Below are 57,671 nucleotides of genomic sequence, written 5' to 3' on the forward strand. Positions count from 1 at the left end.
GAAATTTCCTTTTGATGCAGCTTGTTATGTATCTCGGGCAATGTGTTATTGAACAAGCTCAATTTGCATCCTCCTTTCAAATATGAGATCTATTCCAGAACAGCAGGAACCTTAAACTGTCCGTCTTCTTCTTCAGGTGCATTGCGCATCACTTGCTCATGTGTCAAACTTTCGCGAACTTCGTCGTCTCGCATGACATTGCTGACGTGCAGCACATGAGTGGTCGGTTTTACCTGCTCCGTATCCAGCTCATTCAGCTTCTCCGCATAATGGAGAATGGCGTTTAATTGTCCTGTCATCGTTTCTTCCTCAGCCGCGGTCAGATTCAACCTGGACAGCTTGGCTACGTGACGGACATCTTCCGTGGAAATGTTCATACAAAACCCTCCTCATGTATATGAGGATTTTGCAAAAAATCCTATAGGCGGCTTCCAATGAGCAAGATATAGATCAAAATGGTTTAGTTCATCTATATATTGCACTTCGGAGCGACTGGAATTGAATTTTGCAAAATCCTGATATTAAAAAATGCTGCACCGAACTTCGAAATAACGTTTTTAATTATAGGATAGAACCCTTTACAATTCAATCTTTGACGCGGTACAGAAGCAAACTGTACATCAATGAGGTAAATGTTGCTAAAAGGATATAAAAAAAGCACCTCTCGGTGCTCTTTCGAGAAAACTATAGGAGCTGAGATTGTGCCCATTATATATTTTTAAAAAGAGTCGGCAGTAGCCGACTCCTATATCCAAGCACGCAAATTGACTTGTCTGATAAAATCAGCCTGTGACAACAACTCTGCCGCGGTTTCTTCTTCCTCTTCAGTCTCTACCGAATCAAGACCACCGTTCATTACATGCTTGAACAGTTTCTCATTATGAGTAGCAAGGGCGTAATCTATCAGCGCTTCACGCTCAATCCGCTCGGCTTCCAGCTTGAGAATACTCTCTTCCAGCTCGATGTCCCCGGATGGTACAAAAAAGTTGCGGTTCACCTTCGGTACGCGAATGACATAGTCAAAAGCATTGTCCGCATTACGGTCGTAAGCAATGATATAACCATGTTCGCCCACAGGAAGATTCTGCTCAAAAGCATCCGCGACGATCATAATTCTAGCTCCTAAATGATGCATCGTTAGCCCCCCCGTTTGTCTGAACTTATCTGCTAAGTCTACTAAAAAAAAAGTAGCTTGTCTATATCATCTATGTATCTTCATAATCGACCGTCTCCACGTCCCAACCTGTGTTCATTCAGCCTCACATGCCAGTTTTGTGAAGGGATTCCGCTCCGTCGTTTCACCTTTTTCCAAGTCATGATCTTCGGCTCGGAACCTACCACAGAATCTTCAATATCTATTATATTGGGAACACGGAAACTACCTCCAATCTCACGTTGTACCCCAAATATATGTTTTCTTTTCATTCTTGCTCCCCCTTGTGATCTGACGGCCTCATGCCTCTTTATCCTCTTAATGGGCAAAAAAAAGAACGCAAACCGGGATTCATCCACAGCTTGCGTGCTTCGCGAGTTTAGTATGTAACTTTAATAAATTTATGTTAACAAAAATAAAAACCTTTGTCTATACATAATTTATAATTTGTTGTCGAAATGGGGCAAAACCTGTCACACCTTTGATTTTGCCCCTACTGAAAACGTTCATCACATTTACCGGATATACGGATTATTAGCTTTCTCATAACCGATGGACGTTTTGGGACCGTGACCGGAATAGACTGTAACGTCATCTCCGAGCGGAAACAATTTGTTCTGAATAGAATCGTATAGATCCCGTTCCCGACCACCCGTCAGATCCGTGCGTCCGACGCCCTGACGAAATAGCACATCCCCGGAAAAAAGATCTTTGCCGCACAAAAAGCTGACACTTCCGGGTGAATGGCCCGGTGTATGGAAAACCCGGAACGTGTGCCCGATCAGGTTCAATTGCTGACCTTCTGCCAAATCATATTCGGCAGGTTCCGTCGAGATCGGAGGGGATGCCTCTGGCCACATCAAGGAACCATTCAGCTTAGGAGATGTGAGCCAGTCTTGCTCCAAGGCGTGCAGATAAACCGGGCAACCTTTGGTATTGCGAATCTCCTCTACTCCACCGATATGGTCAAAATGGGCATGAGTCAGCAGGATAGCTTCAATGGTCAGTGGCTCAATAGCTCTGAGCAAAGGACCCGGATTCATCCCCGGATCAATAATAACGGCGCGCTGCGGATCATCCCCTTGAAGCAAATAAGCATTTGTTTGGAGAGGACCGAGATTAAAGCTGCGAATAGATAACGTCATAAGTTAAAATCCCGAGATCAGCTCGCGTAATTCCTGAACAATCACAGGATGGACCTCGGTTCCCTCCCCATATTTTTCAGCCATTTCTTTACGAGCAACTGCGATTTTTTCTTGATAATCATCAGCTTCCCGATCTGGATTTTCACGTTTGAATCCAATCATGATTTGTTGGACATGTGCAGGGCGTGGTCCCCAGTGGCCAAGTACGTGACCTCCTGTATCCGCAAAAATCACAATCGGAACAGCACGTCCACCCATTGTCAGGAAGTCATCCATCAGCGCCTGATGGTTTTCCAAGATTAATACTTCGGTCGGAATCCCGCTATTCTCCAGCGCACGGAACACAACTGGCACATTGCGCACCACGTCCCCACACCAGTCGGCAGCCAAAATAAGCACGCGCAGATCATCCCGATGGTTCAAGCTTTCAAAATACTCTCGATCCTCTTCGCGATTCCACACAAACTGATCGTACCCAGAGCGGAAGGCTTCTTTGTTCTTTTCCATGCCCTCCATAAACTGTTCAGGGCTTAAGCCCTTTCCGAAGTACTGCGATACATTAGTACGGCTCATGTTATACACTTCCTTTTTTGTTTTTGGACAAAATCCATTTGATAACAAAATAAATGATCAAGAGTGCAAGAGCAACCAGCAAAATCGGTTTGATGTAAGGTGCTGCCACTTCGTCAATTTGCTCCCACTTGTCTCCTAGCAGCATACCTAAATATATAAACAAAACAGACCAAGGTATAATCGCTAGCGTTGTCAAAATAGTAAAGCGCCATACGTTCATTCGAGCCAACCCGGCAGGGATTGAGATGGCATGACGCACAACAGGAATAAAGCGAGCTGTGAAAATGACCCCTGTGCCGTATTTGTTAAACCAGGCTTCAGCATGGTCGACATGACTTTTTTTGATAAGTATATATTTTCCATATTTATCTAATACCGGTCTGCCGCCATAGCGCCCAATCCAGTAAATGAACAACTGGGCCAGCACCCCGCCAATCGTTCCAAAAACGACTGCGCCAAAAAAATTAATATGACCCGAGGATACCAAAAAGCCACCATAAGCGAGGACAATTTCGCTTGGAATGACCTCAACCATCAAGCCTAGCATAATACCAAAATACCCAAGACTACGAATGATCTCAAACAAATAATTAATGATACTAGATATTTGGTCCACTTCTCTTCCCACTCCCTGCCTGTTTCTCTATTTTCATTAGTGTATCACAGCGGCAGAACAAGTCGCCACTTCGCCCAAATAGGGAGGTCAGTGACCCCGACCCCTCTGCCCGCATAAGTTGAGAGAGAGAGGAGGGGGTACAATATGCCTCCCGGCAAATTCCCCAAACATGACAATTCACAATCCCGTTTACCCACGGCTCGTGGTATTCGCCGCGCATGTATCAAAGAGTTGTATCGAACCTGCAAACGTCTGCCTGTTCACATTGCTCCTGATCTGGTCAAGCAGGGCGAGGAGCTCTACTGCCGCAAGGTCGTCGGACACCTTATCTGGATTGCGGAAAACCATAGTAACCGCAAACTACTATGCGACTGGTGGGACGAAGATGTCAGTGAGGAGCTCGCAGCATTGTGGAAGGTGGATCGCGATGTTTTGTGCACCGCTTTTAGAAGTGCCTATGGTGGATAGATGTTTGCGTACTGCAACTATGAACCGTGAACTACAAAAAAAGTGGAGCCACCCCGCAGTGGCTCCACTTTTACTATATTGTTAGCTATGTGTCTGCTTCTTCCCCGCTCCTTCGGGAAGCAAATCCGCACAAGCGCGTTCTAAATAAGGATCAGCATGAATAAAATCCCGAAATGCTGTGTATTCACGCCACAAAACGGATTGTTCTCCCGCCTGCCCTTTGACGGCACGAATCAGAATATTTTTAGGTGTATGCTCCATGTCGATAAATTCCAATAGCTGTGTCCGATATCCCATCATATCCAGCAGTTTGGCCCGGATTCCATCCGTTGCCAGTGCAGAAAAACGCTCCTTTAAAATACCGTGAGATAGCAAAGGCTCCAATACCGGATTTTCTAGTTGGCTGAACAGCTCATGCTGGCAACACGGAACCGACAAAATAACGGATGCTCCCCAGCGGACGGCCTTTTCCAGCGCCGCATCTGTTGCTGTATCACAAGCGTGCAAGGTAACAACCATATCCACCTGTTCCAGTTCGTTATAGTCTGCGATATCACCGACCAGAAACTCCAACTGTCGATATTGCAGCTTTTGAGCCAGAACATTACAGGTTTCAATGACATCTGCCTTCAAGTCCAAACCAACGATCTGCAATGGTCGCTTTTGCTGTACAGCCAAATAGTGATACAGCGCAAAGGTCAAATACGATTTGCCACAGCCAAAATCTACAATCGTCAATGGGCGGCCTACCGGAAGGCTGGGCAATACATCCTGCACCATTTCGAGAAACCGGTTAATTTGACGAAACTTATCATACTTGCGGGCCAGTACCTTACCATCCTCATTCATAATCCCAAGCTCAATCAGGAAAGGAATTCGCTCCCCTTCTTCGAGCACATATTGCTTTTTGCGATTATGAGACAGGTCGGCTTTACTTTTGCTCGGTGACTTTGTCAGAATGGATACTTTATATTTTTTACTGATCAGCACTTGGTAGTCTGCATCCTTGGCGCATAGAAGTCCTTGGCGGAACGTGTCCTCAAACAAGGCAGTCATACGCTCATTAGCTTCGTCAGGGGTCAGATTTTCATGAATGACTTTGTTGCTATAATGAAAAGCAAACTGGTAATACAGCTTATTTTTCAATTCTACAGGTTTGATTTGCACTTTAGTAAAAGAAGCATCCTCCCGTTTGCGAAGCTGACTCAGCGTCGCTGTTATGAGGGATCCTCCCGTGGTCAATTGGTATATAAGTTCGCGCAGTGAATCCAAAAGGTACATCTCACTTTCTTTCATGTAATTGGGTGATCTCGGTCAAACCCTCGGTGACTTCCTGGCGTGAAATTCCACCCAGCTCCAGCTCTGCATTGGTCTTATCCAGTAATTGACTATAAAACGTCTCCGCTTCCGCTAGCAGCTCTGGCTGCTCCCATGCCAATCCAAACCAGACATCGGCGGCTTCGTCCAGCCTGTTTTCCCGCTCGTAATGAACAGCCAACAGTTTGCTGGTTTCAGGGGGAAGCTCATATTCACGCACCAGTTTCACGATACACGCTATTCGTTCAGGCAAGACCTGCAGATCACGAGTCGCGCCATTCGTATCGCTGTACAAATATAAATGAAGAGATTTCATCAAGATTCGTATGCCCTCGTCTGTTCTGCTGGTTTCCAGGTAAATCACGGCTTCTTCCTCTAAAATGCGAGCCACCTGCTGAAGCTTATCCGCTTCAATTCCAGGGCCCAATCGGAAAAGCTCAATAATTTGTTCCGGCGGCAATCGTCTGAGCAGATCTGAACGAAGACGAAACTGCTTGTTGAGCAGGTCATCTAGCTGTTTTAGCGCTTCGACATGTTTATTTTCACGCCTTAGACCGAGCACCGATGCTACTGCGGATGTCAATTCTTCCATCATACTGAGCAAATAATCTTTTCTAAGCAAGCCGTTCCCTTCCTTTCATCCCGATGCCTAGACAACCAGAAACTCTGTCTTCTGATTGTATGACATCCTTGTCTAAAAGCCAAATGCCCTACCATGCAGAAATACCACTTATAACCTTCACCCTCAGTTAACAACATCAATGATCAGGAAGTCAGAATGCTCACGTATGGCAGTGAATTCCTACGGTACAGCACTTTGTAGCAGATCATTTGACTAGCGAATGACGTTTTTTTTAAAATCAATATTGCTTCTTCATTAGTGTTGTGATATTTTTGTTTCATACGAAACAAAAAAATAATCAGTATATTTAAACATTCCATAAAATAATTCATATTAATTATTTTCTTTAGAAACAAAATTTATATGAATATTTTTGTGAGAAAGGATGATGGAGTTTGGGTAAACAATTTAGCTCGATATTACCGGAACATCAAGAGTTTATACAGCGGCAGCACATTTTCTTTGTAGGATCAGCACCGCTATCCAAGACAGGGCACGTTAACCTTTCCCCCAAGGGATATGATTCCTTTCGTATTCTATCGGACCAAAGGGTAGCCTATCTCGACTTGGCGGGAAGCGGCAACGAGACAAGCGCTCACATTATCGAGAATGGACGGGTAACAATCATGTTTTGTGCATTTGAGGGCGCTCCCAGTGTACTAAAGCTCTATGGTACTGGTACCGTCGCGCTGCCTGATACTAAGCAATGGAATGAGCTGTACCCACTCTTCAACCCGCTTCCCGGTGCAAGACAAATCATTGTTGTGGACATTCACATGGTTCAGAATTCATGTGGTTTTGCGGTTCCCTTCATGACATACACGAGCGAACGGGAAAAGCTGAAGGAAGTCTCAATTCAGATGGGAGAAGAAGCACTTAAAAGATATGCCTATGAGAAAAATTTGGAGAGTATTGACGGTTTGCCGACAGCGTTTGCCTTTAACAAAAGCAACATAAATTAGACACCTTACACTCCTAAAAATAATTGACTACACAAAAAACCAGAACCTTCTGATTATCACCTCAGAAGGTTTCGGTTTTTTGGGCTTCCCTTAGTCTATTTTTTCAAGTTCTGCTCTAAAAATGTCAAGATAGCGTTCGCTAATAACTCCGGTGCTTCGAACAAGCTCATGTGACCTGCTTCCGGTAGGGTAACCTGAGTTACTCCGGCCCGATCTGTTGTAAACGTCCGCGCTGGAGGAACCGCCTGATCCTGCTCACCCGCTACTAAAAGGGCCGGCAATGCAGAAGCCGACAATACATCCCGACGATCAGTACGCTCGCGCATAGCCAGTGATGCTCCTACGGCTCCTTGTGGTGGTGTTTTGTAGCCAATTTCTTTGACTTTCAGTAATTGGCTGGACATCGACTCCACATGATCAGGAGCAAATAGCCCCGGTACAAGTCCATCTACAAAGGTTGTAATCCCCTCCGTTTGGATGGTGGATACAGCCTTATTCCGCTTTTCTTTACCTTCGTCCGTATCTGCATAAGCTGTGGAATGAATCAGTCCAAAGGCTGTAAGGCGCTCTGCATGTCTCTGCACTGCCGAAAGGGCTAGATAGCCTCCTAGGGAGTGACCAAACCAGGCAGCCTGAGGGATGTCCAATTGTTCTTGAAGTTTAAGCACATCATCTGCCATTTGATCAATAGTATAGGCTCCTAGTGGAGCATCGCTGCGTCCGTGTCCACGCAAGTCTGGAACAATACAACGATAGCTTTGGGACAGCAAGGGAACAACCTCATCCCAATAGGAGGAACTTCCGCAAAAACCGTGCAATAAAATGATCGGTTCTCCTTTTCCCTGTTCGGCATAGCAGATCGTCGTTCCTTCGCATAATACCTTTTCCATATGGAACCCTTCCTTCTCTGTATATAATCTATTGGAGCTGAATATATTATTAAGTAGAACAATGCTGATGTATATTATTAAGCAGACCATCAATATCTGAAACGGTAACCCTCTGGAAAATCTTGCGAAGCTGTTTTCAAACCAAATTCATAAGCCGCCGCATTAGCAATATGCGCAGCCATTGTCATGACCAAGTGAAGCGACGTCATTTGGAGTGTCCAATAGGGTTTGGGGCTGCGCTCATTCACAATCGCTGCAACACTATAATGACCAACAGACGGCAGAGACAGCCCCACCGATCGCGCAGGAGTTAGCGGTTCACGCGCAATAAGAAACATTCCCGTTGAGCCGTGCTGTCCAAGACATGCATCTATGGCGATCACATGATGATCTTGGGGAATGCACTCCAAGTATGAAACCAGATGATCCGCATCACAGGGCTCCGTCATTGTGCCAATCACGTGCGGAAAGCCTTGCTCCTTGAGCATGGTGCCTACCAGTGGCCCGAGTGAATCACCCGATGAGCGATCTGTACCGATGCAAACAAAAGTCAACTTATCTATAGCATGCTGATGATGAATTTCTCGGAAAAACGGCGCGAGTCCATCTCGATCTGTTTTCTTTACATTATGTTCTAAGGACGAGCGACCGGGTGCGGAAGCTCGATTATACAAAGACAACTTTGTCCATCCTCCTTGATTCGGTTGTATATCAGTAATCTGGCTTTCAGTACATTCTACAACAAAAACATGATACAATACAGGCAACTTCCCCTGTTATGAAAGGATGGAAAATTAACGATGGATTTGTCTGTACCGTCTCATGCCAACATTGAGTATATGATTGAGGGTATTAAAACCAAGCTCCGTATGGCGAGTGGTGCTGCTATGCAGGCATCCGCTTTCTCGCTGGAGCAATACGAGGACATCCATGATGTCTATGATATGGTGATAAGCAAGCCTAACCTGAGCATTTCAGAGGTTGAAGCTATTGTTTCTGAACTGGGCAGATTACGCAAATCCTCCTGAAATAGCTTATAGGAATACAGCTTAGCTGTATTACAACCTATCATCATGAACAACAGCCTTCATGATAGTGCCCTGTCAGCGTAAATAAAGCTCGTAGCTCCGCTCGTCTCAACAGACGTGCACCGGGATACGAGCTTTATTTTTTTCGATTGCATATGCGCATTTTCATACACTTCTTCACTCACTCAAGGATGCTTCAAGGCAAATCCGCTAACACCAGTTCAGATATATCCTCATTACCTGTAGCTCGTATCTTTAATGTACAGCTTTTTTGAATTCGCGCGGCATCACCAGGCCCTAACTGAAAATCCCCATCCTGGCATGTGACTTCTACATGACCGCTAACTACATAGATGTGGGTGCGGCGCTCCTCTTGCTGCGGATATTCAAGCTGCTGTCCTTTTTCCAATCTACTCAGATACAGATTTATATCCTGCGCGATGGATAACGCTCCCTCCACTTCTGAACCAGACACAACAGGCTGAAGCCGATTTAGACGTTCACTGTGCTTGAATCTTTGCACCTGATAAGAAGGCTGAATGCCTGGACTTTCGGGTAAAAACCACATTTGCAAAAAGCGGACCGGTCTTTCATCCCCAGTATTTCGCTCTTCATGTTCAATTCCGGTGCCTGCACTCAGAACCTGGATCGAGCCGCTTTTTAAATCCTGCTCATGTCCCAAGCTGTCGCTATGATGCAATTGGCCTTCAATTACATAGGTGACGATTTCCAAATCGTGATGCGGATGTCTTTTGAAGCCTTGCTGCGGTTCAAGCTCGTTATCATTATGGGCTAGCATACAACCAAAATGGGCATTGCTCGGATCTTCATAATCGGCAAATGAAAAGCTAAACTCACTATGAATCCATCCTTTATTTGAGGTATGTCTTTCTGCCGATGTCACTATTTTAATCATCCTTAACACCTCCATGGATTACAGTTCCGTAAAGCAGCTTTGCTTCGTGATGACTATTCCACTTCCGGCCCTGGCATTACAAACGCTGTGATACGATCCCTTTACCCCGGGCTTATATGCCTCAATCAGCCTGTCGTCGCCGTCGGGTTTTGCTCTTAAGTTCATTATTAGTTAAGTTAATAGTACGAAAAATTGAATCTATTACAGCCATAAGGAGGAGATTTATTACATATGCTATCCCATGAACCCCAACCATCCCGGTTCCTACCAAGCTATTTGCGTCGTAGTCTGTATGCATCTATTATCATGATCGCTGTGTTGCTGCTCATCGCCTACTCTGTGAAGTGGATTGGCACAGCTCCTTTTCTATATTGGGATGAACGCATACAGGATGCCGTTTTTCCAGACACAGCAACTGCTCGTTACCAACTGCTAACCATCGCTATATTCATTACATCTTTAGGTTCATTCCGCATGTCGTTGATCATCGCCCTCGGTGCTGCTACCTTGTGTTGGGTCAGTCTTCGTTCAAAAACTTATTCCTTTGCGATCCTAAGCAGCTTTACGGCGATGTGGGTGCTGAATACGCTCATTAAGGAAATTTTGCAACGGGAACGCCCGTCACTTCAACATTTGGTTGAAGCCGGGGGTTATAGTTTTCCCAGCGGTCATGCGATGATTTCCATGGGATTTTTCGGAATGATATTTGCCATTTGGGCCATAGAACGAAAGATTCGTGGGCGTTCGCTCTTTCTTCCGTGTGTTCTTGGTGCACTACTGATTCTCTTGATTGGATTAAGCCGCGTATATCTAGGCGTTCACTTTCCTACAGATATTGTGGGTGGCTATATTGCAGGTATAATTTGGCTGGTGTTTACCGTTCCTGTGATCTATTGGCGAGCGCGCATGAAGCTTCCTTCCACTCCCCACCGGTAAATGTCCGAGACGGCTTTTTGTTTCACTCCGGGTCACGACGTTTATATACGAAGTAAGCAAGGCTCAGCAATATCGAAGCTCAGCCTTCATTAAAAACGTTATGGTTTTGTGAACTTAGGATAAGGGAGGCGATCCTTGTGTGGGGAATTGTACTAAGTATTGTAATGGCTATTATTATCGGATTGATTGGCGATGCACTGGCTGGTCATGAAATGCCTGGCGGCATTGCGGGCTCTATGATTGCTGGATTTGTAGGAGCTTGGCTAGGTGTCATGCTATTGGGAGACTGGGGCCCGGTCATCGGAGATTTTGCAGTCATTCCAGCCATACTCGGAACCGCATTGTTCGTGTTCTTGCTCGGACTTGTGTCCAGGCTATTAAGAAGGGCTACCTAAAATTTATATATATTTTTTATTCTATAAGAGGAGTGATATAACATGAGTAACATTGACAATCAAAATATGGCAAGTACTTCAGGTTTTGCAAAAGGTTTATTTATTGGAGGTTTGATTGGTGCTGCCGCAGCCCTGCTGTTCGCGCCGAAGCCGGGTCGTGATTTGCGTAGTGATCTGTCTGATAAAATTACAGTTGTCTCCGATAAAACAAAGGACGTGGCATCTGTAGTTAGCAGCAAAGCGACAGATTTGGCCAAAACCGTTTCCACCAAAACAGCAGATGTAGCCAAAACGGTATCCGAGAGCAAAGACAATATCGTTTCCAGCGTAACCAAAGCTTCTGCCGATGTCGCTAATGAAGCGGCCAAAGCGGATAAAGAAGTTATGGATGCAACGGCTCAGGCGGCCAAGGATACACAGAAACAATTGAATGCTAATTCCTAATAGTTACACATTCAGATGAAAAAAAATAAGCCCTAGACACTGAACAGCCAGCATGCAAGAAGCTGGCTGTTTTTAAATGATAGAAAGGCTGGGATGACAATGAGCAAGCCAAACTCCTATGGAGATGATCTTACCGCGAACAACAAAAGAACCTTTCATCCCTTACAGGCTCAAGATCAGCCAGATGAGGTTTCATCCAAGCAGGCTTCTTCCGCTCCTGATCATGTTAAAACGCATGATCAGGAGAGAGACTTTGATGTAAATGAGCATCCTTTTGAGCTGCGCCATGAGGTCAAGCGGCTTAACAAACGCTTAGATCAAATAGCAGATACGCTCGAAAGAGCAGAGTTCAAAGATATTCTGGAGAACTACTCCAGCACTAAAAGAAGAATTATGAGCAATCTGACCGCAGGGATTGCACGTGGTCTCGGCCTTACGCTGGGTACAGTGGTCATACTCGCCTTGCTCGCTTGGTTGCTCAGTTTCCTGGTACAATTAAATCTTCCGGTCATCGGAGATTTCATCGCCGAATTATTAGGATATATCAAAATGAGCCAAGGTACTAAGTAATTGTTCCTATCTCATTTAAAAACGATCCATCGTAACCGATAACAGACTCCTCAAAGAGCCTCCAGTTACGATGGATCGTTTTTTATTTGTAAATTGTAACAGCTGTAGTCAGCCGCTACAATTTGTTGCGCTTGTTAGCCTTCAATAAGTCTCCTGTCCACCCCTTCATCATCAGCCAGCCGTACATTCCCGCCATACTTAGCAGTGTGGCAATAATCACGGTGGTAAAACCCCAGCCTGTTTTAATCCAAGGCAGATTTTCAAAGTTCATGCCCCATATAGCGCCCACTACAGTTGCTGGTGTAAATACAGCGGTGACAATGGTGAGCGTCTTTGTAATCTCATTCCCCCTAAATGCAGAAATGGCGTCGTCAATGGAGATCAATGTGTCGATTTCCTTTTCATAATGCAGGAAAAGTCCTTCCATCCGAGTAACACGGTAAAGTAACTGCTTGAAAAAACGATTCTCCTCCAGTTTATCCAGATATGCCTCCCGAGAAGCCGTCACCAGCTCTGAAAAGGGAATGAACATATTGCTCCAATACAACAGCTCGAAACGTGCATTCAATATAGAATCCATCAGCGTACGAGCATTCCTTTTCTCCATGTCCTCTTCCAGTCTTCTCAGGTTGATCTCGAACTTATCCATACCTGTATGAAAGTAATGGAGCACGGCTCTCGCCAATACAAACATGCCATCAGCTGCATCCTCACACTGTTCCAGCATTTTTTGGCGTTCCGCGGTGTGCATGATTTCACGGGTATTTTGATCCAGATTTAACGTCACTAACTTCTGATTTAGGACCAGAAAATAAAACTTGTTGCAATTGCGCTGACTGTCGATCTCCTCCTGAACAGAGTAGATCAGCGACCCGTACATTAAGGGCTGATTGCCATCTGGAAAGCGCACAGATATAAAGCTGGATGGAATGTCCTCTACCTTGTCCAGCCATTCTGAGGCTTCTGGGAGCTTCTCCTTCAAATGCTGTATGACCGAATCTTGCCAATTCCCAGCACTGATGTCCCACCATTCCCATCCTCCACGAAAGGAAGAAATCTGTTCAAATGCTGTCATGGATTCCAACCTTCCTCCCAACCTTTTTCGCTTTATAAAAAGGACACGCTTCCCATATCGGAATAACGTGTCCTTACGATGTGACGTCAAATATTTTAAGCCATATAATCTGCCATCTACTCATGAAATAGAGGAATTAGACATAATCTGCTTCAGCTTTTCCGTTGCCCGCTTCTGAATACGGGAAACGCTCATCTGCGATACGCCCAACGTCTGTGCAATCGCACGTTGAGATTGACCGTCCTGAAATGCCAGAAGAAGCACCTTTTGTTCCTGCTCCTTCAGTTGGCTTAAAGCCTGCTGCAAATCCATTCGTTTTTCCACAGTGTCATAATCGTTAGCATCCGAGCTAATGAGCTCGCCTAACGTAGCTGCACTCTCATCCTGGGATAAAGGCGAGTCCAGTGAAACATAGTGATAGCACTCACGGCCAGCAAGCACCTCAATCGTTTCTTCCACGGTAAGATCCAAATAGGTCGCAATCTCGTCCACATTGGGTGAGCGTTCCAATTTAACGGTCAGTTCATCAATAGCATGTTGAACAAGCGCACCCTTTTCTTTAATGCGGCGAGGAACCTGGATGTACCAGGATTTGTCGCGCAAATAATTTTTCATATGTCCCAGCATACTTTTCATAGCGTATGGTTCAAATGGGATACCCAAGCTGATATCGTATTGCTGAAGCAGACGTATCAAAGCCATCTGACCGGTCTGATATAAATCCTCGTATAAGTCCGGACGGTTACGGGAGATCTTCCCAGCAGCCATCTTGACCATCGGCTCATACTTACGGATCAGCACGGTAGCAATCTCGTTATCTTTTGTTTGCTGGTACTCCCAGATTAGACCAACGGCTTCATCCATCGACTCCGGGGGAGTTACCTTTTCATTCATACTCTTTCCTCACTTCTGGTCAGTCGCTTTACAAGCACCACTTCGGTGCCTTTTCCTGTCTCATTCAAGATATGGACATCGTCCATAAGCGCCTGCATGAGATAAAAGCCTAATCCGCCTATCTGCGCATCATTCAACTCCTTGTCATGCAAGGATGCGATACGGGACGGGTCCTCCACACGTTCAAAGCTCTCCCCTTCATCTTTGACACGAATGGACAACGAAACTTCATCAAATTCGAATATTACTTCCACGACTCCCCCCTCATGACCATATGCATAAAGGACAGAGTTATTACAGGCTTCCGATACAGCCACTTTCATGTCTTCAATATCCTCATAAGAGAATCCCATTTTCGCGGCAATACCGTATAAATTTAATCTTACAATATCAACAAAGTCAGCAGTTGCCGGCAAATTAAGAACTACTTTTTGAATTTGAGCATTCATTTCTTTTTCTTTCCTTTCCTATTGGGAATTCTCCTGGGGGACAAAGAATTTGGCAATACCGGTCATATCAAACAGCTTTTGAATTTGAGGCGGTACCTCTTGAACAGCAAAGCGAGACTCCATCCCATGCCTTGCTTTTAAAATGGATAACAAGATACCAATCCCCGTGCTGTCAATGTATTTAAGGTCTCTCAAGTTAATAATCAAATCTTGGCTGGACTCCCCCACCAAAGGCTCCATCACCAGACGAAAATCAGGTGCTACCGAAAGATCCAACTCTCCACTCAGATAAACGGTATTTACGCCATCGGTTGTTTCTGTAATTGCATTAAACTTCTCATTTTTATTTGTATTCATAGGCCTACTCTCCCGAAAAAAGATTTCCCTACATACTAACCCATTATACGATCGTTTGAATCACGGTATAACTTTTTAAACACTACCAAATGCCACCATCTAGGCTTCATTGATTTGTTCTTTACCCGGCTGCATTGGAAAATGGTCCGGAGAATGCCGTAGCAACGCCTGTTTTACACTGCTGATTTTAACGGGCTTACTGATATAATCGTTCATCCCAGCTTCAATACATCGAGGCTGAATACCCTCCATCACATTAGCCGTCATGGCGATAATGGCAGGTTGGGATCTTCCCGCCAATTGCTCACGCACTCTACCCGTACACTCCAGACCGTCCATCACAGGCATCTGCAAGTCCATAAAGATATAGTCATAGTCCTGATTCGCCATGACCATATCAAGCGCCTGTTGCCCATCTGCTGCCACATCTGAAGCTAAACCGAGCTTATCCAGTATATTAACCATCAGCTTCTGGTTAATCGGATGATCATCTACGACCAGTACAGGTTTACGGCTTGGAGATTCCCGATGTGGAATTTCCCAGTCGTGGCTGGACTCCCCCTCCAGTTCATTTTCCTGAGCAAAGCCAAGCTTCATTGTAAAATGAAACGTCACGCCCTGTTCTCCGCTCGTATCTACACGGATATCTCCGCCCATCATATTCACTAAGGTTTTACAAATGGCGAGTCCTAACCCGGTTCCACCATATTTACGCGTCATTGAAGAATCCAGTTGGGAAAAGGGCTGAAACAGCCTTCCAACCTTAGCGGGATCAATACCAATGCCTGTATCCTTCACAGAAAACTCAACGGTAAGTCCATTGTCGCTTTGCTCTTTGACAGATGCGAAGACATACACCCCGCCCCGGTCTGTAAATTTGACGGCATTGGATACCAGGTTAATCAATACTTGACGCAATCTTCCCATATCTCCATATAACACAGGAGGCATCTGTTCATCGAGGAAATAAACCAGTTCCAAGTTCTTTCGGTTCACCTCTACCGTAAATAGGCTGAAAACTTCCTTGATACAGGAAACCAGATCAAAAGGATATTCCTCTACCTCCATTTTGCCTGACTCCAGCTTAGTGAAGTCCAGAATATCATTAATGACTGCTACCAGCGCGTCTGCACTACGACGGATGATATCGGCATATTCCTGTTGGTCACTTTGCAGCTCCGTCTCCATCAGCAAATCAATCATGCCAATGACGCCGTTCATAGGTGTGCGGATCTCATGGCTCATCATCGCCAGAAATTCCGTTTTGGCATTGGCAGCAATCTCTGCTGCCTCCTTGGCGGCAATCAGTTCGCTGTTCATCTTCTCCAGCTGCTGGGTCTTCTGATGAAGCAGCATGGACTGTGTCTTCAAGCGCTTGTTTGTCAGATACATTTGCACGAAGCCTTCAATTTTGGACTTGAGAATTTGAGGGATGAACGGCTTCACCATATAATCAATACCGCCCGCTGAATACCCCGCAAATAAATGCTCCGCTTCCTTGCTGTTAGCTGAAATAAAGATAATCGGAATATCCTTTGTTTTCTCTCTGGCCTTGATTAACTTTGCGGTCTCAATTCCATCCATACCCGGCATCTGCACATCCAGGACTACGATTGCAAATTCATCTTTTAATAGACATCGCAGCGCTTCTTCCCCGGATGTGGCCTTTACCAAATTATATTGTTCACTCTCCAGCACCGCCTCAAGAGCGAGCAGGTTCTCAGGTCTGTCATCTACCAGCAATATATGAATCGGTTCATGAAGCCCCATGGAATCCTCCTAAGCATCTCTATTTAATCTTCCGGTAAATTTTTTCTATCCGGTCCAGCGGCTCGTAGGAATCACTATAATCGGTAAAATGTATGGATTCCTTGGCCCCAAGCACCAACACACCAAAATGACTCAAGCTATCATAAAACAACCCATGCACGTGGTTGCGAAGTTCGTCGTTAAAATAGATCATGACATTCCGGCAAAAAATAACATTGAACTCGTTAAAGGACCGGTCAGTCGCTAAGTTGTGCTCCGCAAAAATAATATTTTTCTGTAAAAAAGGATGAAACATCACTGAATCATACTTGGCTGTATAATATTCAGAGAACGATTGCGTGCCCCCGGACTCCAAATAATTTTTGGTATACAGCTTCATTCTGTCGATCCCGTATACGCCTTCCTTCGCCTGCTGTAAAGACAGGTTATTCATATCCGTCGCATAAATGCGGGCCTTATCATATAAGCCTTCTTCATGCAGCAAGATCGCCATAGAATATACTTCCTCGCCTGTGGAGCAACCTGCATGCCATATTCGAATGTACGGATACGTTCGCAAAATAGGAATGATTTTCTGCCTAAAATTCAGAAACAGCTCCGGGTCACGGAACATCTCGGTCACCGGAATGGAAAGGCTTTGCACCAGTCTATCGAAGGCGCTGCGATCATGCAGCACCTTCTCCTGAAGTCCTGATATCGTGCTTACATTCTCGGACTGCGCATGATAATAAACACGCCGCTTAATCGATGGCAGAGCGTAGTTACGAAAATCGTAGCCGTACAGCCGATGTATACCTTCCAGCAACAGCTCAATCTCAATCAATTCCCGCTCAGTATCATTCGATTTCACTTCATTAGCAGCATTATCCGCCATATCCTTAGATGTCATAATCTCTCTCCAATTCCTAAATAGGTTTTGCCTGTGCCGCTCCAATCATGTGTCGATTTATATTACCCAATTTTTTGGGTTACGAATACAACCACACCCGCATTAATGATAAAAGCTGTTCGGTTTGAATCGGTTTTTTTACATAATCGGAAGCGCCTGCCTCAATACACTTGGAACGATCATCCTTCATGGCCTTGGCTGTCAGGGCAATAATAGGCAACTTCTCGAATTGTGGCATTAGCCGGATACGTCGCATCGCTTCATATCCATCCATTTCCGGCATCATCATATCCATCAGAACCAGATCAAAATCAGGTGTCTGTTCCAGCAGTTCCAGTGCTTCTCTTCCATTTTCCGCAAAGGTAACCTCCATACGATAGCTTTCCAGCACGCTGGACAGAGCAAATACATTGCGAATATCATCGTCTACCAACAATATTTTTTTATCTTCAAACAGTTCTTCCTTGTTGTATAGCTTCTGCAAAATTTTGCGTTTATCCTCAGGAAGATTCGCCTCTACACGATGCAAGAACAACGTTGTTTCGTCTAAAAGCCGTTCCGGCGATTTAACATCCTTAATAATAATAGACTCTGCATATTTGCGAAGTTGCGTTTCTTCTTTGCTATCCAGATCTTTGCCTGTATAAATAATGATCGGCAGATCAGTTAGCTGCTCGTTCTCTCGAATACGATCCAGCAGTTCAAAACCAGTCATGTCGCTCAGCATCAGATCCAGTACCATGCAGTCATACCGCTGGGTAGCTAGCTCATTCAGTGCTTCCTGACCTGTCGATACCGCCGTAATGGCAACATCATCATGATCGATCAGCTCAATAATGGATTTACGCTGATTATCATCATCTTCAACCACAAGGAGACGTTTGACCATTTGGTCCGTATACGATTTTATATGTGAAAATGCCTTATCCAGACTTTCCTTCGAGGAAGGCTTTTTGAGATAGGCAATCGCGCCCATCATTAAGCCCTGCTTCACATCATCTATGACCGAAATAACATGCACTGGAATATGACGTGTTGATGAATTTCCTTTTAGCTCACCCAAAATGGACCATCCATCCATTACAGGTAATTGAATATCTAGTATAATAGCGTCCGGCAAATAAGATTGAGCCATGTTGAGCCCATCGTCTCCTTGGAGAGCGATCAGTGCTTTAAAGCCCCGGCTACGGGCCATATCGTACAAAATATTAGCAAAATTAATATCATCCTCAATAATCAGCAGCACTTTATCCTGCGAGGTAATCTCGTTTCGGTCGTCTCCCGGATGTATAATGTCCTTCGCTTTGTTTTTCGAAGGCATCTGATATAATGGCAACCGTTCAGCAGGCATAATCATGGGAAGGTCCGTTTCTGCCGAGGCTGCCACATTCTCAAAATCCGAATTCACATCCGTACCGTTAAATCCCTCTCTCGAATGAGAGTCCATATCCTCAGCCGTTGGCGTTTGTTCCGGCAAATACAATGTGAAGCAACTGCCCTGTCCCTGCTCGGATTCCACCGTAATAACGCCGCCCAACAATCTGGAAAGCTCGCGGCTGATCGACAGACCTAGTCCTGTCCCCCCATATTTCCGGCTGGTTGTACCGTCTACCTGCTGGAAGGCTTCGAAGATCAGATCCGTTTTATCGGAAGCAATCCCAATGCCCGTATCACGCACAGATAAAGCCAGATAGGATCTTCGTGGATTTAGCAGACCAGGAAGCTGCTCTCCGTTTGCCCGAGATACAATGAAACGAATAGAACCTTCCGTGGTGAACTTGAAGGCATTAGACAGCAAATTACGTAAAATTTGTTTGAGACGATAACCGTCACTGATAATGGCATCCGGCAGGTTCTCTTCAATTTCGGTATGCAGTTGAAGCTCACGTTTGGCTGCGACCGGAGCAAAATTCTGCTCCACAAACAGTTCCAGTTCCTTCAAATGGACCGCTTCATGGTTAATATCCATTTTTCCAGCGTCCACTTTGGATAAATCCAGAATTTCATCAATCATTTTCAACAAATCGGCGCCTGACATATAAATGGTTTGTGCATATTCCACTTGCTTTGGCTTAAGATTGCCTTCCTTGTTCTCAGACAAGAGCTGAGAAAGAATAAGCAAGCTATTTAGCGGAGTACGCAGCTCATGAGACATATTGGCCAAAAACTCGGATTTGTATTTGCTGGTGATTCCTAGCTGCATGGCCTGTTGCTCCAACTGAGCTCGTGCACGTTCGATCTCATCGTTCTTTTCTTCTACTTCTCGAACCTGTTCTTCTAGCGCTCTAGTTTTGGCAATCAGTTCAGTATTAAAATGCTCCAATTCTTCTTGTTGACGTTGTAACAATTCCTCTGAACGCTTGAGTTCTTCTGTTTGCTCCTCCAAATTTTCGTTGGAGCGCTTGAGTTCCTCTTGCTGAGTTTGTAGTTCTTCGGATTGGCATTGCAATTCCTCAGTAAGTGCCTGAGATTCGCGCAGCAATTGCTCTACACGCATCCGTCCCTTGATGTTGTTCAGAATGATCCCCAAGCTCTCTACTAATTGAGCAAACAGCTTCGTTTCCAGATCACTGAAGCGATCCAGTGACGCTATTTCTACAGCACCGATACACTCATCCTCGAACAAAATAGGAAAAATCATAATTCCCACGGGCTTACTTTCTCCTAAGGCAGAGCCTATGGACAAATATCCGTCAGGAGCCTCTGTAATCAAGATCGGCTTACGATCCAGAACACATTGTCCGAGCAAGCCTTCGCCCACATGGATAACGTCCCTAATCGAATTTTCGCCAGTCACCTTTGCATAGGAACCGTATAACTTAAAACGGTTGTCTTCTACATCTTTCCCTTGCAAATAGATGGCTCCATAGCTACCTCCCAAGATGGGCGTAAACTCACTAATGAACATCTGAGCAACCTGCTCCAGTGAATTCACACCACGGAACAGCTCAGTTACCCGAGCAGTATTGGCATTAAGCCAAGTTTGATCCTTCTGCGTTTGAAGGACAGAATGCTCAAATCTCCGCTTTTCTTCCAAGTCTCCGGCCATTTGTTGAAATACACGAGCGACCTCCCCGATTTCATCCTTGGAAGAAACACTCATTCGGCTAATGGCCCTGTATTTTCCCTTGCCGAAACCATTAATCATGAGATTAACGATATTTAGACCTTTGGCAATGCTTGGGAGCACCCACAAAATAACCAATAAGCCCATGATCAGACCGGCGGCCATCAGAATTGTGGTAATCTGTACAGATTCCTCATAGGCCTGATTGGCTTGCTTCATGTCGTTATCAATCTCCCGATCCTGAAAAACGGCAAGGGCATTAATGCTGTCCATTGCCTCCTCTTGAGCAGGTAAACCAGTACTATTGCGGAAAGCGTTAGCCTCATCAATGCGATCTTGTCCCAGCAAAGAAACTAACCTTTGTTCGTAACTCAGAAATTCATTCCAGGCGACGGCTACCCGATCAACCTGCTGCTGCTCTTCACTGGTGCCTGAATTTGTTTGCAGACTTGCCAGCACTTTCGTTCCAGTAGCAGAAATATCATCAAGCTCACGTTTGGCCTCGCCGACGGAGGAGCCCGGATTTAAAATCAGGTTGGCCATAACTTTAGCCATATCATTCACCTGACCACGAATAGCCGTTGTTTTCCGGACCTTCACATATCGGTCCTGGTAAACCTGATTCAGCTGCTCATTCAGGTTCCCCATACGGTCATAGCTGATTAGCGTCAGCACAAGGAGGATCGCCATAAGCGATCCAAAGCCGATCAGCAGTTTATTTCTGATTTTCATGCAAGCTCTCTCCCTCTTTCAATGAAATCCAGATCAGGCACTTATCATCATCGCGATCCTGTGGCGTCTCATTACGAAAAAATGCATCCAGCATCGCTTCTTCGTTCCATTCCTCATACTTACGTAGACACTCAGTCAGATACTCCAACTGCTCCTCATATTCACCTTCCACCGCTTCCAGCAAGCCATCCGTATACAAAGCGATATGTCCAGTTCCTTCATAATGAATCGTGTGCATTTCTGCATCAATCTTATCAAACAAACCAACCGGGCTACATGCATGGTCAAATTTGGTAATGCTGCCATCCTGGTTGAACAGCAAACCGGGAGGATGTCCCGCATTTACATAGTCAATTCGCCGTGAACGGGTATCAATCACCATATAAATCGCCGTAAAATAATACTGTACCAGCTGCTTGCCCAGATCCAGTTGGTTAAAACGCCGATTCAGCTCTTGTATGACTTTCTCAGGCTCCACATATGTGGTCACCGTATCCTTAAGTACAGACGCAATGAACATGCAGAACAGCGAGGAAGAAATGCCATGCCCCATCATATCAAGCAAAATGATGGCATATCGCCCCTCCCCTAACGGATACCATGAATATAAATCCCCTGCCAGTTCAAAGGAAGGCTGATAGAGCGCATTCACTTGCAGCACTGGGTCATGGATGGCAGGGCTAAGCACCGCCTGCTGCACCATCGCGGCCAGCTTCAACTCATCCTGAATTCGCTGATCCCGATCCTTATGCCAATCCTTCTCCTGTTTGAGACGCAAGGCAGACCGGATTCGCGCCATGAGCTCTACCTTGTTGATTGGCTTCGTGACGTAATCGACGGCTCCCACATCTAGAGCTTCGGCCAATTTTTTGGAATCGCCTACCGCCGTTACCATAATAATCGGGATATCTTTTAAATGCTCATATTCCTGTACAATACTGCAAGCTTCAATGCCGTCCATTTCAGGCATCATCATATCCAGCAGCACCAGATCAATATCTGAAGGACGGGGCCTGAGACTAATGGTACGGTCGCCGATTCCCAGATGCTCCAACATTTCTGCGGCCGAGCTAGCAGAGATCACATCCCGATAATTTTCTTTTTTCAGTATTTCACGAATAATAATGACATTCGTCGGGTTATCGTCAACAATTAGAATTCTCATTGGCCTCTCCTTATCTGTAACTCATGTATTATACTATACCTGCTTATACGGCAACACCCTTGTTGATTGGAAGTAGTGTTTCCGTAAGAAGGCATTCCAAAAACATAGATAAGGAATGAGGCTAAAACCCCATTCCTTATCTATGTTTTTGGAGGACCCGCGAAACACTTGTGGTGCGGTCAACTTCCTCTTTTTCGAATCTAATGTCACTCAGCTTTTATGGTGAACAGCAATATCACGCTTTTTTAGCAATGACCAGCACTTTACCCTGATCCAGTTCTTTTTCATAAAAGTCAGCTTCGGTATCTGTAAATCCCAAAGAAGTAATTTTAGCGCGAAGCTCATCGCCACGGGAACGGAACAAGTTGGCTAATGAATCGAAAACGCCCTCTTCCTTAATCCCGATTTCCTTAGCATCCACCGTATCGGCAATACGATCTGTCCGATCCTGATCATGAGCGAGCACGAACACATCCTCATAACGATAGCCCGTGTTACGCAACTCATTTACTGCTTCAACGGCTTGTACACCGTTATCTACCACTTTGGCATAAGATTTATGATTGGTCTGATTCATGTTTCTCACGCTCCTTTAAGGATTGACTTCTCTGACTATTACACTTCACATATCCATTTGAAACTTCCATGTTATGTCACGCCTCAAAAAAATCGATTACCACTCCGTTTCATCAAAAAACTCAACGTACTTAGGTTTATCAGACGTCTCATCCATAAACACTTTGATTGCACGTTGTCCGCGTACATAGACCTCTCCGTCTTCCGCCGTGAATTGCGAGCCACCCAGCGCCTGATCCAGCGTTTTCCGTTGCAGCGGCAGCCACTTATCATTTACCTTGATTCGACCAGCAGCAGGATCTACATGCACATAAGAAACGACGTCCTCACGCATACCTACAACAACATCTGGATATTGGTATTCTGTAGAAAGCAGCAGCATATCCTTTTTGACTCGTTGTGGCTTGCCTAGCTTCTTCAACACATCCGCACGGGTGTCATCCAAAGATATGCCATTTAAGGTATGAAAATCTGCTGGTACAGCATGTGGAGCGGGTATCGTCTGTACAGTCCTAACCATATGCCCCGCTGTTTGCGGGGAAACGGTTTGCTGAACCGTATCCTGTCCGGAAAAGGGAGTGAGCAAACCAGCAGCTAGTAATAACGTCTTCATCATAAATCTCACCCTTTCAATGAATTTCCTGTAGTTTACGGTTCAGCCACTATGCTACTGACGCATTTTCTGCCACACTCCAGCAGCGATGTCTACATAACCCAACCAGTTTTTACCCGGTTTGGCCGCAGGCTCCTCATAAGTCGCATTGTAGCTCTGAACCGTCCGCTCCGTTGCGGTCAAAGGTCTATTCGGTGTCGTTGCCTTGATCGCGTGATCTGTTCTGGAAGTATTACTCGCAGCGCTATGCGATTTCTGAAACCGTGTCATTAACGCTGTTGAAGCCTGCTTGGCAGCCAGCGTCACTTCACTGAGTACCTCTCCCAAGTTTCTAACCGATTCCATCACTGGCTCCACTTGCTTCAATTTATGATCAACGTCTGCGGTGATGTCATTCGCATGTCGAACCGTTTGTTTTACTTCATAACTCAGTTCATCTATCGTTTTTTGTACATCCTGCAAGGTTTGAGTCACCTTATCCAGAGAGCCTTGTGCTGCTTTCAACGTTTTAATGAGGAAAATAACGAGAACTGCAAATGCGATAGCAATAATAAAAATGCTGACCTGTGTTAACATAGCGTAACCTCTCTTTCGTCTTTCACGATGATGTTTATGATTACTGCATAGTTACCCTTTAGATTCAGACACGAAACAACGTCCAGGCTGGCTTCTTCTCCGCTCCAAACGTTATGATTCACGGACTCTCGCACCGTTTAAAACACCATATAACGATGGCACAGCCACGAATAATCTATAGAAGTCATTGTCATCTGCAACCACGCTCTATCGGAGCGTGAGTATGCCACATTATATACAATTAAAGGAGGATACAGAACATGCTAAAATGGTCCGCTTTATTCTTAATTTTTGCTGTGATCGCCGGGATCTTAGGTTTTTTTGGTATCGTCGTGTCCATAGCTGCTACAATCGCTAAAATATTATTTGTGATATTTCTGGTATTGTTCGTCATTTCACTCTTTACCGGAAGAAAACGGGTTTCATAGTTATCGGATGCTAGCTGCACAAAAGTAATATTCTAAATGTTTATAAAAAAAGGATGTTCCCACCCTGGTTAACAGGGCTGTGGAACATCCTTTTTTGATGCAGCTTTTTAACATTTAGCAGCGCTCTATTGAATCACGCTGCCCCCAAACAGGAAACGATCCTGCCAAGGCTTGCTGAAATCCGTAACTTTTACACCGCCACCCGCTACAGAAAACGTATGGAGAAGCTTGTTGTCTCCCAAATATACAGCTACGTGTGTAATCGTTTGGGAGGAATTATCCAAGGACGTGTACGCCCCGGAAGATGCATTATAATTTGTAAAGAAGAGCAAATCACCACGCTTCAGCGTAGTCATGTCCGTATTCGGCTGACTGTTTTGCTTGATCCACTCACCCTGTGAACGAGAATCTGCCGGAAGCTGGATACCTACAGCCTGACGGAAAATTTGACGGGTAAATGCCGAGCAATCAAAAGTAGCCGTACTGTTACGATCCGAACCATATTCATATGGAGTTCCGAGATAAGTCATCCCCGTATTAATAACCTGCTCTATTGCAGCCGCTGCATCACCGGAAAACATGTTCGTAGTTGACGCAGGAGATGCTGTCACAGGTATTGCGGTAGTATCAGGAGTGGTTGTCACCGGAGCAGCCACAGGCTGCTGCACAACAACGCCCTCACCAATACGAATATACTGTGGAGACGAGCTAACATAGCCCACCGTACCATCAGCATTGGTAACCTTGAACCAATAAGCATTACTTGGATCGGTAATCGTAACGACATCCCCTGCATTCAAATAGCCCAAAACCTCGGAAGAAGTGGATGCCTCCGCCCGCAAACGAACGGACGTTTGAATCGTGGCTTTCGTTTGACCGGCAGAACTATTCACTGAGGCCACAGCCTCTTTAGCTGAAACATTTTTAACTGACTCTGCGGCTTCCGGTTTACGGCTGGCAGATGAGGTGACAGCAGCAGCGACGCTGGTAGCGCCAACTTTTATGTACTTGTCGGAGCTGCTAGTGTATCCGGTTACTCCATCAGAAGTCTTGATCTTATACCAATAGCTGTTCGTTTTCTCCAATACCGTTACGGCCTCTCCCTGCTTCATAAAGCTGACTACATCCCCTGTAGTCGAAGGACCGGATCTAAGCTTTACAGCCGCCTGAATAACCGCCTTCTGTCCTGTGGATGCTGTTGATGCCGCTGCGTCAACCTGACCCGGCGCCACATGAATTGCTGCCAACAGCGCGGCTGACGTCATGAGCATTCCCATCACGCGTCTTCTCAATGTTGCACCTCCTGGCTGTTTTTACGAATTTGAAGAGCATATCCAATTCCGACGAATATAGCCGGACATGCCTTCATTATAGTAAAAGCAGCAGGAAGAGAGATATAATCCAAACGTCACAAAAGGAAGCGTATACGCATTTCGCATATAGGCCTAAAGTCACTTTTAGCACTAAACATTAAATAATTAATCTATAATTTGGGTTCTACATGGACATGGACATGCATCGTATTATGAACCTCTTGCAGACGTTCCTCAATCCGGTCGCTGATCCGATGCCCTTCAATCAGGCTGAGTTGCGGATTGACCTCAATGACCACATCCACCAGCGCATGATTGCCGTGTACACGTGCCTTAACGTCCCGAATCCCCTCTACTCCAGGTATACAGGCAATCGTACTCCGTAAGTCAGACAGCTCTTGCTCATCAAATCCATCGGTCAAGCTGTGCGTGGAATCCTTAAAAATATCCCACGCTGTTTTACAAATGATGAATCCTACCGCGATCGCAGCTACAGTATCCAGCCAGGGTAGGCCGAACTGTGCGCCGATAATGCCAACTGCTGCCCCAACACTGACAAGTGCATCCGATAGATTATCCTTGGCCGCTGCCAGCAAAGCCTTATTGTTAATTTGCCGTGCCAGTCTGTTATTGTAAAGGTACACTCCCAGCATAATCACTGCACAAATCACAGCTACACCCGCGGAGGTGATATCCGGTATTTGCTTTCCGCCCTTGAAAATGCTCCCGATCCCATCAATAAGCACCTGCAAACCGACGACAGCCATAATAAAGGACGCCAGCAGCGCCGCGATCGTTTCTGCCCGAAAATGTCCATAGGCATGGTCAGAGTCCGGTGGCTTTTGGGAAATTCTCAGTCCAACCAGTACAGCAACCGACACTACAATATCGGTGACATTATTGAAGCCATCCGCCCGCAACGCGCTAGAAGCAAATATATATCCGCTAATCAGCTTAAAGGCGGACAGCAAGAGATAAGCAGCAATGCTCACCCACGCCCCACGCTCACCTTTTCGTATCTCTTCATAGACATTTACCACAACGTAGGACACTCCTTCAAATATATAGTTCCCAGCAGAACGATCTCACCGGGCCCAAAAATAAAAATAGCAGCGTTGCTGCCCTGAATAATATCAATTTTCTTTGGTTAACTGTTATTTTCAGGATAGCAGACGAACTTTGTGTGGGTCTAGAGAAACAGTCTTTCCGCTCTGCATCGCTGTAGTAACAACGAAAAAGTATTGCCAGGCCCCATTCCTGTAGGTTATATAAAACATTTTTTACTTCACGCAAAAAACAGAGGTTTTCTCTTCCAACCCACCCCAGATGTGTGTTATCATTGTTGCCCTTGTCCCTTCTTTTAAAAACGTATAAAATGAGGACACAGCCGCGTTTTTATTCAATCCAGCATGATTGACATGAATTTGGCGGCAACAGGAGGAATTTATTCATGAGCGATGCTAATGAACCACGTAAAGTTAATCTCGCAGATGCCATTCGGGAAAAGCTGGCACAAAAAAAACAGCAGTCCGGCGCTTCACAGCAGGGCGGCTTTCAAGGCGGTTCCGCCAAAACACTGAAAAGCCAAAATACGAAGAAGCCGAACAACCAACGCCGTCGTACAGGCGGATCATAAGCCACCCCATAGTATATATATTGTACGCAAAATCGGACGAGGTCTATCTTACCTCACTCCGGAACCGAGTAAGCTATGGGCATGACACAAAAACGAAAAAGAGGAGTCTCCCCGCCATCTAAATGGCCTAAGGAGCTCCTCTTTCGTTTATCTAGTTGTTGAAGTTAGCCGGTTTGGATTTTAGCCGATTTCTACCGGATACATACGTTCACGCAATTTTGTGATTTCTTCATTTTCCAAGTATTCATCATAGCTCATCGTACGGTCGATTACGCCGTTTGGTGTAATTTCCACGATTCGATTCGCGATCGTTTGAATAAACTGGTGGTCATGGGATGTGAACAATATAGTACCGTCAAAATCAATCAGACCATTGTTCAGCGCTGTAATGGATTCCAGATCCAAGTGATTGGTCGGTTCTTCCAGCAACAGCACATTGGCACCGTTCAGCATCATTTTCGCCAGCATACAGCGAACCTTTTCGCCCCCGGACAGCACACTTGCTTTCTTAAGCGCTTCTTCTCCAGAGAAAAGCATACGTCCCAAGAAGCCGCGCAGGAACGTTTCGTCCTGATCCTTGGAATATTGACGCAGCCATTCCACAAGATTCATATCCACACCTTCAAAATAGGTGGAATTATCTTTCGGGAAATAAGCCTGGCTAGTTGTAATCCCCCAAGAGAATTCTCCGCTATCCGCTTCGATCTCGTTCATCAACACCTGGAAGAGCGTCGATTTAGGCATGCCGTTCGGGCCAACAAACGCGATTTTATCGCCTTTGTTCACAACCAGACTGAACTCATTCAGCACTTGCTCGCCTTCAACAGTTTTACTGAGGCGGTCTACTGTCAGGAGTTGTTTGCCTGCTTCGCGTTCAGGCTTGAAGTTCAGGAAAGGATATTTACGGTTCGATGGACGGATGTCATCCAACGTAATTTTATCCAGTTGTTTTTTACGCGAAGTAGCCTGTTTGGACTTGGAAGCATTCGCGGAAAAGCGCTGAATAAAGGCTTGCAGTTCCTTGATCTTCTCTTCCTTCTTCTTGTTGGCATCACGAGTCAAGGCAAGCGCAAGCTGGCTAGACTCATACCAGAAGTCGTAGTTTCCGACGTACATCTGGATTTTGCCAAAATCAATATCCGCAATATGCGTACATACCTTGTTCAGGAAGTGACGATCATGGGATACAACGATGACGGTGCCTTCATAGTCCATCAAGAAATTTTCCAGCCATTGAATGGATTCGAGGTCCAGATGGTTGGTAGGCTCATCGAGCAGCAAATTGTTCGGACGACCAAACAACGCTTGAGCCAGGAGAACACGTACCTTGTCATTACCACTCAGCTCAGACATGTTCTTGTCATGCAGGTCGCGGGGAATACCAAGACCGATCAGCAAGGAAGCTGCATCTGGCTCGGCATCCCATCCGTTCAGCTCCGCAAATTCACCTTCAAGCTCACCGGCACGTAGACCGTCCGCTTCGGTAAATTCCGTTTTGGCATACAGCGCATCCTTTTCCTTCATGATTTCATACAGACGCGTGTGGCCCATAATAACGGTTTCCAGAACCGGGAATTCATCGTATTCATAATGGTTCTGCTTGAGGACTGCCATCCGTTCACCCGGTGTCATGTGAACCTCGCCAGAATTGGCTTCAATTTCACCGGAAAGAATTTTCAAAAAGGTGGATTTACCCGCGCCATTCGCCCCAATCAGGCCGTAGCAGTTCCCAGGAGTAAATTTGATATTTACGTCTTCAAAAAGTGGGCGTTTACCATAACGAAGCGTTACGCCGCTTGTACTGATCATATAAGCATACCATCCTTATCATTAGTAAAGTGCTAAACACAAAATTACCGACGGCAATAGTATAACACACAAAAGATCGGATTCGAACCGTAGTATAAGCATAACCGCCCCTGAATCTCATCCAATATCTTATAAATAAAATAAAAAATGCTTCTGTCTCCACGATTGTCACCTGACAAACACATGGACCAGAACCATTTTCATGTTCTAAATTCGTTGAGATGCCGTTAGGACAGACCCGTTATTCAGTCGCGGCATTGATGTTCCATGCGCTTGTAATTGTCAGGAAACCCCGACACCTAACGGAATGAGGTACATGCCGACTTCATCATCCTGTTTGATTACGACCTCCACGTCATAGACCGTCTGGATCAGTTCAGATGTAACGACCTCTGTAGGTGGGCCGTTCGCTATAATACGCCCTTCCTTCATGGCAATCATCACATCGCTATACCGAATAGCCTGATTGATATCATGCAGCACCATCACGATTGTCAGTCCATGTTCCTGGTTTAACTGCCGAATGAGCTCTAAAATTTCAAGCTGGTAGTACATATCCAAATAGGTGGTCGGCTCATCCAAAAATAAAATTGGCGTCCGCTGTGCCAAGGCCATTGCAATCCATACACGCTGCCGTTCTCCTCCTGAGAGCTGATCCAACGTGCGAGTTCTACGTTCGTTCAGGTTAGTACAGGCTATTGCCCACTCAATCGCCTCCTCATCCTCGTCACGCCTCGCTGTGAACATGTTCTTATGCGGCAACCTGCCGAAGCTTACGAGCTTTTCTACTGTCAAGTCGGAAGGTGCCTCGTTCTGCTGATGGACTACCGCCAGTTGACGGGCCAGCTCCTTGGGCTTGTAGTGGGCTATCTCCTTGCCGTCCAGAATCACCTGGCCCAATCGGGGAACAGCATTGTTGGACATCACGCTGAGCAGCGTTGATTTGCCGCATCCGTTGGGACCGATAATGGTAGTGATCCGTCCCGACTCAATAACAGCATTAATAGCATGCAGACGATCTGTTTTCCGATCATAAGAGAAGGTTATATCCTTAATGTCCATAGGTGCGATCCGCCTTTCTGATCAGGAATATCAGGAACGGCCCGCCAATGACGGCCATAATAATAGAAGCCGGGATTTCATTGGGAGCAAGCACTGTCCGCCCCAGTGTATCCGCGAGCAGCAGCAGCAAGCCGCCGCATAAGGCGGAAAATGGAATCAACCACTTATGATCCGAGCCAACTAGGTAGCGGGCACAATGCGGAACGAGCAGACCGATAAAGGCAATCACTCCCGCGATGGCTGTAGCCGTTGCTGCAAGCAGCACTGCAATCACAGAAATCAAAAGTCGTGCACGCGTTACATTGAATCCCAGATTTTTAGCTGTTTTATCTTGAAGGGACAAGAAATTGCACCAAGAGAACACGAGCATGGCTAAAATTAGTCCAATCCCGCCATAGGTCACAATAACCTCGACATCTACCCATTTTTTCATAGACAAGGTTGAAGTGGTAACCTGATTAATGCTAGTGACTGCATAACTGCCTCGATAGTTAAACGACTGACCTAGGCCGGAAAAAATGGCGTTCACAGCCACCCCGATCAGAATGAGACGAATCGGATGCAAGCCAGATTTCCATGAAAAACCATAAACCATTAGACAGGCTAACGCACCGCCAATAAATGAAAAGAACGGCATCCAGAAATAAAGCGCAGGAAAGACCGTCACCGCAATCAGCGAGATCAAAGCCGCTCCCGAAGAAATGCCGATAACCCCAGCATCCGCCAGCGGATTTTTCATGACGGCTTGCAGCAAAACACCCGCTACTGCAAGTGCTGCACCTGCCATTACGGACACGAAAATTCTCGGTAGTCTCAGGTCCTTGACCACATTCACCTGATCATCTGTACCTGTCCACAATCCGGTCATCAACTGACTCAAATCCACCTTGAGACTGCCTGTCATCGCTGAATACAGCATGACGCCAACGAGCAAGACAATTACAACAATAAGGCTCCATACTTTTTTGGACATGTCATCAGCTTCCTTTAATTCGAAGGATACAGCATTTTCATCAGCTCATCCAGTGCCGAGTTTGCCGCTAAATTCCCTGTTGTGCCAAACAACGGTTCAGGCAGATCATAGACATGCCCATTTTTCACAGCGTTGAAATGCTTCCAGATATCGTTAGTTTTGAACTCTTCATCGAACATTTTCACTACTTCATCCGGCATCCCGTGTGCAGCGCGCAAAATGATATCGGGGTTGGATTGCTGCAAGGCTTCGGTATTGTGGGCAATGAACTCCACCTTCTCGCCCTGAACCACATTGGTTCCGCCTGCAATTTTAACCAGATCCCCAATATAGGAATGCTCGGTAGCCACCAGATAGCTTCCTGGTACTCCCAGCAAAATCAATACTTTAGGGGATTTCTTCCCTTGGATTTTTTGTTGAATCTCAGCTACTTTGGCATCCAAAGCTCCATTAATCTCTTTGGCCTTATCGGCTTTGCCAAACGTGTCTCCCAGCTTTTGAATTTCTTTTTGCATATTCGCGAGACTTTCAAAATTCAAAAATTCGGCATTAATTTTCAAATCTTTAAATTTAGGCTCCAGATCATATTTCAGTGTCGTCACCGACAGTACGTCCGTCGGCTTCAATGACATCACTTTTTCCATATCAGGACTCATCGGATTACCCACATCAGGCACATCCTTGTAACGGTCAGGCAGCACTTTCGTGCTTGTCGGCTTGCCTGCCAAATCCAGACCCAGCGCATCCGTAATTTCCGCAATAGCTACCGTAGTTGCCACAATACGAGAAGCTTGAGCTTTACCATCAGACGACTTTTCGGTTGCATTAGATGTTGCCGCTGATTTCGAACCATCGCTCTGATTCTGTCCAGCCTGTGCTCCTCCCGAACATCCAGCCAGCAACAAGATCACGATGCCGATTAACATATACAAACAAAACGATTTTCCTTGAGTCAATGCTATATACCGTTTCATGAAAATCCAGTCACCTCAATTCAAAATATAGAACAACATTAGGAACCCCAACTTTTCGGGTATCCGGATTTTGCAAAATTCGATTCAGTCGCTCCAAAGTGCAATATATAGACGAATTAGACCATTTCGATCTACATATTGTTCATTAGAAGTCGCTTATTGGATTTTTGCAAATTCCTCGGGTATGTAAATGCTGACAAGTCTTGATGCCGGGGCACCAAGACTTGCTCGCATACAAACTTTGCTGTTATTCAGACTACATTGATTATCACAACCTGAGGCTACTTCGCTTTTAGGCTTTCTTCATCAAATTGGAACTGAACTGTATACCAGTGATCATACGGCACTCCGCCAAGAACCAAACCAGGCACAATGACGTGTGTGTAAGCACCAATTTTCTGAGACAAGTCCCCTACCTCGAATTGAACGACACGTGTATCGCCGGATGTCGAGATTACTTCCACATCTTTCAGGGTACCGTTTTGCTCTACTTGGAGAGCTGGCATCCAGGAACTATTTTTCAAAGTAATTTGAATATAGCGCTTGTCTCCCTTTTCAATCAGTGTAGCTGGCTTGTCGAGATAACCGTCCATAACGGAAGCTTCACTCGTTTTGTCTTTAAATACGTTGTAATTAATCGTGTATTGCTTCTCAGGAGCCATTTGAACCGGTTGCTCAACTACTGGTTTTGTTTCAGCCACAGGTGTGGTCGTTTCTGCTGCCTTGTCCGTAGAGGCCGCTGTCGGTTCAGTAGCGGTTTCGGTTGCAGTTGTAGCTGCATTGACTCCCTCACCTTTAAGCGATGCACGGTCAAATTGAATCTGTCCGCCGAATTTCTCATTTAGAATGTATTTCTCAGGCAGATATACCTGTGTGTACACACTCAACTTTTTATCCAGATCAGGCACTTCGAACGCAATAGTGTGCGTATCACCTTTGGTGTCCGAACCCATAATCGTCGGATTGGCATAACGGCCTTCAAAATCCGTTTGGAATAGCTTCAAAGCCTGGTTGTCCGTAACGGTTACATGGGCCTGAACCTTACCATTTTTCACAATCAATTTCGCTAGATTTTGTACAAAAGGAGCCGCTAGAGAATCCTTGTCCGTTCCGTTCGCAAGCACACGGAAGTTCGCAGTGTACTCTCCATCCGCTAAGTTGTTTTTCCCTTTTTCTGCTTCAGCCGACTTCTTGTCGTTGTAATAAGCTACATTACTGGTATCGAATTTAAATTCAAAATCGTATACCTTCTCTACCCGATCCTCAGTCTTAAAGACCATCGGAGTGGAACTTGCCACTTTAGGGGCTTCATAGACAACCAGTTGGCCTTTTACATTGTTTTTAAAGTCATTCACGCTAAAACGAACGTGCTTCGTATTGCTTGTTGCATCTTCCTGTGTCACTTCTGCGTCTCGGTAGTCCCCGCTTGCGTTGTCCCAAATGCGCAGCGCCTTCACTTCATTACTGTTTTGCAGCTTCAGACCTACAAACCGTTTGTCGCCTTCCACGACCAATTGCGCCGATTCGTCAGTGATGAAGCGTTGAGCCGGAGAATCCACTCCTGTGGAACCATCAGACAAAACGATACTGAATTTCAAAGCATATTTACCATTGGCAAGCTTGTCGAAATCCAATTTAACAATGGGATCAGCTGCACCCGAAGAGGAAGGCTCGACAAAGCTGCGAATGGTAGCAGGCTCGAATTGATACTGCACATCATATACGTGGTCATAAGGGATGCCACCCAAATCCAATCCAGGTACGATGACATGCGTATTTACTGTCACTTTATCCGACAGATTGGGTACTTCGAATTGTACTGTTCTTGTATCTGCGGAGCTCGATTGATCGACAACCTGAGCCTCTGCACCATTTACTTTGAACGTTTTAATCCAACTGCTCTTGTCCATTTTGATCTGAATCACATTTTTACCGGACTGTCTTAACAGCGTGGCTGGTTTCTGCATATAGCCATCCATCACAGATATTTCATTGCTTCCATTTTTGAGTACGGAGAAATCAATGCTGTATCTGCCGTTTTCAGTCACGGGAGTTGTGCCGCCGTCTGTTCCTTTTACCGCAATGCTGCTGCGGTCAAATTGAAGACGAAGCTTATGATCCATCTCATAAACCCCACCTGGATAGGTCGTGCTCACATGTACCTGTGCATTCATAATAGCGTCCAAATCGGCCACTTTGAATTTCACAACACGTGTGTCCGCTTTCTTGTCCACGCTTACGATATCTGCATCTGTTAACGTTCCGTTTTGTTCTGTTTTGAACTCCGTCACTGTGGCGCTGTCTTTGATCGTGAAGGAAGCTTCATACTTGCCTTTTGATACCGTCAGTGTTGCCGGAGATAATAAATATTGCGCCATTGCCGATTTTTGATCTTTTGTTGCGTGCAATGCATTGAACTGGATCGAATACGTTCCATCAGCTAAAACTTTTCCAGGCGTACCTGGCGTCCCAGGATCAACCGGGGATGTTGCATTAGTGATGCTACTCTTATCAAATTGCAGACGAAGTTTATGATCCATCTCATAAACCCCACCTGGATAGGTCGTGCTCACATGTACTTGTGCATTCAAAATAGCGTCCAAATCCGCTACTTTGAATTTCACAACACGTGTATTAGCATTCTTGTCCTCACTTACAATATCCGCATCCGTTAACGTTCCGTTTTGTTCTGTTTTGAACTCCGTTACTGTGGTGCTGTCTTTAATGGTAAAGGAAACTTCTTTTTGCCCTTTCGATACCGTCAAAGTCGCTGGAGACAACAGATATTGTGCCATGGCTGACGCTTGATCTTTTGTGGCATGCAGTGCGTTAAAGTTAATCGAGTACGTTCCATCCGCCAAATCTGATGGTGCGGGTACAGAAGCCAGCTGAAGATCTACATTATAAGTATGCACGTAGCCCAGCTCAGGCCAGTTGATGCTTACCCATGCGCTTAACTTAGCAGGTATTTCTTTAACCTCGAATTCAATAACTCGTGTATTCGCAGTTTTGTCTTCACTTACTGTAGCAACATTAGTTAATAGTCCATTTTGTTCTACCTTAAAGCCATCAATTTGCTTACTGTTTTTCAATGTAAAACGTACATACTTCTTGCCATTACGTTCAATCAAAGCGCCTGGTTTCTCTGTATAACCATCCATCATTGACTTTTCACTTGAACCGTCTTTTAACAGCGTGAAGTCCAGATTTGACGTTACTGGAGATGAACCGTTGTCCGTTCCCGAGATACTGTTTTTATCGAACTGAAGACGAAGTCTATGATCCATTTCATAAACCCCACCTGGATAGGTCGTGCTCACATGTACTTGTGCATTTAAAATGGCGTCCAAATCCGCTACTTTGAATTTCACAACACGCGTATTGGCTGTCTTGTCCTCACTTACAATATCCGCATCTGTTAACGTTCCGTTTTGTTCTGTTTTGAACTCCGTTACTGTGGTGCTGTCTTTAATGGTAAAGGAAACTTCTTTTTGCCCCTTCGATACCGTCAAAGTCGCTGGAGACAACAGATATTGTGCCATGGCTGACGATTGATCTTTTGTGGCATGCAGCGCGTTAAAGTTAATCGAGTACGTTCCATCCGCCAAATCTGATGGTACGGGTACAGAGGCCAGCTGAAGATCTACATTATAAGTATTCACGTAGCCCAGCTCAGGCCAGTTGATGCTCACCCATGCGTTGAGCTTGGCAGGCAGATCTTTTACTTCAAACTCGATCATTCGTGTATTCGCAGTTTGATCTTCACTTACAACAGAGGTGTCGGTTAACACTCCATTTTGCTCTACCTTGAAACCATCAATCTGCTTACTGTTCTTTAATGTAAATTGGACATATCGTTTACCACCACGCTCAATTAGAGAGCCTGGTTTCTCCGTATACCCATCCATCATTGACTTTTCATTGCTTTCATCTTTCAAAAGGGTAAAGTCCAAATCAGCGAGTTTCTCTCCTGTATTAGGAGGCGTTACCGGTGGTGTTACAGGTGGAACCGTTGGATTCTCCGTTGAGTTTTTAAGTCTCAAACTGGAAGGATCAAACTCAATCCATTCCTTCACTGAACGGTCTGGATCGGTATCTACATACCATGGAGAACTGCTATTAAATCCAAACTCCGTATTTACATTTTGATGAAAGTCATAAACATCGAAGCTTACAGTCCCGGAAGTTTTCCCAGAATCCACCTCTATTTTTGCGGGAACTGTTTCCCCGTTTTGTTCAACTAAAAATTTCGAAAGACCTTGAGATTCCGCAAACTTAAATGAAAAATGGTATTTTCCATCCTTAATGATCAAATCTCCAGGATAGGTATAGTTTGTTTTGAAGCTTGAATCCCTAGTGCTACCGCTGACTGTCTTTCTTAAAGGTTTGTAATCAATCAGGTATTCTCCATCTGCATAGGTCGCATCAGTAGTGGTCACAGCATTGGTAGGCTCAGCATATGTGCTGGGCACTTCTACCGGAATCTCATAAGTAGCATAAGTAGCACTAGTGACTGTAGTGCTTAAATCGGGCAAATTCGACGAAGTGGACTCATCCTCAGGTGTTGCTCCTACGTACGGTGAAAATAAAGAAAACAACATTAAAACAGCAGCAAATGTCGTTATAAATTTGTTAAATCGGCTTTTCAAGGTGATGTATCCCCCTACTTAAAATATACTCATTTGGAACTTTGAAACTAAGCTCCAAATGAGTATTCAATTCAAAATTATATTTTCAAAAAGAAGTCTTAGATATCGCTGTCGTCGAATTGGAATTGAACCACATAGTCGTGATCGTACGGAATACCACCAGTGTATTCTGCAGGCACACTTACATGCAGTTTAACGTTCAATTTTTGAGACGGGCTAGTTACAGGGAATTCGACTATTCTTGTATCCCCTGATGTGCTTACTACAGTCGCATTCACATACTGACCGCTTTGTTGAGTTTTGAATTCAGTAACCCAAGCACTTTTGGTAATAGCTACTCTCACTTTATATTGACCATTCGTAACAATCAGTGTGGCTGGTTTTTTCACATAACCATTTGTATCCATGTAGGATGGCTGAGTGGTTCCATCTTTATAAACGGTATAAGGCAATTGATACGTTCCATTAGGCAAAGCCGCATTCGCTTTATTGGCAGAAAATGGAGCTAGTACCACAAAAACAAGCGCTGTCATCAGTACAGTAAGCATTACTTTTTTCAAAGACAATTTTTCCATACGATTCATAATCATGTTCATGTTTTTAATCTCCTTTTACGTTTTATTTTGGATTAGATTTCGTCGAACTGCAGTTGTACATCGTACTTGCCTGTGTAGCCGATTACTGGAATTGTGATCTCAGCGTAAGCATTCACTTTTGCATTCAGATCAGCAACTTCGAATTCCACTACACGAGTGTTGCTAGCAGTATCTGTGCTTACTACAGTCGCATCTTGCAGTACGCCATTTTGCTCTACTTTGAACGTTGTAATCAGATTGCTGCTTTTCACAGTCAGACGAACGACATTTTTGCCATTAGCTACCGTAACCTGAGCAGGCTTCGTCAGGTAGCTATCCAATCGAGAAGTTTCATTGGTTTGATCCTTCAAAACAGTATAGTCTACGTTATACGTGCCGTCGGCTGCTGCCGCTTTAGCTGAGAATGGAGCAACGAGTGCAAAAACAAGCGCTGTCATGATCAATGCTACAAATACCTTCTTAAAAGAAAATTGCTCAAAGCGATTCATTACCATATTCATATCTACACACACTCCTCAATTTTTTATGCTTGAATTTATGTTGATTTTATGAACGATAAAGATAACTTGAATTTACTTCTTGGAAGATTTAGTTGATTTCGCTGGCTGAACGGCTGTTACTTTTTTGACGCTTTTGGAATCAAAAGCGAAGCGGATCGTATAGTCATGATCGTAGTTATACGCAGGGACAGTAACATGAATTTTAGAGATTAGCGGGCTGTTCACACTCGTAATTGGAAATTGTACGGTGCGGGTATCGGTTTTGGCATCCTTATGGATGACCTTTGTATCGATGATTTTGCCTTTGTAATCTACTTTAAACCCAGTTGTCCATTCGCTATGATTCAGCTTAATTTGCATGGTCATTTGACCTTTTTTTACATACAACTTAGCTGGTTTTTCAAAATAATCATTAGCCATGGACACCGAATCATTTTCTGCCTTGAGGATATTGTATTTGAGCGTGTATGTACCATCCGCCAATTTTGGAGAAGCCGCAGCGGCTACTACAGATGACGAAGTTGGCCAAAAGCTCAGCACACTCACCAGCAGAAACACAGCAATAATTGCAGAATACCCCTTCTTCATTATGACAGCAGTCCCTCCCCACGAGAATTTAAGTAATTGATTATCATTCTCAATTGATAATTAAAAAAAATAGCTCTTTTTGAGCCGTGTCTTCCCACCTTTCTATTCCAGAATTTCGCAAAATAAAGTAAACCCATCACCAATATATCTTACACTTTTCGAAAATGTCAATATGTATTTGCATGTACATAACCCCTTGATATATGCTATTTTTTAAGAAAAATTTGTAGTTCCTTCTTCTATAATTCGAATATATCCCTTTTGTTTTTAGTTCAAAATTTATTTAAAAATTTGCTTTTTTCAATTGACAATCCCCAGTGATATTCATTATCATTCTCTTATACATAAATGAAAATGATTATCATTATTGTTTAACTCAAAATTGCAGGAGGAATAACATGAAATCTTATGTGTTGTGGTCGTCCGCAGCGCTTTTATTGGCAGTTACCGGATGTAGTAATGGTGCCTCGACCGCAGATCACAAACCAACCAGTGCATCCGTATCTGCCACTTCTGGCACGACAAGCAGTGCGGTGATTCAAGTTACTGATTTTTCTAAACGGACGTTAGCGTTTCAAAAGGTCCCTCAACATATCATTGCGCTCAGCAATGGCGATCTGGATATCATATACGCATTGGGTGGAACTGCCGTGGGCAGGCCCAACTCCAATGGACCTGCCATCGTACCTGCTGCTGAGAACGTTCAGCAAGTAGGCTCCACTCATGAAGTCGATCTGGAGAAAATTACGATGCTCAAACCGGATGTCGTGCTAGGCAATTATCCTATGAATGAAAAAGACATTCCAGCCATTGAAGGAGTCGGTTCGCAGCTGCTACTGACGGGAGCCAATTCAGTTCACGATATTCAGTCGCAAATTACGCTGTTCGGACAATTACTGCAAAAGCAGGCTCAGGCCGTGAAGCTGAACCAGCAAATTGACCAACAAGTAGCTAAGCTGCAAAAGGAAACCGCTTCTGCCTCCAAACCGAAGGTGTTGCTAGTCTACGGAGCCCCGGCTACGTATATGGCGGCACTGCCGAATTCACTAAGCGGAAACATTCTGGAAGCTGCAGGTGGCTCCAACATCGCCGCTGATTTTCCGGGCCTGCAAAATTTCCCACAATACGCGCAGCTGAACACAGAACGCATCATACAGGCTGACCCTGACTACATCTTCATCATGACCCATGGCAATACGGAAGATGTTAAAGCCGCATTTATAAAAGAAATGCAGGAAAATGCAGCTTGGAACGGAATCCGAGCAGTCAAAAACAATCAGGTCGAGGTTTTACCTTCAGACCTGTTCGGTACGAATCCGGGCACACGTGTCACTAAAGCGCTGGATTTGATGCATCAAAAGCTGTATCCGGCGAAATAGGTGATGGAGATGAACAAACTACAGCGCGCCAGAAGACGCACCATCGCCTGGATTACCCTTCCGATTCTACTGCTGGCCGTCTCTGTGTACGGTCTGGCCTACGGTTCGGTGTCGATTCCACTTCAAGAAATCAATCATGTTTTGCTACATAATGATGATTCTACATATCGCACGATCCTGATGGATCTCCGGCTACCCAGAGTATTAGTAGGTTTACTCGTAGGAGCTTGTCTTGCAGCTTCCGGAGCACTTCTTCAAGGTGTTATGAAAAATCCATTGGCTGACCCTGGCATTATTGGTGTATCGGCTGGAGGTGGACTTGCCGCCGTCATTACGATGGTGATGCTTCCACAGCTCAGCTACCTTCTTCCGATAACCGCCTTTTTGGGAGCCTTTCTGAGCGCAATCGTCATTTATCTGCTGGCTTGGGACCGAGGGGCATCGCCTGTTAAAATTGTGCTCGCTGGCGTTGCGATCAACGCGCTGCTGGGCGCACTCACCAACGGCGTAATGGTCATGTACAGCGACCGCGTACAGGCCGTTCTTCCTTGGCTATCCGGCGGATTAAACGGAAGAAGTTGGCATCATCTAGAGTTCATGGCTCCTTACGCCATCATTGGATTAATCGCCTCTTTCTTTGCGATTAAACCTGCTAATCTACTGCTGCTGGGCGACGATTCAGCACAGCTGCTGGGCCAGCGAGTAGAGCTTCAACGCATGCTCATTATCCTGCTTTCTGCCCTGCTTGCCGGTACAGCAGTCAGTGTAGCCGGGTTGATCGGCTTTGTAGGACTGGTCGTTCCCCATGTCATACGGCTGCTGATCGGGGGAGATTATCGTTTCCTCCTTCCCCTTTCCATTGTGGGCGGCGGAACGCTGGTTGTTCTCGCAGATACGGTGGCGCGATCCTGGTTTGACCCGATTGAACTGCCTGTAGGTATTTTGCTGGCCGTCATCGGGGCACCGTTCTTCTTAATCCTGCTCAAGAAACGGGGGAATTTTGGATGACAGCCATTCAGGGTGAGCATATCTCCATACAACGTGGGTATTTCAAGCTGGACGATGTGAATATCACCTTGCCCGCTGGTCAGCTCACCGCGATCGTCGGACCGAACGGTTCAGGCAAGTCCACGCTTTTGCGGATCATGACCCGGCTGCTCAAGCAGGATCAGGGTCAGGTTTCCGTCCTCGGCAAGCCCGTGCAGGAATACAAGCGGCGTGATTTTGCCCAGACGATTACAATGCTACCGCAAATGAAGGATATGCTGCCGTTATTGACGGTCCGCGAGCTGGTCGCTTACGGAAGATCTCCTCATGCCAAGGGCTTGAGGGTACGCCATACCGGACAGGACCAGCAAATCGTGGACCATGTCATGAAGATCACGGGCATCCAGCCCTATGCAGATCGGATGTTCCATACTCTATCGGGAGGTGAACAACAAAAAGCACGAATTGCAATGGCCTTGGCCCAACAAACGGATATTCTTTTGCTCGATGAACCGACCACTTTTCTGGATATCGCCCACCAATTTGAAGTTATGGATATGCTGCGGCGTATCAATCACGAGTCCGGCTTGACGATTGTTATGGTACTGCATGATTTGCAGCAAGCTGCGGCCTATTGTCATCATATGATTGCGCTTAAAAAGGGACGAATCGCCGTTGCCGGCGAACCCCGTGAGATTTTGACGTCTGCTTTTCTTCGCGACATTTATGAAATGAACGCTACCATCAAATTTGAGAATGGCTATCCGGTTATTATACCGACCATACCACATCATTCAGGAGGAATTTAATATGGTTATCGTTACAAATACATCTAAAATCACACCGGGCAATGCACATCTACTCATCGAAAGATTTAACAAAGAAGGAAAAGTTGAAAAAATGGAAGGTTTTCTCGGTCTAGAAGTGCTGCTGACTGAAAACACGAAGGATTATGAGGAAGTAACGATCAGTACACGCTGGAAAGAAAAGGAGAACTTCCAAGGCTGGACGAAAAGCGAAGCATTCCGCGAATCCCATAGCCACCGTCAAATTCCGGACTATATTATTGAAAATAAAATCACGTTCTATGAAGTTAAAATCGTTCGTCATCCCATCGCCAACAGCGATTCCTCTTTGGCGAGTGATACGGAAGCAGTTTAATCCTGCATCACAGCCTAAAAACAAAAAAAGCGACTCCGCAGACAATATCAATTGTCCGCAGAGTCGCTTTTTCTATAAGGATTATGTCGAATTCCTCAGATTGTAGTTGAGCAGCGACGTCCAATTTTCAGCGTCTCTCCGTGCCCCAGAACATGAATGCGTTCCTTCGCAATACCCATACGCTCACGCTCCGCTTCGAGACGATCCAGCGCCTCTCTTGGCGTATCATCCGCAAGCTTGAAGGCTCCGTAGTGCATCGGAATCATCTGATCTGCGCCGCAATCTACAAACCCTTGCAATGCCTCCTCCGGTGTCACATGCTGCGAGGTCATGAACCATTCCGGTTCATACGCACCAATCGGCATAAAGGTCAGGTCAATGGCAAAGCGTTCGCCAATCTCCTTAAACCCACGAAAATATCCAGTGTCTCCCACAAAATACAACGTCGGTGTATGCTCTGAATCTGTATTCGAATGAGGATGAGGTTCCGTGACGGACGTGGCAGAGCCAATCACCTGCTGCTCATTTTGCAGAACGTATCCCCCCCAATGCGAAGTGTTCGTATCAAACGGCGTGCGTCGTGTCCAATGCTGGGCTGGAACAAACGTAAATCGCACCCCTCCTACCGTAAAATGCTCCCACCATTGCAGCTCATGACAGTTACGAAAACCTTTGCGGATCATTTTCGCCTTTAACCCCGTGGGTACGAGCATCAGCGTATCTGCACGATATAATTTCCGCAACGATTCTAAATGTAAATGATCATAATGTGAATGAGACAGCAGAATGATGTCCAGTGGTGGTACATCCTGAATACGAATGCCGGGCGGAGCCAACCTTTTATCAAAAGCCATACGCTCTGCCCATACCGGATCGGTGACGATATTCAGCCCATGATACTGGATGAAAAAGGTGGAATGTCCCACCCAGGTCGCTGTCGCCATCTCCCGATTGCTATGCAGAAATTCCAGCTCCGGGGGATGGTTCGGCACAACGAACGTATAATCCTTGATTTTGCTGCGTCGCTCCTGCCGCCATTGTCTGAATTGCTTGATTGTTTTATCGGTATTTACATGATCCATATTGTTAAAACGAACTTTGGGCATGATGCAGCTCCCTCCCTGATGAACCCGTTCTCCAAAAAACGCAGCGGTTCAATTTAACTATATATTGTCACTCGAGTGTGAACATAAAATGATGCAACATCCTGATATATGTAAAGTATAATTCAATCACGTCTGTAAAGGAAATTCTGCGATAATACAGCAAAAACAGACCTCCCGAATCAATCAGGAAGGCCTGTTCCACCTGTTGTTGTCAGTCTTGTGGATTTTTAAAGCGTGCCGAATAAATAAACAAAAACACAATCGCCACGACAATAATGATAGGTGACTCGTACATAATCGTAAAATGCTCGAAAGCAGCCACTCTAACTCACCCTTTCTTCCCTTCATGTCCGCGCACATATTTTGCATCGAACAGAAACAATCTTAATATCAGGATTAGCGAAGGGATCAGCACCAGCAGACCCGCAACAAACGCCGTAATCAATGCATACGCCATCGTAGAATTTGTAAAGCTGTCGTAGACATTAATGTAGGGATACAGAACATACGGGAGATGCGAGCGGCCGTAGCCATACCAGGCAAATGCAAATTGTAGCATCACCAATATGAATGAAACCCCCAGATGCCGCCGCTGCCATACCAGATACACTGCTCCCGCAAAGCATATGAAGGATGCAACAAACATCCAGGCTATGTTCAGCATATTGGTAAAATGATCTGGATTTTGTTTGTTAATCTGAAAAAATGCGAGCAGACTCGCCAAAATCGTAGGAGCACTCCAGAGCAACGCGTACCCTCGTACGATTTCGAAAGCAACCTTGTCCCCTGCCCTTTTGGCATAAAAGGACAAAAACATCGCCGAGATATACAATACACTCACCAGCGCCAGAATAATAACCGCCCACGTGTAGGGGTTGCTTAATAGCTGGCCCCATTGCAGATGAACACCTGTGCTGTTTTCTACAATAATGCCGCCTTCCGAAATGGCGAGAACCGTGGATAGTGCCGCCGGAATCAGCAACCCTGTCGCACCGTATAACGCCATGTAGACGATATTATTTTTACCGGAATGCCCATACGTATTGTATGCATAATACACTCCTCGGATGGCAAGAAGCACAATCGCAATACTACCGGGAACGAGTAACGCCGTACCATAGTAATATGCCGCATCCGGGAAGAACCCGTTTAATCCCACCACAAAAAAGATGAGAAATACGTTTGTTACCTCCCACACCGGGGACAGATACCGTTGAATGATATTGTGGATTTTGTTCTGGTGGCCTGTTAACACACTGTAAAAGCTGAAAAACCCTGCACCAAAATCAATGGATGCCACAAGCAAATATCCGAACAGGAACGTCCACAAAATGGCGATACCTACAATCTCATAGCTCACTTGCCTTCAGCCCCTTCCAGGCCCAGCTGCCTTATCTCTTCTACCGCATCCTTATTGCGGAATAGCTTGCTGAGTACCTTAATGGCCGAGAAACACAACACCAGATACAAAATAACAAACAGCACCAGCATCCACCCGACACTCGTAGAAGTGGTCGCTGCTTCGGAGACTTTCATATATCCGCGTAAAATCCACGGCTGTCTACCGACCTCCGCAAACATCCATCCGAGTTCAATAGCTACCATCGCCATCGGCCCCACCAAAATGAGCGCCAACAGCAGCCATCTGGGGTATGGTTTGCGACCTGGCAAACGCTTGCGGATCAGATATAGCAGCGGAATGACGAGAATCAGCACCCCTGTGGTGATTTTGAGGTCAAACATATAATGAATAGACAGTGGCGGACGCTCATCTACGGGATAATCATTTAAGCCCTTGACCTCCGTACTGGGCAGGTTCCCGGCCAACACACTAAGTGCATAAGGCACTTTCAGCGCATACTTGATTTCACCGTTCTTATCCATATATCCGCCATATACGAAGGGCGCGTGCGTCATCGTATCAAAATGCCATTCGGCGGCGGCCAGCTTCTCTGGCTGATATTTGGCCAGAAATTTACCGGATGCATCTCCAATCATCACGGTACTGATGGCAAACACAATGGTACAGGTGGCAGTCAGCTTCAGCGCCTTTTTGAAATAAGGGTGATTACGTCCCCTCAGCATGCTGTAAGCCGCCAGTCCCATCAGCACCCCAGCGCTCAATGTATACGAAGAAGCCAGTACATGAGAAACTTTAGTCGGGGTAGCCGGATTTAGCATGGCCTGGATGGGATGAATATCAGTCATGACTCCATTTTTGAGTGTAAAACCTTGAGGTTGGTTCATGAACGAGTTCACAGTCGTAATAAAAACCGCTGATGCAGATGAGGCAATCGCTACCGGGATGAGCAGCATCAGGTGAAAATATTTGCTTTTAAACCGATCCCAGGTATACAAGTAGATGCCCAGGAATATAGCTTCGATGAAAAAAGCAAACGTCTCCAAAAACAGAGGCAGCGCAATCGCTTGTCCAGCCACCCGCATAAAGGTGGGCCAAAGCAAGCTGAGCTGTAGACCAATGGAGGTGCCTGTAACGACACCCACGGCAACGGTAATGACAAACCCTCGCGCCCACCGTCGGGCCAGCAGTGTATAATGCGGATCACCGGTTCGCAGCCCACGCCATTCTGCTAGTGCAATCATTAAGGGTACGCCAACGCCGATGGATGCAAATACGATATGAACAAACAGGGTAATTCCGGTCAGCATCCGGCTTAGCAATACAGGGTCCAATGAAGACAAATGGGTTTCACTCCTTCATTTCACATTTTAAACATCGCAGATCACTCTGGATTACCAACTAAGGAGTCAAGCGAGCTATGCTTTTAATTACGGCATATAGCATGATGGCCGCAATTACTATACATACAATAATGAGCGTTCTTTCCTGCTTGCGGAACATAGGAACGCCTCCTTCACTTATCTATTGGCGCATTTTGGTAACCTATTCACAGTTTGGTTCATTCTATCGAGTTTTAACCCTGCTTCTGCATTGAATGTAGCAGTATTTCTTTTTAGATATTGTTTTATGCATTTCAATACGCTATATTGATATATAGTTAGATAGCCTAATTATATGAAAAGAGTGAATGTATGCCACCAAAACAAAGTAAGCGGGACACCGTCCAGCAACCTCTTCCCCGTCTGGGTCCAGAACCTTATCTGGAGTTAATGGATCAAACTGCCCTTGCAGGAACGGATCGAAAACTTGCCCGCATGGGTCTCTTCTTGCTATGGACGAGCGATAACGTGCTCGACGCGATCGATCTAGATCTATCTGCTTACGGCCTCACAGAGAGTAAGCTCGATCTGTTGTTGCTGTTGACACTGCACCAATCTCAGGCTCAGATGAGCCCCTCTATGATTGCCGACCGTCTAGGAATCCGGCGTGCATCTGTTACATCCCTCCTGGACTGGACAGAGCAACGAGGATGGATTATCAGAGAACATAATTCTACAGATCGACGCAAAATTCATGTACGCATTACAGAAGCGGGGACTCATCTTGTACAGCAGGTGCTCCCTGTATTTTGGTCTTCCTGTGCTTCTCTAGCGAGTATTTTGGAGCCAGAGGAGCAGGTCGTTTTTTCGCGGATTATAGAAAAAATCCATCATCATATGGAAGGCAGATTGGGGGTGGGCAGATAAATTTTTTTAAACATATAATTAGGTTGTCTAATATATTTAATTGCGCGTATCAACAAGCTGCTTATTTTATGATCAAGGAGTGTTCAATTGATGAGTAAATTACGAACCAATCATACCGTTATACAGAAAGAAAATGTGGCTCTCCCTTATGCATGGATGACTGTAATCCTATGCTGGTCAGCGGTTGCCGTTATGTCCAGCCTGTATGTGACGATCCCTTTGGTCCCTCTTTTTGCTAAAGTGTTTGGAAAAACGCTTGCTGAAGCAGCCCTGCCGGGCAGTATCTTTTCCTTAGGCTTTGCGGCGGGATGTCTTGTTTATGGTGGATTGTCTGACCGCTTTGGACGAAAGCAGGTTATCGTCACCGGACTGCTCGCATTAACGATTATTTCGTTATCCCTCAGCTTAACCAGTCAGTATTCTGTATTAGTTACACTGCGCTTGCTTCAGGGTTTAGCTGCGGCCACCTTTTCTCCCGTTGCTCTTGCATACGCTGTCGATATGTTCCCGACCGAAAAACGGGTAACGGCTATCGGCTTTATCAGCACCGGTTTTCTAGTAGCAGGTATCGCTGGTCAGGTATTTAGTATTGTCATTAGCGAGCAAATGGGGTGGAATACGGTATTTCGGATGTTAGGCATTTTATATGCAATTACCTTCCTAATCGTCCTTTTTTTCCTTCCTAAAACCCCCTCTCCTCAACGAGGTGTTCGCATTTGGTCAGCTTTCAGTCAGTTAGGGACCGTTCTGCGCTCGTATCCTTTATGGTTAAGCTATACGGTTGCTTTTGTTCTCCTGATGTCCTTTGTGAGCATGTATACGGTTTTGGGTAGCTATCTTGGCGGCCCTGAATTTGGCCTGAATAGCCGACAGATGCTTTATGTCAGATCCGCTGGTATCATCGGCATGCTCCTTTCACCATTCGCCGGAAAGTTAGCCCAGAAATACGGTGTGCACCTTATATTACGTACAGCTCTTATTCTTTCCATTCTGAGTTTGGCGCTGATGGGAATGACACACACTCTTATGACTATCGTGGTGTTGAGTGTATGCTTTGTCAGCGGCATTGCCCTGAGTGTTCCTTCACTCATAGCAATCGTCGGCCAGCTCGGCGGTGCAGCGAGGGCTATAGCTGTCTCACTATATACCTTCATCCTGTTTGCCGGTACAAGTCTAGCTCCTGTGCTTTCCATTCGCTTGATGGATAATGGCGGTAATCAGACGACTACATTTATGCTGCTGGCAGCTGTTCTGTCTCTAGGCTTTATCGCCTCCCTGCTCATTCCCAGCCACCAGAACGATCCGCTGAAGCGGAATGCATAGACAGCATCGAACTATAAACCGAACTTAAAAGCTACCTATAGCGCCACTGCGCAGTCGGATGGTGCTTTTCATCGCGACCGCTACGCTTGTACAGCACCATTCCACCTACTCCGTTTTCATGTTAATTTTTCGAGTTCGGCTTATATAGCATCCTGTTTTTATTAAAAAAACCTCCATATTCATCAGCCATGTTTACGTGAGTTGGTGTGAGATATGTCATTGTGTTTTCCTCATAAACACGAACTTCTCTTTGGAGACATTCGCAGAATGAGTTACAATACAGATAAGCTATATATGGAGAACTTTTGAACAGGAGGCTGTACTGAGCTATGAAAATAACATCTATCGAGCCAACTCCCAGTCCGAACACCATGATGCTGCATCTGGATGAGCGACTGGAAGCGGGTATCCGCAGAACATATACACGGGACAATGAGCGTTCCGCTCCTCCATTTATCCGGCGCATGCTGGGCATTGAAGGGGTCAAAAGCGTGTTTCACACGACCGACTTTGTAGCCCTTGACCGCAAAGGGAATGCAGACTGGTCCACTATTTTGGGTCAAGTCCGGGATCGGCTAGGCGAGGAAGGCGCTGACGCCAATTGGGATTTGCCAGAGGAAACCTCTGGAGAGGCATTTGGCGAGGCACAGGTTTTTGTGCAATTATTTCGCGGCATTCCTATGCAAATTCGAGTCAAGGCGGGGCAGCAGGAGGAACGAATTTCCTTGTCCGACCGCTTTGTGCAAGCCGTTACCCGTGTAGCGAGTGCAACGCTGATTAAGGAACGCAAGCTGAGTGATTACGGCGTCCGCTATGGTGAACTACCGGACATTGCACGCGAGGTCGAGCAGGAATTGGAGGCAGCCTTTCCGCAAGAGCGGCTGGAGCAGATTATCCAACAGGCGATTGCCCACGGCGCAAACAACAGCGAATTCGTAGAGGAACGCCGCGAGTGGAGCGATGCTGAGCTGGGGCAGGCCCTGCAGCACGAGGATTGGCGCACACGCTACGCTGCTCTGGATCGGCTGGAACCGACGCCCGAGCATTTGCCGCTAATCCGGCAAGCGCTGCATGACGACAAAATGCAGCTGCGGCGGCTGGGCGTCGTCTATCTGGGCGATATTCGCTCACCGGAGGCGATGGATCTGCTAGCCGAGGCACTGCGCGATCCTTCAGCGGCAGTACGCCGCACCGCAGGCGACACGTTGTCGGACATCGGCGACCCGGTCGCTACCAGCGCAATGATCGGAGCCCTGTCGGATAGCAGCAAGTTGGTGCGCTGGCGGGCGGCACGTTTTTTATACGAGGTTGGAACCGAGGATGCGCGTGATGCGCTGGAGAAGGCCGTCGATGATCCCGAATTTGAGGTTAGTCTACAGGCTAAAATGGCGCTGGAGCGCATCGAATCAGGCGAACAAGCCGCGGGAACGGTTTGGCAGCAGATGGCCAAGCGGAACTCTTAATTTAAGATTCTACGAGTGATTTTCAAAAAATTGTCGATTGTCAGAAGATGTACAGGTACGATATACTGTAGTTCGCTATACAATAAAATATCATGTCATACACCTCATCAACCCTGTTTTATGATGAGGTAGAGGTCGCGGATGTAATCAGTACACCGGAGGAGACGATAAGAGCCGTCTGAGATTCCAGTGGAAAGGTACACCCGCCGAAGTATGCGGAGCTGACTCTTTGTAAATACTCCGAATGCTGGGGCTGCTAACCGAAAGGAGCAGAACTGTCACACGCTGTCCTAACACAGACACGTGTGTTGAGCTATCTTGTTATAGAAGAAGGTATGGTGCGGAATGCATAGACAAGACCGCAGGCGTATTCCCTGCGGTTTTTTGATTTATATACTCCCCCTCCTTCTGGCTCTTGCCCTGACATGAAATACAATTTCATGAAGGAGTGTTTGAACGTGCAACACAAAGCAACACCTGACGCAACCTTGCGTAAAAGTCTCAAAGCCCGCCATATGACGATGATCGCCCTCGGCGGCTCTATCGGAACAGGTCTGTTCCTCGCCAGTGGAGGCGCGGTTGCCGAAGCTGGACCCGGTGGTGCCCTGCTGGCTTATGCAGCAGTTGGTCTCATGGTCTACTTCCTTATGACCAGCCTCGGTGAGTTGGCTACATTTATGCCTGAATCTGGCTCTTTTAACACCTATGCAGGTCGCTTCGTCGATCCGGCTTTTGGTTTCGCCATGGGCTGGAACTTCTGGTACAACTGGGCAGTGACGATTGCTGCCGAATTGGCAGCAGCGACCGTGCTCATCAAATACTGGTTCCCGGAAAGCCACTCTGCCTGGTGGAGCCTGTTATTCCTAGCCGTAATCTTCGCGCTCAACGCGTTGACCGTCAAAGGCTACGGTGAGTCTGAATACTGGTTCGCCATGATTAAAATTGTGACCGTCGTCATCTTTTTGACTGTAGGTGTGCTGATGATCTTTGGCATTATGGGTGGTCCTGCGATCGGCTTTGCCAACTTCACGGTAGGAGACGCCCCATTCCATGGCGGATTCTTTGCTGTATTGGGCGTATTCATGGCAGCGGGCTTTTCCTTTCAGGGAACGGAGCTGATTGGGGTAGCCGCTGGAGAGAGCGAAAATCCGCGTGAAAATGTGCCGCGCGCCATCCGTCAAATCTTTTGGCGCATCCTGTTCTTTTATATTCTGGCGATTCTCGTGATTGGATTGATCATTCCGTACACCAATCCGAATCTGCTGCGGGGAGATATCAGTGACATCGGGGTCAGCCCGTTCACGCTCGTATTTGAAAAAGCAGGGCTTGCGATTGCTGCTTCTGTTATGAACGCCGTTATTCTGACTTCCGTATTGTCGGCAGGTAACTCGGGTATGTACGCGGCAACTCGGGTACTGTACGCTTTGGCACGGGAAGGTAAAGCCCCGCGTTTTCTCGGACATATCAATAGACGCGGCATTCCTATGAACGCGCTGCTGATCACGACCGCTGTCGGTATGCTGGCCTTTCTCGCCTCTCTGTATGGAGACGGTGTAGTCTATAACTGGCTGCTGAATGCCTCCGGAATGTGTGGATTTATTACGTGGGTCGGGATTGCGGTCAGCCATTATCGTTTCCGCCGTGCCTTTACTGCACAGGGTCACAGTCTAAGTGAGCTGCCATACAAAGCCCGCTGGTTCCCGTTTGGGCCGTTGTTCGCCTTCGCTCTGTGTATCATTGTCATTATCGGGCAAGGGGCGGATGCCTTCACCGGACAGGAGATTGACTGGAAAACGATGATCGCTACGTACATGAGTGTGCCGCTGTTCCTTCTGCTGTGGCTCGGCTACAAATGGACCAAACGTACTAAAATCGTTCCATTAAAAGAATGTGATTTGAGTCCGGATGCTTCTTCGGATAAATAATAGAAAACAGTAAAAAAAGCCCGTCTCCACATATCAGGGAAAACACGCTGGTAAACCTGGTCCAAGACCGTTTATCCGCATTTTCACCTGTATATGCCCGGAGACGGGCTTTTTCTGTTTATTTGGAGGAAGGTTCCAATGAAGCTGACAAAGACATGGATAAGGCACGACGACTAAAAATACCGTATATAACAGCAATCAGCGTCAGCACTGCAGAAAACAAGTACAAATTAACGATGCCCAGATGATCTGCAATCCAGCCCATTAAAAGCAGCGATATACAAAAGGTCAAACTTGTCAGTGTGGCCTGGGCAGACAGCACCTTGGGCAAATCATGTACGGACACACTCATTTGCATCATCGTGCGGCGGGATACGACGGACATTTCCGCAGGTAGTCCCATCAACAACACGATAAGCAGCGTTAGTGGCGGTAATGTGTTCAGTGCATACCACGCTGTCAGCAGCCCGTAGCCTGCCATCCCCGCCAACATGGCGGGCAGCAGTCTGCGCTGCAAATGCTTGACGCAGGCGAGGACAACGATGCCGCCGCCAATCGCTCCTGCAAAATACGCTGCATTGATGTATCCCCACCATGCCTCACTCTTGTGCAAAACCTGCTGAGCGAAAGCAAGCGTGAACGCGCCTACCCAAACCGAACCCCCTAGAAGGTCAATCATATCCATAAAAATAAGAGCTTTCAGTCTGCGACTGGCTCCGATGAGGCTCCAGCCTTCACGGAGTATTTCCTTTTTACGTTTGGGAGGTAGTGCGGTGCTCTCTGATTCCGGGCCATACAGTGTATCTTCCAACCGTGCAGGAGGCAAGTCATGATGCCCTTGCCCGGACTCAGTACCAGTTTCGGAAACTGAGACATCTCCACCTCGCACCCTTGTTCCAGGTTGCAGCAAATAATGGGCTTTACCCTCTAGTGGATCTCGAATCAGACTGGTGAAGATCATTGCTACCATATACAGCCCGCCGGCCACCAGTAGTGTTTTTTCTGAGCCTAGCATGGCTACGAGCACACCACTAAGCCCCCACCCCGCTAATTGCACCGTCTGATCGCTGACCGATACCAGACTGTTTGCCCGCATGAGTCCTTCCCCGGACGCAAGGCGGGGAATCAGCGCATTACGCGCAGGCGTGGTCCATCCGTCCAAAAAGGACATGGCTGCCACCAACGTAAACACCATCACCCATATCGGCTCCGTACCCGCTGACCACAAGTGGCCCAGCAGAACAGCAAAGAAAGCCAATTGCCCGAACTGAGAAACGAATAAAATAAAAGGGAGCTGGAATCGGACCAAAATGAGCGGTGCTAAAAAGCCGCTGATCATCTGTGCCCCCATTCGCAGCAACGGGACGAGTACCGAAGAGAAGATCGAGTCCGTTTCATGAAAAACCAGAGACACAAGTGCCATAATGTAAAGAATGTCGGCCGCATTGGACATAGTCTGCGTGCCAAGCAAGTAGGTAAAGGAACGCTTGTGCATATAAATAGAATACTCCTTTGTTAATGTAGCTTTTTACAGCAAGATGATTAGGTCCATTTCAGGGTTACACGAAGATTGCCGGTACTTCCTAAATCCGTAATTTGATAAGAAATGGATTTCAAACCGAGTTGATATAAGGATTGTAAATCCTCCTTGAGACTTCGCTCCGTTCCCTGATAGGCAAAGGTAAGTGTCGTCCCTCCCTTATTTACAATCTTACGCACCTGTTCCTTAATGTCGGCGGATGTTTTAACCAGACCCTTGCCGTCTTGCAGCGGATATTCGAGGGTATTGTACAGTTTTTGATACACAGCAGCCTTTGATCCTCCGGTAGCTACCAGTGCTGATAAGGTTTCCCGATACGATGTATTCGCCTGAGGATACGGCTTAACCCATGAGTGATCCCGCCGCATTTCGGTATCCGTCAACAGATAATATGAAGTGCTTACCTCGTTCGCGCGATCCGGGGTTGGATCATCCCATGTCGTATCCATGTGATACCATCGACCATCTAATAAAACAAGATTCCAGGCATGCAGCTGGCCCCCTGCTCTTCCTTCCACAATCCGGTTCGTAATGCCTGCACGTTCCAGCATTTTATAGGCCAGCAGTGAATAACCCTGACAGACCGTGCTTCCCGTTTTCAGGCCATCATAGGCTGTGTACTTTTGTTGTGCTTCATCATACTTCAGGCGAACGACGATCCAATCATGAATGGCCTTTACCTTCTCATGATCCGTCATTCCCTTCGTAATAATATCCCCCAGCACTGCTTTAACTGTGCTATCCACATATGCTGTCTGTTCCTTAGTCTCCCGGTAGCTTAAACGAATCGTAACCTGAGCGGAGGTCGTTGTGCCTGTATAGCTGAATGCGTAGCTTTTGATCGTATAATTCACATACGGATCGCTCTCCATGGCCTGTTGGATGGCCGTCTGTAATTGTTGCTTGAGACCGTTCACTCGCCCTTGATATGTAAAGGTCAGCGTTTCACTCCGCGTAGCCATTGCCTGTAAAAGCTTGTTCTGAAGCTGCTGCGATGATACGGATGGAGCCGGCTTGGTCGATGCCGCATACACATTGCTACCCCACTCCACAGCCTGCGGCAGCAACACAGCCAGCGCTGCACCCGCAACCAGACATTTTACAAGCCTAACCCCGATTTTTCTGTTCATACAGAGCGTTCCTGCCCTTCTTAGCATAGTTGTAAACAGCTATATCTTACCATAAAAACAGTTGCCCCAAACGCTCTAGTTTTGTCGGTTGCAGACGAGTAAGGGAGTAGTTCAAGACAGGGTGTGACATTATACTCGCCTATATAACAGATGGGACAATGAGCAGACTTGTCGTTCGCAGAGAGTTTTATCACAGCAATCTAGGTTTCCTCATGATATGGTACTGGCATCGGAAGTAAATGATATTGATTCTCATTCTAGATCAGAAAGGCTGAGCACCATGCCAGAATGTATCTCACTCCTTCGTACGCCACTGGGTCAGACTGTGCGTTTGCAATCTCTTGCCCCTCTTCATCCCTCATTGCGCCGCCGCTTAACAGATATGGGTATCAACGAAGGTTCCATCATACGATTAAAGAAAATCAGTTTATTGGGCGGTCCTATCGTCATTGAATGCAACGGCCAGCTGGTTGGCCTCCGTCAAAATCAAGTGAAGCAACTGGAGGTTGTTCCAACATGGACATGATCGCTCTATTCGGTAATCCCAACACAGGAAAAACCTCATTATTCAACAAGCTGACTCGTACGTATGCAGAAGTAGGAAACTGGTCCGGCGTCACAGTGGAAAAGAAAACAGGAATCCTGCGTGACAAGTCTGCCGTATTGGTGGATTTGCCGGGCGCCTACTCTTTACTCCCTCTTTCGCTGGATGAAGGTGTCGCAACTCGATATTTGCTGGAAGAACCTCCTACGGCCCTGATCAACATTGTGGATGCCTCCCAGCTCCAGCGTAATCTCTATCTAACCGTACAACTACTGGAGTATGGCCGTCCGCTTGTACTTGGCTTAAACATGACTGACGTAGCCGATGCCACGGGTCTTCGTGTAAACAAGGAATTGTTAGCCGATCAGTTGAACGTTCCCATCATTCCTATGGTGGCGCGTACAGGCAGTGGAAGTAAGCAAATGCTCGCTTCTCTTCGGGAGGTAAGACGTACATCCAATGCTTTTCAATTGGACTATGGCCCTGCCGTTGAAGCTGCTATTACCGATATTTGCGACTTGCTGCCAAATGCACCTGTGCCGCAACTGCGGTGGGCCGCACTGCAATGTCTGGAAGGCAATCCTGTCGTCATGGAATGGATGACGAATGAGGTACAGCGTGAACAAGTAACTGTGCGCATCCACCGTTGCGAGGAAGAACTTCTCGGTGAAGGCCATGCCATCACCCCTGCTCAGCATATTCGTTCTGTACGAACAGCATGGATTGCTGATCTGTGCACCAAGGCACTCGACACCTCCAAACTCAGACCGCACAGCTTGACGGATAGGCTGGATGCACTATTAACTCACCGATATCTGGGGGTTCCGATCTTTTTGCTGCTGATGTACGCTACCTTCAAGTTCACCTTCGATTGGGCGGGTACGATCCTTTCAGATATGTTGGATGGATTTTTTTCAGGGACACTCAGCACTTGGATTTCTGAGTTACTCGTTCACTTGAACGCGTCCGCTTTTACACAAAGTCTAGTCGTGGACGGCATCGTGGCTGGAGTCGGGGGTGTGCTTGTTTTTCTGCCTCAAATTGCTATTTTATTTCTGATAATTTCAGTGATCGAAGACTCCGGGTATATGGCACGGGTCACGATACTAATGGATCGCCTGATGCAATCCGTTGGCTTGAACGGGAAAAGCTTCATTCCCTTCATCATCGGATTTGGCTGCAATGTCCCTGCGATTATGGCGGCACGCACCATTGAACAGCCCAGAGAACGTCTCATTACAACATTGCTGGTGCCCTTTATGTCGTGTTCGGCCCGCCTGCCGGTATATGCGTTGTTTGCGGGTGTGTTTTTCCCAACACATGCGGCAAGCATCATCATGCTGATGTATGTGTTAGGAATCATCGTTTCACTTATACTTGCCAAAATTTTTTCCAAAGTATCCATTTTGTCGGGTGAGCCCTCCCTCTTCATCGTGGAACTTCCTCCCTATCGAGTGCCGCAGGCTCTTACACTATTCCGCAGCACATGGGAGAAGGTCAAAGGCTTCGTCCGTAAAGCTGGAACAATTATTCTTGCAGGTTCCGTTGGCATCTGGCTCTTGTCCAATTTCGGTCCGCAGGGCTTCGGGGCAGAAATGGATGACAGCCTGCTTGCCACCGTTGGAGGTTGGTTCGCTCCATTACTGGCCCCTCTCGGTTTTGGCACCTGGCAAGCAGGTGCTTCCCTACTCACAGGCTTTATGGCCAAGGAAGTTGTCGTATCAACGATGAATATTATTTACCACGTTCCTGATATGCAGGGACTTGAACTACAAGTCAGACAGGCCTTTACACCGCTTGCCTCTTTTAGCTTTATGGTGTTCATTCTGTTGTATGTTCCGTGTCTGGCTACGGTAGCGGTCATTCGTAAAGAAACCCTTTCGTGGCGTTGGACCGCATTTTCTGTGATCTATCCTTTGACCGTCGCATATATCATCGCCGTCTTGATCTATCAATGTGGCAGATTATTAGGTTGGGGTTAAGTCAGGCCCTACAGTAAATAAAAGGAAGTGGATTCCATGATCAATATCATCATTTTATTGGCGATCCTCGGTTATAGTGCGTGGGTGCTGGTACGATTTTTGCGAAAAAGCCGTCAAGGCGCCTGTGCGGGGTGTTCGTCGAGCAAGTCATGTCCTGGCTGTGCCGGGAGTTCTATGAATGAAGATCATGCGAAAATCGAGAAAAGTATTTAATTCAAACTCATCATCACATGAAAAAAAAGCGGCTCCGGGGGTTTCTTACACCCGAAGCCGCTTTTCATTTACGCTCAAAACTCACCGTATTCAGCGATATACTGCCAAATGCTCACTTAGCTCTCGCGTATGCAGGTAAACTTCACGGTACAGTTCGTATAGGCCTTCATACCGTGCCACATGTTCCGGGTTTGGTGAATATCTCGCTGCTTCACGCAGAAAAGCTTCAGCACACGCTTGCAGAGATTCAAACCAGCCACTACCATAAGCAGCCAGCATGGCCGCCCCCAAGGCAGGTCCCTGCTCGCTTTCCAGCTTGATGATATCCGCATTAAAAATATCTGCCTGCATTTGCAGCCATGCCTCATTACGTGCACCGCCACCGATGGAAATGACTTCGTTCACCGTTTTGCCCGTTCCTCTGAGAATATCAATGGATTCCTTGAGCGAAAACGTAATTCCCTCCAGTACCGCCCGTGTAAAATGCGCAAGCTTATGCCCCGCATCCATCCCGATAAAGCTGCCTCGAATGGTTGCATCTGGATGAGGTGTACGTTCGCCGACGATATAAGGCGTGAACAGC

General features: G+C 46.2%; 60 protein-coding genes and 1 riboswitch (2 of these 61 cut by a window edge). Of the genes, 20 read left to right on the top strand and 40 right to left on the bottom strand.

What is annotated here, in order from left to right; translation table 11 throughout:
* The 7 genes from gatA to uptA form a co-directional block, all read right to left on the bottom strand.
* Positions 1–62 carry the start of an Asp-tRNA(Asn)/Glu-tRNA(Gln) amidotransferase subunit GatA gene (gene gatA, locus JOE49_RS01080; protein WP_023990257.1) on the bottom strand. The gene continues 1,396 nt to the left of window position 1, outside the view, so 62 of the gene's 1,458 nt are visible here — the first part of the coding sequence; its start codon is at positions 60–62; its stop codon lies off the left edge, out of view.
* A gap of 27 nt (positions 63–89) precedes the next feature.
* Entirely contained in the window at positions 90–377 is a 288-nt protein-coding gene (gene gatC / locus JOE49_RS01085) for an Asp-tRNA(Asn)/Glu-tRNA(Gln) amidotransferase subunit GatC (protein ID WP_013311910.1), read from the bottom strand.
* Positions 378–745: 368 nt separating this feature from the next.
* The gene (locus tag JOE49_RS01090; RefSeq protein ID WP_013311911.1) at positions 746–1,135 is read right to left on the bottom strand and encodes a hypothetical protein; all 390 of its coding nucleotides are present in this window, start codon (positions 1,133–1,135) and stop codon (positions 746–748) included.
* 80 nt (positions 1,136–1,215) lie between these two features.
* Positions 1,216–1,425: a hypothetical protein gene (locus JOE49_RS01095; protein ID WP_023990258.1), complete on the bottom strand. Its 210-nt coding sequence runs from the start codon at positions 1,423–1,425 to the stop codon at positions 1,216–1,218.
* A gap of 243 nt (positions 1,426–1,668) precedes the next feature.
* Complete coding sequence (locus JOE49_RS01100) at positions 1,669–2,298, bottom strand: MBL fold metallo-hydrolase (protein ID WP_023990259.1); 630 nt, start codon at positions 2,296–2,298, stop codon at positions 1,669–1,671.
* A gap of 3 nt (positions 2,299–2,301) precedes the next feature.
* Positions 2,302–2,871, bottom strand: coding sequence for a thioredoxin family protein (locus JOE49_RS01105; protein WP_013311914.1), 570 nt, complete (start codon positions 2,869–2,871; stop codon positions 2,302–2,304).
* A 1-nt stretch (position 2,872) separates the two neighbouring features.
* A complete protein-coding gene (gene uptA / locus JOE49_RS01110) occupies positions 2,873–3,487 on the bottom strand; it encodes an undecaprenyl phosphate transporter UptA (RefSeq protein WP_013311915.1) in 615 nt (204 codons plus the stop codon).
* Between the two features lie 144 nt (positions 3,488–3,631).
* Here uptA and JOE49_RS01115 point away from each other — a divergent pair, with 144 nt between their 5' ends.
* Positions 3,632–3,955 (top strand): hypothetical protein, encoded by a 324-nt coding sequence (locus tag JOE49_RS01115; protein WP_023990260.1) that lies wholly within the window; start codon positions 3,632–3,634, stop codon positions 3,953–3,955.
* A gap of 81 nt (positions 3,956–4,036) precedes the next feature.
* Here the strand turns inward: JOE49_RS01115 and JOE49_RS01120 are convergent, their stop codons facing one another.
* Complete coding sequence (locus tag JOE49_RS01120) at positions 4,037–5,251, bottom strand: class I SAM-dependent methyltransferase (RefSeq protein ID WP_209940434.1); 1,215 nt, start codon at positions 5,249–5,251, stop codon at positions 4,037–4,039.
* Positions 5,238–5,894 carry a DUF6483 family protein gene (locus tag JOE49_RS01125; protein ID WP_103050297.1) on the bottom strand — a complete coding sequence of 219 codons (657 nt, stop codon included), beginning with the start codon at positions 5,892–5,894 and terminating at the stop codon, positions 5,238–5,240. The genes JOE49_RS01120 and JOE49_RS01125 overlap by 14 nt, the downstream gene beginning before the upstream one ends.
* Positions 5,895–6,289: 395 nt before the next feature.
* Between JOE49_RS01125 and JOE49_RS01130 the strand changes: the two genes are divergently transcribed.
* Positions 6,290–6,856 (top strand): pyridoxamine 5'-phosphate oxidase family protein, encoded by a 567-nt coding sequence (locus tag JOE49_RS01130; RefSeq protein WP_053326079.1) that lies wholly within the window; start codon positions 6,290–6,292, stop codon positions 6,854–6,856.
* A 95-nt stretch (positions 6,857–6,951) separates the two neighbouring features.
* Here JOE49_RS01130 and JOE49_RS01135 read toward each other — a convergent pair whose 3' ends face one another.
* Entirely contained in the window at positions 6,952–7,746 is a 795-nt protein-coding gene (locus tag JOE49_RS01135; RefSeq protein ID WP_023990264.1) for an alpha/beta fold hydrolase, read from the bottom strand.
* An 89-nt stretch (positions 7,747–7,835) separates the two neighbouring features.
* The gene (gene yyaC / locus JOE49_RS01140) at positions 7,836–8,426 is read right to left on the bottom strand and encodes a spore protease YyaC (protein ID WP_023990265.1); all 591 of its coding nucleotides are present in this window, start codon (positions 8,424–8,426) and stop codon (positions 7,836–7,838) included.
* Positions 8,427–8,546: 120 nt separating this feature from the next.
* On the opposite strand from yyaC, the gene JOE49_RS01145 reads away from it, so the two are divergent.
* The gene (locus JOE49_RS01145) at positions 8,547–8,774 is read left to right on the top strand and encodes a DUF1128 domain-containing protein (protein ID WP_013373034.1); all 228 of its coding nucleotides are present in this window, start codon (positions 8,547–8,549) and stop codon (positions 8,772–8,774) included.
* Positions 8,775–8,970: 196 nt separating this feature from the next.
* On the opposite strand, the gene JOE49_RS01150 is transcribed toward JOE49_RS01145, so the two are convergent.
* Positions 8,971–9,690, bottom strand: a complete 720-nt coding sequence (locus JOE49_RS01150) for a pirin family protein (protein WP_025721764.1) — start codon at positions 9,688–9,690, stop codon at positions 8,971–8,973.
* 231 nt (positions 9,691–9,921) lie between these two features.
* On the opposite strand from JOE49_RS01150, the gene JOE49_RS01155 reads away from it, so the two are divergent.
* The 4 genes from JOE49_RS01155 to JOE49_RS01170 all read left to right on the top strand — a co-directional run bounded on the left by JOE49_RS01155 (position 9,922) and on the right by JOE49_RS01170 (position 12,035).
* On the top strand, positions 9,922–10,626 hold the full coding sequence (locus tag JOE49_RS01155; RefSeq protein ID WP_209940435.1) for a phosphatase PAP2 family protein: 705 nt from the start codon (positions 9,922–9,924) through the stop codon (positions 10,624–10,626).
* A gap of 137 nt (positions 10,627–10,763) precedes the next feature.
* Positions 10,764–11,021, top strand: a complete 258-nt coding sequence (locus tag JOE49_RS01160) for a GlsB/YeaQ/YmgE family stress response membrane protein (RefSeq protein ID WP_013311925.1) — start codon at positions 10,764–10,766, stop codon at positions 11,019–11,021.
* 42 nt (positions 11,022–11,063) lie between these two features.
* A complete protein-coding gene (locus JOE49_RS01165; protein ID WP_023990268.1) occupies positions 11,064–11,465 on the top strand; it encodes a YtxH domain-containing protein in 402 nt (133 codons plus the stop codon).
* A 93-nt stretch (positions 11,466–11,558) separates the two neighbouring features.
* Positions 11,559–12,035 carry a DUF5665 domain-containing protein gene (locus JOE49_RS01170; protein ID WP_209940436.1) on the top strand — a complete coding sequence of 159 codons (477 nt, stop codon included), beginning with the start codon at positions 11,559–11,561 and terminating at the stop codon, positions 12,033–12,035.
* Between the two features lie 115 nt (positions 12,036–12,150).
* Here JOE49_RS01170 and JOE49_RS01175 read toward each other — a convergent pair whose 3' ends face one another.
* From JOE49_RS01175 to JOE49_RS01225, 11 genes are all read right to left on the bottom strand, one after another.
* A complete protein-coding gene (locus JOE49_RS01175; RefSeq protein ID WP_053326084.1) occupies positions 12,151–13,110 on the bottom strand; it encodes a magnesium transporter CorA family protein in 960 nt (319 codons plus the stop codon).
* Between the two features lie 120 nt (positions 13,111–13,230).
* On the bottom strand, positions 13,231–14,004 hold the full coding sequence (locus JOE49_RS01180) for a sigma-70 family RNA polymerase sigma factor (protein WP_028541852.1): 774 nt from the start codon (positions 14,002–14,004) through the stop codon (positions 13,231–13,233).
* Positions 14,001–14,453 carry an anti-sigma B factor RsbW gene (rsbW, locus tag JOE49_RS01185; RefSeq protein WP_023990271.1) on the bottom strand — a complete coding sequence of 151 codons (453 nt, stop codon included), beginning with the start codon at positions 14,451–14,453 and terminating at the stop codon, positions 14,001–14,003. The genes JOE49_RS01180 and rsbW overlap by 4 nt, the downstream gene beginning before the upstream one ends.
* An 18-nt stretch (positions 14,454–14,471) precedes the next feature.
* On the bottom strand, positions 14,472–14,810 hold the full coding sequence (locus JOE49_RS01190) for an STAS domain-containing protein (protein ID WP_023990272.1): 339 nt from the start codon (positions 14,808–14,810) through the stop codon (positions 14,472–14,474).
* A 99-nt stretch (positions 14,811–14,909) separates the two neighbouring features.
* Positions 14,910–16,580 (bottom strand): response regulator, encoded by a 1,671-nt coding sequence (locus tag JOE49_RS01195; protein ID WP_023990273.1) that lies wholly within the window; start codon positions 16,578–16,580, stop codon positions 14,910–14,912.
* A gap of 19 nt (positions 16,581–16,599) precedes the next feature.
* A complete protein-coding gene (locus tag JOE49_RS01200; protein WP_209940437.1) occupies positions 16,600–17,469 on the bottom strand; it encodes a CheR family methyltransferase in 870 nt (289 codons plus the stop codon).
* 79 nt (positions 17,470–17,548) lie between these two features.
* On the bottom strand, positions 17,549–21,268 hold the full coding sequence (locus JOE49_RS01205; protein ID WP_209940438.1) for a response regulator: 3,720 nt from the start codon (positions 21,266–21,268) through the stop codon (positions 17,549–17,551).
* Positions 21,252–22,433: a PP2C family protein-serine/threonine phosphatase gene (locus JOE49_RS01210; RefSeq protein WP_209940439.1), complete on the bottom strand. Its 1,182-nt coding sequence runs from the start codon at positions 22,431–22,433 to the stop codon at positions 21,252–21,254. Before JOE49_RS01210 ends, JOE49_RS01205 begins: the two co-directional genes overlap by 17 nt.
* 235 nt (positions 22,434–22,668) lie before the next feature.
* Positions 22,669–23,010, bottom strand: coding sequence for a YflT domain-containing protein (locus JOE49_RS01215; RefSeq protein ID WP_023990277.1), 342 nt, complete (start codon positions 23,008–23,010; stop codon positions 22,669–22,671).
* Positions 23,011–23,106: 96 nt separating this feature from the next.
* On the bottom strand, positions 23,107–23,625 hold the full coding sequence (locus tag JOE49_RS01220; RefSeq protein WP_028541848.1) for a hypothetical protein: 519 nt from the start codon (positions 23,623–23,625) through the stop codon (positions 23,107–23,109).
* A 51-nt stretch (positions 23,626–23,676) separates the two neighbouring features.
* A complete protein-coding gene (locus JOE49_RS01225) occupies positions 23,677–24,198 on the bottom strand; it encodes a DUF948 domain-containing protein (RefSeq protein ID WP_069290384.1) in 522 nt (173 codons plus the stop codon).
* 260 nt (positions 24,199–24,458) lie between these two features.
* Between JOE49_RS01225 and JOE49_RS01230 the strand changes: the two genes are divergently transcribed.
* Positions 24,459–24,626, top strand: coding sequence for a DUF1328 domain-containing protein (locus JOE49_RS01230; RefSeq protein ID WP_028541846.1), 168 nt, complete (start codon positions 24,459–24,461; stop codon positions 24,624–24,626).
* A 125-nt stretch (positions 24,627–24,751) separates the two neighbouring features.
* Here the strand turns inward: JOE49_RS01230 and JOE49_RS01235 are convergent, their stop codons facing one another.
* Entirely contained in the window at positions 24,752–25,918 is a 1,167-nt protein-coding gene (locus JOE49_RS01235; protein WP_076295634.1) for a C40 family peptidase, read from the bottom strand.
* A 191-nt stretch (positions 25,919–26,109) separates the two neighbouring features.
* Positions 26,110–26,979 carry a cation diffusion facilitator family transporter gene (locus tag JOE49_RS01240; protein WP_028541844.1) on the bottom strand — a complete coding sequence of 290 codons (870 nt, stop codon included), beginning with the start codon at positions 26,977–26,979 and terminating at the stop codon, positions 26,110–26,112.
* Between the two features lie 410 nt (positions 26,980–27,389).
* Here JOE49_RS01240 and JOE49_RS01245 point away from each other — a divergent pair, with 410 nt between their 5' ends.
* A complete protein-coding gene (locus JOE49_RS01245) occupies positions 27,390–27,575 on the top strand; it encodes a hypothetical protein (protein ID WP_013311941.1) in 186 nt (61 codons plus the stop codon).
* Positions 27,576–27,755: 180 nt separating this feature from the next.
* Here the strand turns inward: JOE49_RS01245 and JOE49_RS01250 are convergent, their stop codons facing one another.
* From JOE49_RS01250 to isdC, 8 genes are all read right to left on the bottom strand, one after another.
* A complete protein-coding gene (locus JOE49_RS01250) occupies positions 27,756–29,384 on the bottom strand; it encodes an ABC-F family ATP-binding cassette domain-containing protein (protein ID WP_023990284.1) in 1,629 nt (542 codons plus the stop codon).
* A gap of 282 nt (positions 29,385–29,666) precedes the next feature.
* A complete protein-coding gene (locus tag JOE49_RS01255) occupies positions 29,667–30,446 on the bottom strand; it encodes an ABC transporter ATP-binding protein (protein ID WP_023990285.1) in 780 nt (259 codons plus the stop codon).
* On the bottom strand, positions 30,436–31,419 hold the full coding sequence (locus JOE49_RS01260) for a FecCD family ABC transporter permease (protein WP_028541843.1): 984 nt from the start codon (positions 31,417–31,419) through the stop codon (positions 30,436–30,438). Before JOE49_RS01260 ends, JOE49_RS01255 begins: the two co-directional genes overlap by 11 nt.
* 14 nt (positions 31,420–31,433) lie before the next feature.
* Complete coding sequence (isdE, locus tag JOE49_RS01265) at positions 31,434–32,393, bottom strand: heme ABC transporter substrate-binding protein IsdE (protein ID WP_209940440.1); 960 nt, start codon at positions 32,391–32,393, stop codon at positions 31,434–31,436.
* Between the two features lie 281 nt (positions 32,394–32,674).
* Positions 32,675–37,042, bottom strand: coding sequence for an NEAT domain-containing protein (locus JOE49_RS01270; protein WP_209940441.1), 4,368 nt, complete (start codon positions 37,040–37,042; stop codon positions 32,675–32,677).
* Between the two features lie 98 nt (positions 37,043–37,140).
* Positions 37,141–37,638 carry an NEAT domain-containing protein gene (locus JOE49_RS01275; protein WP_209940442.1) on the bottom strand — a complete coding sequence of 166 codons (498 nt, stop codon included), beginning with the start codon at positions 37,636–37,638 and terminating at the stop codon, positions 37,141–37,143.
* 32 nt (positions 37,639–37,670) lie between these two features.
* On the bottom strand, positions 37,671–38,138 hold the full coding sequence (locus JOE49_RS01280) for an NEAT domain-containing protein (RefSeq protein ID WP_029519187.1): 468 nt from the start codon (positions 38,136–38,138) through the stop codon (positions 37,671–37,673).
* A gap of 72 nt (positions 38,139–38,210) precedes the next feature.
* Positions 38,211–38,726 (bottom strand): heme uptake protein IsdC, encoded by a 516-nt coding sequence (gene isdC, locus JOE49_RS01285; protein ID WP_053326093.1) that lies wholly within the window; start codon positions 38,724–38,726, stop codon positions 38,211–38,213.
* A gap of 398 nt (positions 38,727–39,124) precedes the next feature.
* On the opposite strand from isdC, the gene JOE49_RS01290 reads away from it, so the two are divergent.
* The 4 genes from JOE49_RS01290 to isdG are packed head-to-tail and all read left to right on the top strand — an operon-like array spanning position 39,125 to position 42,253.
* Positions 39,125–40,105 carry an ABC transporter substrate-binding protein gene (locus JOE49_RS01290; protein ID WP_209940443.1) on the top strand — a complete coding sequence of 327 codons (981 nt, stop codon included), beginning with the start codon at positions 39,125–39,127 and terminating at the stop codon, positions 40,103–40,105.
* Positions 40,106–40,114: 9 nt separating this feature from the next.
* Positions 40,115–41,113 carry a FecCD family ABC transporter permease gene (locus JOE49_RS01295; protein ID WP_202404027.1) on the top strand — a complete coding sequence of 333 codons (999 nt, stop codon included), beginning with the start codon at positions 40,115–40,117 and terminating at the stop codon, positions 41,111–41,113.
* Complete coding sequence (locus JOE49_RS01300; RefSeq protein ID WP_110455567.1) at positions 41,110–41,901, top strand: ABC transporter ATP-binding protein; 792 nt, start codon at positions 41,110–41,112, stop codon at positions 41,899–41,901. The genes JOE49_RS01295 and JOE49_RS01300 overlap by 4 nt, the downstream gene beginning before the upstream one ends.
* Before the next feature lies 1 nt (position 41,902).
* Entirely contained in the window at positions 41,903–42,253 is a 351-nt protein-coding gene (gene isdG, locus JOE49_RS01305; protein WP_023990297.1) for a heme oxygenase, read from the top strand.
* Between the two features lie 95 nt (positions 42,254–42,348).
* Here isdG and JOE49_RS01310 read toward each other — a convergent pair whose 3' ends face one another.
* The 4 genes from JOE49_RS01310 to JOE49_RS01320 all read right to left on the bottom strand — a co-directional run bounded on the left by JOE49_RS01310 (position 42,349) and on the right by JOE49_RS01320 (position 46,062).
* Positions 42,349–43,359 (bottom strand): MBL fold metallo-hydrolase, encoded by a 1,011-nt coding sequence (locus JOE49_RS01310; RefSeq protein ID WP_160788951.1) that lies wholly within the window; start codon positions 43,357–43,359, stop codon positions 42,349–42,351.
* A 211-nt stretch (positions 43,360–43,570) separates the two neighbouring features.
* On the bottom strand, positions 43,571–43,681 hold the full coding sequence (gene cydS / locus JOE49_RS26880; RefSeq protein ID WP_007432143.1) for a cytochrome bd oxidase small subunit CydS family protein: 111 nt from the start codon (positions 43,679–43,681) through the stop codon (positions 43,571–43,573).
* 6 nt (positions 43,682–43,687) lie between these two features.
* The gene (locus JOE49_RS01315) at positions 43,688–44,719 is read right to left on the bottom strand and encodes a cytochrome d ubiquinol oxidase subunit II (protein ID WP_023990300.1); all 1,032 of its coding nucleotides are present in this window, start codon (positions 44,717–44,719) and stop codon (positions 43,688–43,690) included.
* Complete coding sequence (locus tag JOE49_RS01320; protein ID WP_023990301.1) at positions 44,716–46,062, bottom strand: cytochrome ubiquinol oxidase subunit I; 1,347 nt, start codon at positions 46,060–46,062, stop codon at positions 44,716–44,718. Before JOE49_RS01320 ends, JOE49_RS01315 begins: the two co-directional genes overlap by 4 nt.
* A 351-nt stretch (positions 46,063–46,413) precedes the next feature.
* Between JOE49_RS01320 and JOE49_RS01325 the strand changes: the two genes are divergently transcribed.
* From JOE49_RS01325 to JOE49_RS01340, 4 genes are all read left to right on the top strand, one after another.
* Positions 46,414–46,968: a MarR family winged helix-turn-helix transcriptional regulator gene (locus tag JOE49_RS01325; RefSeq protein WP_069080526.1), complete on the top strand. Its 555-nt coding sequence runs from the start codon at positions 46,414–46,416 to the stop codon at positions 46,966–46,968.
* Positions 46,969–47,058: 90 nt separating this feature from the next.
* Positions 47,059–48,291, top strand: coding sequence for an MFS transporter (locus tag JOE49_RS01330; protein ID WP_069080525.1), 1,233 nt, complete (start codon positions 47,059–47,061; stop codon positions 48,289–48,291).
* A gap of 329 nt (positions 48,292–48,620) precedes the next feature.
* Positions 48,621–49,754: a virulence factor gene (locus JOE49_RS01335; RefSeq protein WP_071558247.1), complete on the top strand. Its 1,134-nt coding sequence runs from the start codon at positions 48,621–48,623 to the stop codon at positions 49,752–49,754.
* 121 nt (positions 49,755–49,875) lie between these two features.
* Positions 49,876–50,078: riboswitch (Lysine riboswitch) on the top strand.
* A 134-nt stretch (positions 50,079–50,212) separates the two neighbouring features.
* Positions 50,213–51,679, top strand: coding sequence for an amino acid permease (locus JOE49_RS01340; RefSeq protein WP_023990305.1), 1,467 nt, complete (start codon positions 50,213–50,215; stop codon positions 51,677–51,679).
* Between the two features lie 118 nt (positions 51,680–51,797).
* On the opposite strand, the gene JOE49_RS01345 is transcribed toward JOE49_RS01340, so the two are convergent.
* Together JOE49_RS01345 and JOE49_RS01350 are read right to left on the bottom strand one after the other, a co-directional pair.
* Positions 51,798–53,174, bottom strand: coding sequence for an MFS transporter (locus JOE49_RS01345; RefSeq protein ID WP_071558246.1), 1,377 nt, complete (start codon positions 53,172–53,174; stop codon positions 51,798–51,800).
* Between the two features lie 47 nt (positions 53,175–53,221).
* Positions 53,222–54,349, bottom strand: a complete 1,128-nt coding sequence (locus JOE49_RS01350; protein ID WP_053326096.1) for a transglutaminase domain-containing protein — start codon at positions 54,347–54,349, stop codon at positions 53,222–53,224.
* Between the two features lie 280 nt (positions 54,350–54,629).
* On the opposite strand from JOE49_RS01350, the gene JOE49_RS01355 reads away from it, so the two are divergent.
* The 3 genes from JOE49_RS01355 to JOE49_RS01365 are packed head-to-tail and all read left to right on the top strand — an operon-like array spanning position 54,630 to position 57,088.
* Complete coding sequence (locus tag JOE49_RS01355) at positions 54,630–54,875, top strand: FeoA family protein (RefSeq protein WP_016820309.1); 246 nt, start codon at positions 54,630–54,632, stop codon at positions 54,873–54,875.
* Positions 54,866–56,875, top strand: a complete 2,010-nt coding sequence (gene feoB, locus JOE49_RS01360) for a ferrous iron transport protein B (protein WP_071558245.1) — start codon at positions 54,866–54,868, stop codon at positions 56,873–56,875. The genes JOE49_RS01355 and feoB overlap by 10 nt, the downstream gene beginning before the upstream one ends.
* 36 nt (positions 56,876–56,911) lie before the next feature.
* The gene (locus tag JOE49_RS01365) at positions 56,912–57,088 is read left to right on the top strand and encodes a FeoB-associated Cys-rich membrane protein (protein WP_023990309.1); all 177 of its coding nucleotides are present in this window, start codon (positions 56,912–56,914) and stop codon (positions 57,086–57,088) included.
* A 90-nt stretch (positions 57,089–57,178) separates the two neighbouring features.
* On the opposite strand, the gene xylB is transcribed toward JOE49_RS01365, so the two are convergent.
* On the bottom strand, positions 57,179–57,671 hold the 3' portion of the coding sequence (gene xylB / locus JOE49_RS01370; protein WP_209940444.1) for a xylulokinase. 1,031 nt of this gene lie beyond the right edge of the window; only the last 493 of its 1,524 coding nucleotides appear in the window; the start codon falls outside the window, past its right edge — the gene reads right to left on this strand; its stop codon occupies positions 57,179–57,181.

The sequence above is a fragment of the Paenibacillus sp. PvR133 genome (genome assembly GCF_017833155.1).
GTDB lineage: Bacteria > Bacillota > Bacilli > Paenibacillales > Paenibacillaceae > Paenibacillus > Paenibacillus polymyxa_B.

Bases quoted from the DNA above. Each gene is read 5' to 3' on its own strand.
- JOE49_RS01180 (WP_028541852.1), bottom strand. From the start codon at position 14,004: ATGAATGAAAAGGTAACTCCCCCGGAGTCGATGGATGAAGCCGTTGGT.
- JOE49_RS01225 (WP_069290384.1), bottom strand. From the start codon at position 24,198: ATGTTAACACAGGTCAGCATTTTTATTATTGCTATCGCATTTGCAGTT.
- rsbW (WP_023990271.1), bottom strand. From the start codon at position 14,453: ATGAATGCTCAAATTCAAAAAGTAGTTCTTAATTTGCCGGCAACTGCT.
- JOE49_RS01350 (WP_053326096.1), bottom strand. From the start codon at position 54,349: ATGAACAGAAAAATCGGGGTTAGGCTTGTAAAATGTCTGGTTGCGGGT.
- JOE49_RS01310 (WP_160788951.1), bottom strand. From the start codon at position 43,359: ATGCCCAAAGTTCGTTTTAACAATATGGATCATGTAAATACCGATAAA.
- JOE49_RS01250 (WP_023990284.1), bottom strand. From the start codon at position 29,384: ATGATCAGTACAAGCGGCGTAACGCTTCGTTATGGTAAACGCCCACTT.
- JOE49_RS01220 (WP_028541848.1), bottom strand. From the start codon at position 23,625: ATGATGAAGACGTTATTACTAGCTGCTGGTTTGCTCACTCCCTTTTCC.
- JOE49_RS01155 (WP_209940435.1), top strand. From the start codon at position 9,922: ATGCTATCCCATGAACCCCAACCATCCCGGTTCCTACCAAGCTATTTG.
- JOE49_RS01365 (WP_023990309.1), top strand. From the start codon at position 56,912: ATGATCAATATCATCATTTTATTGGCGATCCTCGGTTATAGTGCGTGG.
- JOE49_RS01345 (WP_071558246.1), bottom strand. From the start codon at position 53,174: ATGCACAAGCGTTCCTTTACCTACTTGCTTGGCACGCAGACTATGTCC.
- JOE49_RS01190 (WP_023990272.1), bottom strand. From the start codon at position 14,810: ATGAATACAAATAAAAATGAGAAGTTTAATGCAATTACAGAAACAACC.
- isdC (WP_053326093.1), bottom strand. From the start codon at position 38,726: ATGAAGAAGGGGTATTCTGCAATTATTGCTGTGTTTCTGCTGGTGAGT.
- JOE49_RS01215 (WP_023990277.1), bottom strand. From the start codon at position 23,010: ATGAATCAGACCAATCATAAATCTTATGCCAAAGTGGTAGATAACGGT.
- feoB (WP_071558245.1), top strand. From the start codon at position 54,866: ATGGACATGATCGCTCTATTCGGTAATCCCAACACAGGAAAAACCTCA.
- JOE49_RS01175 (WP_053326084.1), bottom strand. From the start codon at position 13,110: ATGACAGCATTTGAACAGATTTCTTCCTTTCGTGGAGGATGGGAATGG.
- JOE49_RS01090 (WP_013311911.1), bottom strand. From the start codon at position 1,135: ATGCATCATTTAGGAGCTAGAATTATGATCGTCGCGGATGCTTTTGAG.
- JOE49_RS01115 (WP_023990260.1), top strand. From the start codon at position 3,632: ATGCCTCCCGGCAAATTCCCCAAACATGACAATTCACAATCCCGTTTA.
- JOE49_RS01255 (WP_023990285.1), bottom strand. From the start codon at position 30,446: ATGGACATTAAGGATATAACCTTCTCTTATGATCGGAAAACAGATCGT.
- JOE49_RS01170 (WP_209940436.1), top strand. From the start codon at position 11,559: ATGACAATGAGCAAGCCAAACTCCTATGGAGATGATCTTACCGCGAAC.
- JOE49_RS01325 (WP_069080526.1), top strand. From the start codon at position 46,414: ATGCCACCAAAACAAAGTAAGCGGGACACCGTCCAGCAACCTCTTCCC.
- JOE49_RS01200 (WP_209940437.1), bottom strand. From the start codon at position 17,469: ATGACATCTAAGGATATGGCGGATAATGCTGCTAATGAAGTGAAATCG.
- JOE49_RS01260 (WP_028541843.1), bottom strand. From the start codon at position 31,419: ATGTCCAAAAAAGTATGGAGCCTTATTGTTGTAATTGTCTTGCTCGTT.
- JOE49_RS01210 (WP_209940439.1), bottom strand. From the start codon at position 22,433: ATGAGAATTCTAATTGTTGACGATAACCCGACGAATGTCATTATTATT.
- gatC (WP_013311910.1), bottom strand. From the start codon at position 377: ATGAACATTTCCACGGAAGATGTCCGTCACGTAGCCAAGCTGTCCAGG.
- JOE49_RS01330 (WP_069080525.1), top strand. From the start codon at position 47,059: ATGAGTAAATTACGAACCAATCATACCGTTATACAGAAAGAAAATGTG.
- JOE49_RS01150 (WP_025721764.1), bottom strand. From the start codon at position 9,690: ATGATTAAAATAGTGACATCGGCAGAAAGACATACCTCAAATAAAGGA.
- JOE49_RS01295 (WP_202404027.1), top strand. From the start codon at position 40,115: ATGAACAAACTACAGCGCGCCAGAAGACGCACCATCGCCTGGATTACC.
- isdE (WP_209940440.1), bottom strand. From the start codon at position 32,393: ATGAAACGGTATATAGCATTGACTCAAGGAAAATCGTTTTGTTTGTAT.
- JOE49_RS01290 (WP_209940443.1), top strand. From the start codon at position 39,125: ATGAAATCTTATGTGTTGTGGTCGTCCGCAGCGCTTTTATTGGCAGTT.
- JOE49_RS01205 (WP_209940438.1), bottom strand. From the start codon at position 21,268: ATGAAAATCAGAAATAAACTGCTGATCGGCTTTGGATCGCTTATGGCG.
- JOE49_RS01280 (WP_029519187.1), bottom strand. From the start codon at position 38,138: ATGAATATGGTAATGAATCGCTTTGAGCAATTTTCTTTTAAGAAGGTA.
- JOE49_RS01195 (WP_023990273.1), bottom strand. From the start codon at position 16,580: ATGGGGCTTCATGAACCGATTCATATATTGCTGGTAGATGACAGACCT.
- JOE49_RS01165 (WP_023990268.1), top strand. From the start codon at position 11,064: ATGAGTAACATTGACAATCAAAATATGGCAAGTACTTCAGGTTTTGCA.
- JOE49_RS01245 (WP_013311941.1), top strand. From the start codon at position 27,390: ATGAGCGATGCTAATGAACCACGTAAAGTTAATCTCGCAGATGCCATT.
- JOE49_RS01095 (WP_023990258.1), bottom strand. From the start codon at position 1,425: ATGAAAAGAAAACATATATTTGGGGTACAACGTGAGATTGGAGGTAGT.
- JOE49_RS01145 (WP_013373034.1), top strand. From the start codon at position 8,547: ATGGATTTGTCTGTACCGTCTCATGCCAACATTGAGTATATGATTGAG.
- JOE49_RS01135 (WP_023990264.1), bottom strand. From the start codon at position 7,746: ATGGAAAAGGTATTATGCGAAGGAACGACGATCTGCTATGCCGAACAG.
- isdG (WP_023990297.1), top strand. From the start codon at position 41,903: ATGGTTATCGTTACAAATACATCTAAAATCACACCGGGCAATGCACAT.
- JOE49_RS01300 (WP_110455567.1), top strand. From the start codon at position 41,110: ATGACAGCCATTCAGGGTGAGCATATCTCCATACAACGTGGGTATTTC.
- JOE49_RS01335 (WP_071558247.1), top strand. From the start codon at position 48,621: ATGAAAATAACATCTATCGAGCCAACTCCCAGTCCGAACACCATGATG.
- JOE49_RS01230 (WP_028541846.1), top strand. From the start codon at position 24,459: ATGCTAAAATGGTCCGCTTTATTCTTAATTTTTGCTGTGATCGCCGGG.
- JOE49_RS01120 (WP_209940434.1), bottom strand. From the start codon at position 5,251: ATGAAAGAAAGTGAGATGTACCTTTTGGATTCACTGCGCGAACTTATA.
- JOE49_RS01100 (WP_023990259.1), bottom strand. From the start codon at position 2,298: ATGACGTTATCTATTCGCAGCTTTAATCTCGGTCCTCTCCAAACAAAT.
- JOE49_RS01275 (WP_209940442.1), bottom strand. From the start codon at position 37,638: ATGAACATGATTATGAATCGTATGGAAAAATTGTCTTTGAAAAAAGTA.
- JOE49_RS01355 (WP_016820309.1), top strand. From the start codon at position 54,630: ATGCCAGAATGTATCTCACTCCTTCGTACGCCACTGGGTCAGACTGTG.
- JOE49_RS01105 (WP_013311914.1), bottom strand. From the start codon at position 2,871: ATGAGCCGTACTAATGTATCGCAGTACTTCGGAAAGGGCTTAAGCCCT.